Origin of the sequence: Sphingomonas lacusdianchii, assembly GCF_022664395.1 — a bacterium.
Lineage (GTDB): Bacteria > Pseudomonadota > Alphaproteobacteria > Sphingomonadales > Sphingomonadaceae > Sphingomonas > Sphingomonas lacusdianchii.
Genome location: NZ_JAKRET010000014.1, coordinates 57,672 through 111,448, shown reverse-complemented (window position 1 = coordinate 111,448; position 53,777 = coordinate 57,672). Strand labels below are relative to the sequence as shown.

At 67.0% G+C, this 53,777-nt stretch carries 41 protein-coding genes (1 of these 41 only partly in view); 15 read left to right on the top strand and 26 right to left on the bottom strand.

Annotated elements, in window-relative coordinates; genetic code table 11:
• The first annotated feature begins 241 nt into the window (after positions 1–241).
• Positions 242–3,289 (top strand): TonB-dependent receptor plug domain-containing protein, encoded by a 3,048-nt coding sequence (locus tag MF607_RS17470; RefSeq protein WP_242121165.1) that lies wholly within the window; start codon positions 242–244, stop codon positions 3,287–3,289.
• Between the two features lie 229 nt (positions 3,290–3,518).
• A complete protein-coding gene (locus tag MF607_RS17465) occupies positions 3,519–6,422 on the top strand; it encodes a TonB-dependent receptor (protein ID WP_347340895.1) in 2,904 nt (967 codons plus the stop codon).
• A gap of 60 nt (positions 6,423–6,482) precedes the next feature.
• On the opposite strand, the gene MF607_RS17460 is transcribed toward MF607_RS17465, so the two are convergent.
• From MF607_RS17460 to MF607_RS17420, 9 genes are all read right to left on the bottom strand, one after another.
• Positions 6,483–6,878, bottom strand: coding sequence for a type II toxin-antitoxin system VapC family toxin (locus MF607_RS17460; protein WP_242121162.1), 396 nt, complete (start codon positions 6,876–6,878; stop codon positions 6,483–6,485).
• A complete protein-coding gene (locus tag MF607_RS17455) occupies positions 6,871–7,119 on the bottom strand; it encodes an AbrB/MazE/SpoVT family DNA-binding domain-containing protein (RefSeq protein ID WP_242121160.1) in 249 nt (82 codons plus the stop codon). Before MF607_RS17455 ends, MF607_RS17460 begins: the two co-directional genes overlap by 8 nt.
• A gap of 75 nt (positions 7,120–7,194) precedes the next feature.
• A complete protein-coding gene (locus tag MF607_RS17450) occupies positions 7,195–8,088 on the bottom strand; it encodes an aldo/keto reductase (RefSeq protein WP_242121158.1) in 894 nt (297 codons plus the stop codon).
• On the bottom strand, positions 8,085–9,077 hold the full coding sequence (locus MF607_RS17445) for a DUF1861 family protein (RefSeq protein ID WP_242121156.1): 993 nt from the start codon (positions 9,075–9,077) through the stop codon (positions 8,085–8,087). Before MF607_RS17445 ends, MF607_RS17450 begins: the two co-directional genes overlap by 4 nt.
• A 121-nt stretch (positions 9,078–9,198) precedes the next feature.
• On the bottom strand, positions 9,199–10,257 hold the full coding sequence (locus tag MF607_RS17440; protein ID WP_242121155.1) for a glycoside hydrolase family 130 protein: 1,059 nt from the start codon (positions 10,255–10,257) through the stop codon (positions 9,199–9,201).
• Between the two features lie 12 nt (positions 10,258–10,269).
• Positions 10,270–11,118, bottom strand: coding sequence for a carbohydrate ABC transporter permease (locus MF607_RS17435; RefSeq protein ID WP_242121152.1), 849 nt, complete (start codon positions 11,116–11,118; stop codon positions 10,270–10,272).
• On the bottom strand, positions 11,115–12,005 hold the full coding sequence (locus MF607_RS17430; protein ID WP_242121150.1) for a carbohydrate ABC transporter permease: 891 nt from the start codon (positions 12,003–12,005) through the stop codon (positions 11,115–11,117). The genes MF607_RS17435 and MF607_RS17430 overlap by 4 nt, the downstream gene beginning before the upstream one ends.
• A 157-nt stretch (positions 12,006–12,162) precedes the next feature.
• Complete coding sequence (locus MF607_RS17425) at positions 12,163–13,446, bottom strand: ABC transporter substrate-binding protein (RefSeq protein ID WP_242121149.1); 1,284 nt, start codon at positions 13,444–13,446, stop codon at positions 12,163–12,165.
• Positions 13,443–14,693, bottom strand: a complete 1,251-nt coding sequence (locus tag MF607_RS17420; protein ID WP_242121146.1) for a hypothetical protein — start codon at positions 14,691–14,693, stop codon at positions 13,443–13,445. The genes MF607_RS17425 and MF607_RS17420 overlap by 4 nt, the downstream gene beginning before the upstream one ends.
• A 130-nt stretch (positions 14,694–14,823) precedes the next feature.
• Between MF607_RS17420 and MF607_RS17415 the strand changes: the two genes are divergently transcribed.
• The 3 genes from MF607_RS17415 (at position 14,824) to MF607_RS17405 (ending at position 17,326) form a co-directional block, all read left to right on the top strand.
• Complete coding sequence (locus MF607_RS17415; RefSeq protein ID WP_242121144.1) at positions 14,824–15,900, top strand: LacI family DNA-binding transcriptional regulator; 1,077 nt, start codon at positions 14,824–14,826, stop codon at positions 15,898–15,900.
• Positions 15,897–16,967: an ABC transporter ATP-binding protein gene (locus MF607_RS17410; protein WP_242121142.1), complete on the top strand. Its 1,071-nt coding sequence runs from the start codon at positions 15,897–15,899 to the stop codon at positions 16,965–16,967. The genes MF607_RS17415 and MF607_RS17410 overlap by 4 nt, the downstream gene beginning before the upstream one ends.
• Before the next feature lie 173 nt (positions 16,968–17,140).
• On the top strand, positions 17,141–17,326 hold the full coding sequence (locus MF607_RS17405) for a hypothetical protein (RefSeq protein WP_056453843.1): 186 nt from the start codon (positions 17,141–17,143) through the stop codon (positions 17,324–17,326).
• 426 nt (positions 17,327–17,752) lie between these two features.
• Here the strand turns inward: MF607_RS17405 and MF607_RS17400 are convergent, their stop codons facing one another.
• Positions 17,753–17,974, bottom strand: coding sequence for a hypothetical protein (locus MF607_RS17400; RefSeq protein WP_242121140.1), 222 nt, complete (start codon positions 17,972–17,974; stop codon positions 17,753–17,755).
• Positions 17,975–18,214: 240 nt separating this feature from the next.
• Here MF607_RS17400 and MF607_RS17395 point away from each other — a divergent pair, with 240 nt between their 5' ends.
• Positions 18,215–20,917: a TonB-dependent receptor gene (locus tag MF607_RS17395; RefSeq protein WP_242121138.1), complete on the top strand. Its 2,703-nt coding sequence runs from the start codon at positions 18,215–18,217 to the stop codon at positions 20,915–20,917.
• Positions 20,918–20,965: 48 nt separating this feature from the next.
• The gene (locus tag MF607_RS17390) at positions 20,966–21,178 is read left to right on the top strand and encodes a hypothetical protein (RefSeq protein WP_056458742.1); all 213 of its coding nucleotides are present in this window, start codon (positions 20,966–20,968) and stop codon (positions 21,176–21,178) included.
• Between the two features lie 163 nt (positions 21,179–21,341).
• Here the strand turns inward: MF607_RS17390 and pelF are convergent, their stop codons facing one another.
• The 8 genes from pelF to MF607_RS17350 are packed head-to-tail and all read right to left on the bottom strand — an operon-like array spanning position 21,342 to position 34,218.
• On the bottom strand, positions 21,342–22,823 hold the full coding sequence (pelF, locus tag MF607_RS17385; protein WP_242121136.1) for a GT4 family glycosyltransferase PelF: 1,482 nt from the start codon (positions 22,821–22,823) through the stop codon (positions 21,342–21,344).
• On the bottom strand, positions 22,820–23,668 hold the full coding sequence (locus tag MF607_RS17380) for a hypothetical protein (protein ID WP_242121134.1): 849 nt from the start codon (positions 23,666–23,668) through the stop codon (positions 22,820–22,822). The genes pelF and MF607_RS17380 overlap by 4 nt, the downstream gene beginning before the upstream one ends.
• On the bottom strand, positions 23,665–24,609 hold the full coding sequence (locus MF607_RS17375; RefSeq protein WP_242121132.1) for a hypothetical protein: 945 nt from the start codon (positions 24,607–24,609) through the stop codon (positions 23,665–23,667). The genes MF607_RS17380 and MF607_RS17375 overlap by 4 nt, the downstream gene beginning before the upstream one ends.
• The gene (locus MF607_RS17370) at positions 24,606–26,057 is read right to left on the bottom strand and encodes a hypothetical protein (RefSeq protein WP_242121130.1); all 1,452 of its coding nucleotides are present in this window, start codon (positions 26,055–26,057) and stop codon (positions 24,606–24,608) included. Before MF607_RS17370 ends, MF607_RS17375 begins: the two co-directional genes overlap by 4 nt.
• The gene (locus MF607_RS17365) at positions 26,054–27,760 is read right to left on the bottom strand and encodes a hypothetical protein (protein ID WP_242121128.1); all 1,707 of its coding nucleotides are present in this window, start codon (positions 27,758–27,760) and stop codon (positions 26,054–26,056) included. The genes MF607_RS17370 and MF607_RS17365 overlap by 4 nt, the downstream gene beginning before the upstream one ends.
• Entirely contained in the window at positions 27,757–28,638 is an 882-nt protein-coding gene (locus MF607_RS17360; protein ID WP_242121126.1) for a glycoside hydrolase family 191 protein, read from the bottom strand. The genes MF607_RS17365 and MF607_RS17360 overlap by 4 nt, the downstream gene beginning before the upstream one ends.
• Positions 28,638–30,035: an exopolysaccharide Pel transporter PelG gene (gene pelG, locus MF607_RS17355; RefSeq protein ID WP_242121124.1), complete on the bottom strand. Its 1,398-nt coding sequence runs from the start codon at positions 30,033–30,035 to the stop codon at positions 28,638–28,640. Before pelG ends, MF607_RS17360 begins: the two co-directional genes overlap by 1 nt.
• Before the next feature lie 37 nt (positions 30,036–30,072).
• On the bottom strand, positions 30,073–34,218 hold the full coding sequence (locus MF607_RS17350; RefSeq protein ID WP_242121122.1) for a cadherin domain-containing protein: 4,146 nt from the start codon (positions 34,216–34,218) through the stop codon (positions 30,073–30,075).
• A gap of 409 nt (positions 34,219–34,627) precedes the next feature.
• Between MF607_RS17350 and MF607_RS17345 the strand changes: the two genes are divergently transcribed.
• Both MF607_RS17345 and MF607_RS17340 read left to right on the top strand, forming a co-directional pair.
• On the top strand, positions 34,628–35,851 hold the full coding sequence (locus MF607_RS17345) for a threonine synthase (RefSeq protein ID WP_242121119.1): 1,224 nt from the start codon (positions 34,628–34,630) through the stop codon (positions 35,849–35,851).
• A 62-nt stretch (positions 35,852–35,913) separates the two neighbouring features.
• Positions 35,914–36,378, top strand: coding sequence for a hypothetical protein (locus tag MF607_RS17340; protein ID WP_242121117.1), 465 nt, complete (start codon positions 35,914–35,916; stop codon positions 36,376–36,378).
• A gap of 391 nt (positions 36,379–36,769) precedes the next feature.
• On the opposite strand, the gene MF607_RS17335 is transcribed toward MF607_RS17340, so the two are convergent.
• The 4 genes from MF607_RS17335 to MF607_RS17320 all read right to left on the bottom strand — a co-directional run bounded on the left by MF607_RS17335 (position 36,770) and on the right by MF607_RS17320 (position 40,429).
• On the bottom strand, positions 36,770–37,948 hold the full coding sequence (locus MF607_RS17335; RefSeq protein ID WP_242121115.1) for a replication initiator protein A: 1,179 nt from the start codon (positions 37,946–37,948) through the stop codon (positions 36,770–36,772).
• Between the two features lie 100 nt (positions 37,949–38,048).
• Entirely contained in the window at positions 38,049–39,092 is a 1,044-nt protein-coding gene (locus MF607_RS17330; protein WP_242121113.1) for a ParB/RepB/Spo0J family partition protein, read from the bottom strand.
• Positions 39,082–39,246 carry a hypothetical protein gene (locus MF607_RS17325; protein ID WP_242121111.1) on the bottom strand — a complete coding sequence of 55 codons (165 nt, stop codon included), beginning with the start codon at positions 39,244–39,246 and terminating at the stop codon, positions 39,082–39,084. Before MF607_RS17325 ends, MF607_RS17330 begins: the two co-directional genes overlap by 11 nt.
• Positions 39,233–40,429: an AAA family ATPase gene (locus MF607_RS17320; RefSeq protein WP_242121109.1), complete on the bottom strand. Its 1,197-nt coding sequence runs from the start codon at positions 40,427–40,429 to the stop codon at positions 39,233–39,235. Before MF607_RS17320 ends, MF607_RS17325 begins: the two co-directional genes overlap by 14 nt.
• A gap of 168 nt (positions 40,430–40,597) precedes the next feature.
• Here MF607_RS17320 and MF607_RS17315 point away from each other — a divergent pair, with 168 nt between their 5' ends.
• Complete coding sequence (locus MF607_RS17315) at positions 40,598–42,205, top strand: M28 family peptidase (protein ID WP_242121106.1); 1,608 nt, start codon at positions 40,598–40,600, stop codon at positions 42,203–42,205.
• 217 nt (positions 42,206–42,422) lie between these two features.
• Here MF607_RS17315 and katG read toward each other — a convergent pair whose 3' ends face one another.
• From katG to MF607_RS17300, 3 genes are all read right to left on the bottom strand, one after another.
• On the bottom strand, positions 42,423–44,642 hold the full coding sequence (gene katG / locus MF607_RS17310) for a catalase/peroxidase HPI (protein ID WP_242121104.1): 2,220 nt from the start codon (positions 44,640–44,642) through the stop codon (positions 42,423–42,425).
• Positions 44,643–44,749: 107 nt separating this feature from the next.
• Entirely contained in the window at positions 44,750–46,624 is a 1,875-nt protein-coding gene (locus tag MF607_RS17305) for a glycoside hydrolase family 2 protein (RefSeq protein ID WP_242121102.1), read from the bottom strand.
• 149 nt (positions 46,625–46,773) lie between these two features.
• The gene (locus MF607_RS17300) at positions 46,774–47,622 is read right to left on the bottom strand and encodes an exonuclease domain-containing protein (protein WP_242121100.1); all 849 of its coding nucleotides are present in this window, start codon (positions 47,620–47,622) and stop codon (positions 46,774–46,776) included.
• A 45-nt stretch (positions 47,623–47,667) separates the two neighbouring features.
• On the opposite strand from MF607_RS17300, the gene MF607_RS17295 reads away from it, so the two are divergent.
• Entirely contained in the window at positions 47,668–48,471 is an 804-nt protein-coding gene (locus MF607_RS17295) for a DUF2306 domain-containing protein (protein ID WP_242121098.1), read from the top strand.
• A 7-nt stretch (positions 48,472–48,478) separates the two neighbouring features.
• On the opposite strand, the gene MF607_RS17290 is transcribed toward MF607_RS17295, so the two are convergent.
• Positions 48,479–49,081 carry a hypothetical protein gene (locus MF607_RS17290; RefSeq protein ID WP_242121096.1) on the bottom strand — a complete coding sequence of 201 codons (603 nt, stop codon included), beginning with the start codon at positions 49,079–49,081 and terminating at the stop codon, positions 48,479–48,481.
• Between the two features lie 185 nt (positions 49,082–49,266).
• On the opposite strand from MF607_RS17290, the gene MF607_RS17285 reads away from it, so the two are divergent.
• The 4 genes from MF607_RS17285 to MF607_RS17270 form a co-directional block, all read left to right on the top strand.
• The gene (locus MF607_RS17285) at positions 49,267–49,767 is read left to right on the top strand and encodes a 2Fe-2S iron-sulfur cluster-binding protein (RefSeq protein ID WP_242121094.1); all 501 of its coding nucleotides are present in this window, start codon (positions 49,267–49,269) and stop codon (positions 49,765–49,767) included.
• Entirely contained in the window at positions 49,764–50,753 is a 990-nt protein-coding gene (locus MF607_RS17280; RefSeq protein WP_277925976.1) for an FAD binding domain-containing protein, read from the top strand. The genes MF607_RS17285 and MF607_RS17280 overlap by 4 nt, the downstream gene beginning before the upstream one ends.
• On the top strand, positions 50,750–53,089 hold the full coding sequence (locus tag MF607_RS17275) for a xanthine dehydrogenase family protein molybdopterin-binding subunit (RefSeq protein WP_242121093.1): 2,340 nt from the start codon (positions 50,750–50,752) through the stop codon (positions 53,087–53,089). The genes MF607_RS17280 and MF607_RS17275 overlap by 4 nt, the downstream gene beginning before the upstream one ends.
• A 119-nt stretch (positions 53,090–53,208) precedes the next feature.
• Positions 53,209–53,777: the 5' portion of a cation:proton antiporter gene (locus MF607_RS17270; RefSeq protein WP_242121091.1), read on the top strand. It continues 733 nt past the right edge of the window; 569 of the gene's 1,302 nt are visible here — the first part of the coding sequence; the start codon lies at positions 53,209–53,211; its stop codon lies off the right edge, out of view.

The window sequence follows — 53,777 nt, the reverse complement described above, 5'->3', positions numbered from 1 at the left end:
GTATCGTCATCAGGCTGGCACAGCGGCGCATCGAGCCTCGTCGCGTTATCGCTTGGTCATGCTGGCGGCGCGCCCATCAAGCCGCCGCTCGACGGTCACATGTCCGATCAAGAACGCAACTGTAATGCTAATGGCACATTCAACAATTTAGTAGGTCGCGCCTACATTTCCCCCTTGCCGCTGCCGCGTACGAATATTCTTATATCGATACGCCTGACGGGCTATAAAACGGGGAAACATCGTGAAACTGTCACATCTATATGTGGCCACGGCATTGACGCCGCTGGCCATCGCCATCGCTTTGCCTGCCGCCGCGCAGACCATCGCCACCGATACGCAGACCAGCCCGGTCCCCGACCCGACCCAGGTGCCGAGCGATGCCGAGAATCCGCAGTCGCCAAATGCCGACAGCGCCGCGGCAACGACCGGCGCCGACATCGTCGTCACCGGTTCGCGCATCCGTCGCGACGAATTCTCGGTCGCCGAGCCGATTACCGTCATCGGTCGCGGCGAAATCACCCAAGCCGGCTTCGCCAGCATCGGCGACGCACTGCAAAGCAACGCGGTGGCGCAGGGCGCGTCGCAGATCAACAGCGCCTATGGCGGCTTCGTCACCGATGGCGGCGGCGGCGCGAACACGCTGGGCCTGCGCGGCCTCGGCCCCAACCGCACGCTGATCCTGCTCAACGGCCGCCGCCTGGCGCCGGGCGGCACGCGCGGATCGCTGCTCGCCGCCGACCTGAACGTCCTGCCCAACGCGATCGTCGAACGGATCGAGGTGCTGAAGGCCGGCGCGTCGTCGGTCTATGGTTCGGACGCGGTCGCGGGCGTGGTCAACATCATCACCGACCAGAAGCTGAACGGCCTCCAGCTCAATTTCCAGATGAACGTGCCCGAGGTCGGCGCCGGCATCGATCGCCGCGCGAGCGCCAGCTTCGGTTTCAACAACGAACGCCTGAGCGTCATCGGCTCGGCCGAATATCGCAAGCGCGACCTGCTCTCGCGCAACGATGTGCCCTTCTTCGGCTGCCCGATCGGCGGCTTCCTGAACGGCGAAGGGTCGGCCTTCGGTTCGGGCGACAATTTCTCGCCCGACGATCCCCGCGCGTGCTTCACGCTCGACAATGGCGGCGTCACGATCAACACGCTCGGCCTGCCGACCCGCAACGCGATCGGGCGGACCAGCGGCACCGTCGGCCGCTTCAACCGCTTCGTACCCGCCCCTGGTCAGACCACCGGCCCCTTCCCCGGCTATCTCGGCGTCGGCAATTACGATCGCGACACCTTCGATCCGCGGCAGGAGGAAGAGCCGCTCATCAACGACACCGAAATCTATACCGGCTATCTCTCGGCCACCTACAAGCTCGACTTCCTCGGCAATGCCGAGGTGTATGGCGAATTGCTGGCGACGCGGCGCAAATCATCGACCGACCTCTATCGCCAGTTGTCGCTCGACTATCTGCAGGGCAGCCCGCTGCTTCCCGAAGATATCCGGGGCGGCCTGTTCGCCAACCCGACCAACACGTCGAGCGGCCGCAACATCGCGGCGCGCGCGTTCATCGGCTATGGCATGACCTCGTCGGCACAGACGGTGGACTATGTCCGCGCCTCGGGCGGCGTGCGCGGCGACTTCTTCTTCCCCGATTGGCGCTATGACGCCTATGTCGGCAAGTCGTTCAACGACGGCACCTACGAAGCCGAATCGTTCCTGATCGACCGGCTCGCCAATTCGCTGAACGTCACCGCCAACGCCAACGGCACGTTCAGCTGCGCCAGCATCGCCTCGAACGCCAATTGCGTCGCCGCGCCGTTCCTGACCGCGGCGGTGATCGGCGGCCAGCTGCCGACCGACTTCCGCAACTATATCGTCCAGAACACGATCGGGAAGACCCGCTTCCGCGAAACGACCTATGCGTTCAACATCGACGGTCCGCTGGTCCACCTGCCCGCGGGCGACGTGCAGGTCGCACTGGGCGTCGAGCATCGCCGCCAGAGCATTGACGACCAGCCCGACCTGAATTCGGTCAACGGCAACCTCTACGGTCTCACGGCGGCGACGCCGACGGTCGGCAAGGACAATGTGAAGGAAGGCTTCGGCGAAATCTTCGTGCCGATCTTCGAGGATAAGCCCTTCTTCTACCGCCTGAACCTGACCGGATCGGCGCGCTATACCGACTATGCCTCCTACGGCTCGGACGTGACCTACAAGATCGCGGGCGAATGGGAACCGGTCCGCGGGATCGGCATCCGCGGCAGCTATGGCACGTCGTACCGCGCACCGGCGCTCGCCGAACAGTTCCTCGGCGCGACCAGCGGCTTCCTCGGTGCCGACAGCGATCCGTGCAGCGCGCTGCCGGTCGCGGGCGAACAGTCACCGAACCAACAGATACTCGCGCGCAACTGCGCCTCGATCGGCCTGCCGGCGGACTTCGAACAGCGCAGCGGCATCACCTCGTTCCGCGTCGGCGGTGCCGAGGCGGGGTTGAGCGCCGAAACCTCGACCAACTGGACGATCGGCGGCGTCGTGCGTCCGCGCCTGCCCGAATCGATCGGCCAGATTTCGCTCTCGCTCGATTATTTCGACGTGAAGGTCGACAATGGCGTGTCGGACCTCAGCGGCGTGGTCATTCTCCAGCGCTGCTACGGCAATGCCAATTTCAACCCGACCGAAGGCTTTTGCCGCTTCGTCCAGCGCGATACCAACCAGGCGCTGACCGTCACCAGCAGCTTCGTCAACCTGTCGGAAAACATCGTCAAGGGCTTCGAATTCAACGGCCGCTACGCGCGTGAAGTGCTCGGCGGGCGTTTCATCCTCAATGCCAACGTCACCAAATATACCGAACAGTCGACGCGCCTGTTCCCCGAAGAGTTCCTGACCGATTCCAACGGGATCCTGACCGCGCCGGACTGGGTCGGCAATTTCGACGCGACGTTCAGCATCGATCCGGTCACGATCCGCTACGGTCTCGACTGGACCGGTGGCGACCGCAACCGGACCTACAGCTATTTCGCGTTCGACAATCTGACCGGCGAAGTCGACGCCGATCTGGAACAGCAATATCGCGACAACTATTATCTGGAGGCGGACAGCTACTTCCTGCATTCGCTGTCGCTACAGTTCAACGTCCAGAAACAATACCAGTTCACCATCGGCGTCCGCAATCTGCTCGACACCAAACCGCCGCGGATCAGCGCGGTCGGGTTCACGACCATCGCCAATGCCCCGCTCTATTCGGGCTATGACCTTGTCGGACGGCAATTCTTCGCCAACGCCAACGTCAAGTTCTGACGACCCGGAAAGGCCCCGAGCGATCGGGGCCTTTTTTCGGCCCGGGCATCCCTTTGGCTGGTTTCACAGAATACAAATGACATCCTTCCCGACTCCATCTAATATGTGACCCATTGTATCACATAATGGAACAGCCTGCGTAGATGGGCGGTCCGGTACAGGGAGAGGGCATTTGGTCATATTTCGTGCTGCGTCCTATCATGGTGCATCGATTGCCGCGCTGGCGTTCATGCTCGGCACGCTGTCGCCGGCAATGGCGCAGGACGTTCCCGCCGACACCGGCGGCGACACCGCGACGCCGCAACAAGTTGACGAAGGCGAGATCATCGTCACCGGCTTCCGCGCCTCGCTCAACAGCGCGCTGGGGCAGAAGCGGCGCGAGACGGCAGCGGTCGACAGCATCGTCGCCGAGGATATCGGCAAATTCCCCGACGCGAACCTCGCCGAATCGATGCAGCGCGTGCCCGGCGTGGCACTGGCCCGCGGCGACGGTGGCGAGGGGCGCAACATCTCGGTCCGCGGGCTCGGCGCCGGCTTCACCCGTGTGCGCATCAACGGCATGGAGGGCACCGCCCAGACCGGATCGTCCGACATCTACGGCGCGGGCAACAACGGGCGGAGCTTCGACTTCAACGTCTTCCCGACCGAAATCTTCTCCGCCTTGTCGGTGCGCAAGACGCCCTCGGCCGATGTCGAGGAAGGGTCGCTCGGCGCGACGGTCGACCTGACCGCACCCAAGCCACTCGACTCGCGCGAGGATTTCGTGCTGACCGCGACCGCGCGGGGCATCTGGAACGAATTGTCGAAACGCGTCGACCCGCGCGCATCGATGCTGGTGTCGAAGAAGTTCGCCGACGGCACCTTCGGCGTGCTCGCTTCGGTCGCCTATCAGAAGCGGCACCTGCGCGAGGTCGGCTATTCGGCGGTCGACATCCTGTCGGCCAACACCAACGGCCTGTTCTGTTCGCCGCTCGGCGTGACGCCCATCTATCCGGCGGTCGGGACCAAGGGCGCGACCGCGACCGACTGTTCGACGAACAACCCGCGCACCGGATCGGCCGCTGCCTACAACACCATTCTCGGCCTGCGCCGCGCCGACCTGCCCAACACGCCGGGCAGCGGTGCCTTCTTCCCGCGCCTGCCGCGCTACCTCAACTCCGAACAGGATCAGGAACGGATCGGCGGTACCTTCACCGTCCAGTTCAAGCCCGACGACGATACCGATATCTCGGTCGACCTGCTTTATTCGCGTTTCGACGTCACCCGCCGCGACAATTACATCGCCGGCATCTCGTTCGGCCGCTCGATCGCCAATAACGGGCAGCCGATGGTGTCGGTGCGCGACGTCCAGTTCAGCGACAAGGGCTCGCTGCTCTACGGCCTGTTCGACGGCGTCGACGTCCGTTCCGAAGGGCTGGTCGATCATTTCGTCTCGACCTTCAAACAGGCCAATTTCAACCTCAAACACCGCTTCAACGACGCGCTCGAACTGACCATGCTGGTCGGGCGCAACCAGTCGGTCTGGGACGGACGCAAGCGGTTGCAGACGTTCATGGACGTGATCGACAGCGACAATTTCTCGATCGATTTCCGGGGCAAGGGCAGCACGCCGACGATCGGCTTCGGCTTCGACGTCGCCGACCCCGCGAACTTCACCTACGCCCCCGGCCTGTCCGACGGCACCGTGCTCGGCGGCTTCAGTTTCCAGGGCAAGCCGTCCAAGAACACCACCGACAACATGACCGGCGAGGTCAATCTGGGCTGGACCATGGCCGAAGGCTTCACGGTCAAGGCCGGCGGCCAGTATCGCGAAAGCGATTTCGTCTCGTCCTTCCTCCGCCCCTACAACGCCGACACGGTAGTACGTGCGCTGCCCGCCGGCACCAGCCTCGCCAGCATTACCCGCCAGATCGAGGGCGTGGGCGACCTGTTCGGATCGGGCGCGCCCAATGCATGGGCGGCGATCGATGCCGACAAATGGGCGTCGACCTTCGGCTATGACGCCGTCCGCTATTGCGGTGTCGAATGCGGCGCCGGACGCAGCCGGGTGAAGGAAGAGGTCAAGGGCGCCTATCTGATGGGCAATTTCGACCTGACCGACATGGTCGGGCTGGGCCTGCGCGGCGATGTCGGGGTACGCTACGTCAAGACCGACCTGTTCACCTCGGGCTATATCGCCGTCGCCCCGCCCGCCGGACAGACCTCGCCGACCGGCCTGATCGGCCAATATGCGCAGGCGCGGCGCGGCTATCAGGACTGGCTGCCCTCGGCCAACATCGTCGTCGAGCCGGTCCGCGACCTGCTGGTCCGCCTGTCGGGGGCAAAGGTGATGACCCGCCCCGAACTCGGCATCCTGACGCCGACCAGCGGGGTGAACCCGGTGACCCGCGTCGGCAACGTCAACAACCCGTTCCTCGAACCGATCCGCGCCAATACCTTCGACGCCGCGGTCGAATGGTATTTCAAACCCGGATCGCTGCTGTCGGTCGCCTATTTCTACAAGGATATCAAAAGCTACATCCAGAACGTCAACAGCCAGATCCCGTTCAACGAACTGGGCCTGCCGAACGCACTGCTGGAAAACAGCCAGACGTCGCCGACCGAATTGTTCACCGTGTCGCAGCCGTTCAACACCCCTGGCGGCCCGCTTAAGGGCTTCGAGGTCAACGCACAGTTCCGCCTCGACTTCCTGCCCGGATTCCTCGGCAATTTCGGTGTGCTCGGCAATTACACGCGGGTGACGTCTGAGATCGAATATATCCTCGCCAGCGTCGGAGGGGTGCCGACCGTCACCACCACCAACGATCTGGTCGGCCTGTCGAAGAACACCGCCTCGGGCACGCTCTATTATGAGGATGACCGGTTCAGCATCCGCTCCACCGCCAACTATCGCGACCGGTTCATCCGCGGCATCCCGGCATCGCCCGGCAGCGACCTGCAGGGCAACAAGCCGACGCTCTATGTCGATGCCTCGGCATCCTATGGCATCACCAACAATATCAAGCTGATCGTCGAGGCGACCAACCTGACCGACGAACGCAACGTCCTCTACACCGACAGCGGCCGTCAGGACACCCTGTTCGAAACGCGCATCGGCCGCACGGTCACCGCCGGCGTCAACGTGCGCTTCTGACTTCCCCCCCCCCTGCCCCCGCCCATCCCGGGCGGGGGATTTCTTCGGCGTCCGGCGCCGTTAGCGGATCGCCACGACCTCGACCTTCAGCGGTTCGGCCAGCGCCAACCATGCCCGATCCCCGGTCAGCGCTACCGCCTTGCGCTCGATCGCCAGCGCCAGACAGGCGCGATCGCCCAGCGACAGTCCCGACGACCGCGTTTCCCGGCGCAGCAATCCGGCGGTCATCGCCTGCACGCCGTCATGCGGCACGATCTCGATATCGAGTTGCGCCAGGATCTCCATGATCTGCTCGCGTGCAGCCCCCCGGTCGGTCAGCTTGGCGACGACCTCGGACAGGTTCACCGCACTCATCAGCGCGCCGTTCATCCGTTCGGCGACGACCTCGGCACCCGGTTCGTCGAAGAACGCCGCCAGCAATGCCGATGCGTCGAGGACGGTGACCGGCTCAGCCACGCTCGGCTTCGGCGCGGCGTTCGGCGATCAGTTCGTCGACGACCGGCGCGTCGCCCAGCGCATAGGGTTTGAGCATCGCCTGTATCCGCTTCAGCACGTCGCGCCGCGGGCGGATGTGCAGTTCACCGTCGACGACGCGCATCACGACCTGATCGCCATCGGCCAGACCCAGCTCGCGACGGACGTCGGACGGCAGCTGCAACCGCCCCCCGCTCACCAATCGGCCATTATGCGCGTTCATTGTCCTGCCGCCTCGCAATGCTACAGACACGCGATCAATATACAGATGGTCGGGTCGTCCGACAACAAGCTGTCATCACGGCAGGCCAGCCCCCATCCCGGCCTGCAACACCGCATACCATTCCGTCGGTGTCCATTCGACGCGCAGCGCGCCCGCCGCCGCGCGGATGCGATCGGGGTTCTGCGACCCGATGATCGGAATGATCCGCGCCGGGTGCACCATCGCCCAGGATAGCGCGGCCGTCGCGGCATCGACCCCGAAGCGCGCGCCCTGTTCGGCCAGCAGCGCACCCGCCGGATGCGAACCATCGCTCAACCGCCCACCACCGAGCGGCGACCAAGCAAGCACCGCCATGTCGCGCGCCATCGCCTGATCGAGCGTCCCGTCGAACAGCGGCGCGCTGCGCAACGGCGAGAATTCGGGCTGGGTCGACAGGATTGGCAGGTTCAGGAACGCCTGCAACGCATCGACCTCGGCCGGGCTGTGGTTCGACACGCCGATCCCGCGCACCTTGCCCGCCTCCACCATCGCGGTCAGGCTGCGCGCCACCTCCTGCGGGTGGGTCAGGAAATCGCGGCGATGGATCTGGTACAGGTCAATCCGCTCGATCCCCATCCGCGACAGCGACGCATCGACGGCGTCGGTCAGGTACGCCCGGTCCGATCGATAGGGGATGCCCGGCCGGATGCCGCCCTTGGTCGCGATCACCATCCGCTCGCGCAGATAGGGTGCCTCTGCCAGCACCTGCCCGAACAGCGCCTCGGCCGATCCGAACCCGCCGGGCGTGTCGGCGCCATAGATATCGGCGGTATCGAACAGGGTGATGTCGGTTTCCAGTGCCGCCTCGACCAGCGCCCGCGCCGCCGCGACCTCGCCGGTAAAGCGCCACATGCCCCAAGCCATTGGGGAAACGACGATATCGCTCTTGCCGAGCGGGCGGGGGGTAGGATCGATGCGCAACATGGTCATGCCTGTAACCGCTGTGGCGCGGCGATCAATTGCGATACATCGGCAGGCGCACCTTCCCCCGCCAGCGGCACGTCGAACGGATAGGCGATCTCGACCCAATGCGCCTCGGCATCCGACGTGCCGGCATAGAGGCGCGTGACGTCACCGATCCGCTCGATCCCCGACGAAAACACGACATCGACCAGATCGGGCCGCTTGGCCTCGCCCGGCCCGAACTGATCGCGCCCGGCCAGAATTTTCAGGTCGCGCCATGCCCGGCTCGCCGGATCGAAGGTGAACGCGACCGCATAATAATGCCGCGCGCTGTACATGGTATCGTCCTCGAAATAGGCGATGTGCGCGATCAGCCCGATTTCGCCATCGGCCAGCAGATGCGCCTCGTTCACCCCGCCCCAGTCGAGCGGATGGAACATGCCCTCCAGCATCGGCGCGGCATCGATCGCCTCCACCGACAGCGCGTCGAGCGAGGGCACTTCGGTATAGCCGATCGTCCCGCGCCCACCCTTGGCTCCGCGCGGCCGGGTGAACGCCGCGACCCGTCCATCGGCCAGTTCGCACAGCCGGATATCCTTCATCCCCAGCGGCCCTGCGAAGAAGGGTTTGAGGTCGAACAGATCGCCACCCCGATAGAAGACCGTCCACCATTCGGGCTCGCCCGCGCCGAAGCGGACCTCGACACCGCCGAACACCAGCTCGCCGCCGATGAAGGTGACGAACGGGTCCTGCAACGCAAAGCGCGGCGCGCCGTCGACTGGATGCCAGACGCCGCCCGCTTCCTCGAAGAAGACCGCGGTCGCATGTTCGCTGTCGCGCGCCTCGACCCGCCCGGCGATGACGGTGCGTCCGCCGACGCGGAACGGTGCGGAGATGTTGTAGACGTCCAGCCCGTCGACCCCGGTGAAGGTCAGCCTGCCGGTCCGCGCCTGCGGCGGATCGGCGGCGAAGGCGGCATGGCGGGTTTTTACGCGGGGGATGTGGTCGTGGTGCATCGAACGAATCCTGTACCTGTATCCGTACCCCCGCGGAGGCGGGGGGCCAGGGTCCCAAACGGGACGCTGCGTTGCTTGGCCCTGGACTCCCGCCTGCGCGGGAGTACGGTCGGGCCCGAAATCAAACCCCCATCGCCTGCCACAATGCGGCAAGCGATACCGTCCCCAGCGCCATCACCCGGTCAGCCGCGCCATAATAGACGCGCAGTTCGTCCCCCTCGACCAGCGCCCCGCAACTGAACAGCACATTGTCGAAAAAGCCTCTGCGTTCATAGGCTTCGTCCGGTACCGCCAGCGCGCGCGACAACCGCGCCCGCACGATGCGCGGATCGTCAAGATCGAGCAGCAGCGCGCCCAGACTGTAGCGCTGATCGGCATCGACCCCGTGATAAAGTTGCAGCCATCCGCGTGTCGTCTCGATCATCTGTGCGCCGCCGCCGATCTTCATTGCGTCCCACGCCGCGCTGGTCCGCCCCGCCAGATGGCGATGATCGCCCCAGTGCAGCAGGTCCGGCGACTTGGCGATCCAGATTTCGGGCGTGCCGAGATGCAACGGCGCGGGCCGGTGCAGGCACCAGTAATGGCCGCCGACCTTGCGCGGAAACAGGCACACGTCGCGATTGTCGGGCGCATGGATGATGCCGAGCCGCTCGACGGTCACGAAATCGTCGGTCACCGCCAGCGCGGTCGCGATGCCGAGGTCGCTGACGGCGGTATAGTTGATGTACCACCGCCCCTCGATCGCCGTGATCCGCGCATCCTCGCACCCGAAGCGTTCGTTGCGGTTCGCCGGGAACAGGAACGGCGCATCATCGACCACGAAGGTCACCCCGTCACGACTGCGTGCGAGGCGAAGGTGCGACAGCGAGGTCAGGAACACATGGCGCGGATCGGCGCGCGATCGCACCATGCGCGGGTCGGAAAAATCCCATGCCGGATCGTCCCGCCGGAAACGCCGGGTGGTACATCGCCACTCGCCCGCGACCTCCTCCAGCAACGGCACGCGCACCTCGCCTTCGCCGACGTCCGCCACACTCTCGGCGATCCGCACCAGCAGGATCGTCTCCTCGCCGAACCGGGTGACGCCCGCATTGAAACTGCCGTCGACCTGCCATTCCGGACGGCTCGGCCGGACCATTTCGGGCGCGACGACGGGGTTGCGTGGGTCACGCTGCAACATCGGAAACCCTTCTCATTTGAGCGACAGCGACATGCCCTGCAGGAAATGGCGCCGGAACAGCAGGAACAGCAGCACCAGCGGCAGCGTCTGCAACACCGCGCCCGCCATCACCGGCCCGGCATAGCCGCCATATTGCTTGCTGAACGTCGCCAGCAGCACCGACAACGGCATCCGGTCGGTGTCCGAAATCACGATCAGCGGCCACAGGAAATTGTCCCACGTGCCGGTGAAGGTGAACAGCGCGACGATGGCGATGATCGACTTGTTCAGCGGCAGGACGATCTTCGTCACCGTCTGCCACAGGCTGGCCCGGTCGAGCCGCGCCGCGTCGAAATATTCCTCGGGCATCGTCCGGAACGACTGCGACATCATGTAGATGCCCCAGCCCGACATCATCGACGGCAGGATCAGCGCGCCGAGCGTGTTGAGCAGCCCCATTTGCTGGACCAGCACGAACAGCGGCAGGATGAACATGCTGGTCGGAATGACCATCTGCAGCAGCAGGAAATCGCCGAACAGCTTCCGCCCCGGAAACCGCATCCGCGCGAGCGCAAAGGCGATGAACGCCGAGGTCAGCAGCACCGATGCGGTGACGGTCAGCGTCACCACCGTCGATACGCCCAGCGCGCCAAGGAACGGCCGGTCCAGCTTGTCGGCGGTCGCGAACAGGAAGGCGAAATTGTCGAGCGTGAAATCGCCCTCGAACAGCCCGGTATTGTAGATCTGCGCGGCGGGCTTGAGCGACGCGGCCACCATCCAAGCGAACGGATAGAGCCATGTCAGCGCCAGCGCATAGATGGCGATCGTCGCCGCCCATCCGCCGATGCTGCGTTTGCCGAGGACCGCCCGGATGCGTGTCATGCCAGCACTACCTTCCGTTCGAACAGCCGCCGGGCGAGTTGCACCAGCGCATAGGTCACCAGCGCGACGAGGATGCTCATCATCGCCGCATGGCTGGGTTGCAGGCGGCGGAACGCGGTTTCGTAGATCATCATCTGCGGCGTCGCCGTGCTGTCGCTGGGGCCGCCCCCGGTGATGATGAACGGTTCGGTGAACAGCCCGAACGACACGAGGATCGCAAAGGTCAGCACCATCATCAGCTGCGGGTTCATCATCGGCAGCGTGATCCGCGTTAGCCGCGTCCAGGGGCCTGCATGGTCGAGCCGCGCCGCATCCTGGATCTCCTTCGGGATCGCCAGCAGCCCCGAATAGAGGATGAGGCCATAATAGCCGACGAACTTCCACGCCACGACCAACGCGATCGCCAGCATCGCCAGCGTCGGATCGTTGGTCCACGGCACCCGCACGCCCGTCCATGCGAACAGCATCGTGTTGAGCGGACCGGTCGAGCTGAATATCTTGGCGAACACCAGCGACAGCGCGACGCCCGACGACACGTTCGACAACAGGAAGCACAGCGCCACGAACGCCTTGCCCCGCCCGACATGCTGCAACCCGAACGCGACGATCAGCGCGCCCCCGAACGCGATCGGCAGATAAAGCCCAAGGAAGCGCACGACATTCCACAGCGCCTGCAGGAATTGCGGGTCCTGCACGCTCAGCAACAGGTTGCGTGTCCCCGTGAATACCGGTTCGTCGAAGAAGCGCCACTGCGTCACCGACAGCTTGGCCAGCCAGTAGAAGGGATAGGCCCAGAAGACGGCGGTGAAGAGCAGATAGGCGCCGGCCAGCGACAGCCCGATCACCGCTTCACGCGACCATTGCCGTCTCAACCAGAGGTTTCTCAACAAGAAGCGCCTCGTACCCCGGCGAAGGCCGGGGTCCAGTTGGGAAGGCTTAGCGGTACGTTACGAACGTCCCCCAGCTGGACCCCGGCCTTCGCCGGGGCACGGAAAGGGGAGTTTCGCCCAGGTCTCGCCTCGCGCGAAAGGGGGTCGCGTGTTCTCATCCCTGCACCTCCAGCATCCGGTCGGTCCGCGCGACCGCATCGCCGAGTGCGGCGGCGGGGCTGGTCGTACCGAGCATCAGCGGTTCGACCAGACGCGCGCTCATGATCTTCTGGATATCGATGGTATGTTCGGACAGTGCCGGGGGCCATGCGGTCGCGACATGATCGGCATAGGCGCGGGCGATCACGTTGCCGCGATAATAATCGGCAAAGGCGGGGTTGGTCAGCAGGTCGTCGCGCGCGGGCGACAGGCCGGTGCGTTGCAGCCAGAGGAGGTTCAGCGCCTCCTCGCCCAACACCCAGTTCAGGAACGCGAACGCCTCCCGCTGGACGCGGCTGTTCCGGAAAATGACCACGCCCTTGCTGTCCGAAAAGGTCGATCGGGTGGTCGTAGGCGGCGCTTCGGCGATCATCGGGCCAACGACGATGCGTGCCAGCGTGTCGGGATAGATGTTCGCGAACCGCTCGACATCCCACGGCCCCCGCACCGCGCCGGCGGCGAGGCCCGATACCAACGGCTCCTCGGCATCGAAATCGAGTGCGGTCCAGCCCTGCCGGTACATGCGGTCGATGAACCGCGCTGCCTGCAACCCGGCCAAATTGTCGTACAGCGCCTTATTGCCCGACAGATAGGGCTGTCCCCCCGAGGCCGCGTAATAATAGGAGATGAAGTCGAACCAGCGATCCTGCCACGCCCGCCCGGCCACGACCTGCATCCCGTAGCGCGTGCCCCGCACCGCATAGCGTTCGCAGAAGCGATAGACGTCGGCATAGGTCGCGGGCGGCGCCGACAGGCCATTGGCTTCGAGCAGGTCGGCGCGCCACCAGATCAGCGTCGGGCTGGAATAGATGGGCAGCGCCACGACCTGCCCGCCCTGTTCCCATCCCGCCATGATCGATCGCATATGCCGCGCCTCGAGCAGCGCGTCATAGCCGGGCATCGCCGCAAGGTTCACGACCTGTCCGAGTGCGGCGAGCTGAACCGCGAACCCCGAAAACACGTTGGTGCACAGATCGGGTTCGGTGCCGGCGACCAGCGCCGACAGCACCGTATCCTCCGAATTGCCGGCGGTCGGGATCGTCGTGAACGTGACCGGCAGGCCGAGGCGCGCGGCGTTCCATCTGGCCACCGCGATCTTCCAGAAACTCTCCTCCGCCGCATTGGGCGCGACCCAGAGCTGGATGCGGTCGGTGCGCTTCTCGGCCTGCTGCCGTCCGCAGCCGGCAAGCAATGCCGCGCCGCCCAGCGCCAGCAACAGCGCGTCGCGCCTGCTGGTCATGGCAGCGGGGTGCCGTTCAGCGCGGTCGCGGCGAACAGCCCCTCGATCGTCGATTCCGCGCCGGCATTGGGATTGATCCGGCCCGGCGCGACGATGCCGTCATAGCCGCGCCCGGTGGCGGGATCGAGCATCACCCGGCGCGCCGGATTGCTGCCGGTGAACCAGCGCCCGAGCCGCTGCGCCAACGCCCGATAGCGGGGCTGGCCGGTCTGGCGATGCGCTTCGGTCGCGGCGAGGACCATCGGCGTGATGCCATAGGCGATCTGGGGAAAGCGTTCGGCGTCATATGCCTTGTACCCCTGCCCCTCGCGGCGGATGGCGAAGGCGGAGCGCATACCCGTCTTGAGCAGATAGGGGTAGAATTGGTCGACTTCGCGCAGGGCGCTGGCGGTAAAATCGGCGCGCCCCAGCAGCTTGCCGGCGCGCAGCAGCGCATAGGCCTGTGCATTGCCCCAAGCGTGCCAGCGATTTTCCCAGCTGAGGAAGGCGCCGTGCGGGAAGCGTTTGGCATCGCCCGCCTGCATCGCGACCAGCCCGTCGCCGATCCGTTCGATCAGCCTGGCGGTCGCCGGATCCTGCGTGCGTTGCCAATGGGGTAGCAGGCCGAGCAGCGCCGTCGATCCGGCATCGGCGCCCGATTCCAGTGGCAGCCACGTCGGGACGGTCAGCCCCTCGACCGTCTTCGTGCCCTTGGCGGTGACAGGCAGGTCGCGCTTCAGGTTCGCGACGAGGCGGTCGGCGGCGGTGCGCGCGCGGGCGGCGGTGTCGGGGGAGAGGTGCGGCAGCGCTGCTTCCAGCCCCCACAAAGCGCGCAGCGACCACCAGTTCAGTTCGGCCAGCGAGGTGCGGTATTCGCGGTTGATGCGACCGTCGCCCCACAGGAAATTATGGAAATAGCCGTTATCCGCCTGCATTTGCAGGACGAAACGGGTCAGCATCTCGATCTGGCGGCGGCGCTTCGCATCGGGGTTGCCGGCGGCGAGCAGGACGATGCCGCGGGCAACGTCGTCCACGCAGGTATAGCCTTCGCGGGGTTCGATGGCGAAGCGATAGTCGGGGGCTTCGCTGTAGATATGGAGGATGCCGACGCGTTCGCCGTTCAGGTCGCGCTCGGCATAGAGGTGGTCGAAGTGGACGAAGTTGCCACGTACGGCGACATCGAACGCGACTGCAATCGATTGCGCCAATGCCATAACCGGCAGGGGGATGGCGAGCGCGAGCAGCGCGGCGATGCGCAGGGTCTTCACGGGCGGCCGCTCCTCTCCGATCGCTCCCTGTTGGGATGCAGGTTTATCGTTAAACTTTCGCGGTTGCGGCTGTCAAGGCGGCGCGGTAGGCAGGGACCGACCGGCGAAACGGCCGATATGAGAGGAAGCCATGGTCCGCGCCAAACGCGCCACGCTGAAATCGATCGCGGCCGATCTGGGCATCACCCATACTTCGGTGTCCAACGCCTATAACAACCCGGCCAAGGTGTCGAAGGAGCTGCGCGACCGCATCTTCGCGCACGCCCGAAGTTTACACTATGAGGGGCCGAACCCCGCCGCGCGGTCGCTGCGTACCGGGCGGTGCGGCGCGATCGGGGTGCTGTTCAACGACCAGTTGAGCTATGCCTTCACCGATCCGCACGACATCGCGTTCCTGCGCGGCATATCGTCGGTGTGCGAGGAGGAAGGCGCCAACATCGTCCTGATCCCGCTGAAGGACAAGCATCCCGAACGGCTCGACACGCTGACCGCCATCGTCGACGGCTATATCCTGAACGCGCCGTACAAGAGCAATCCGACGATCCGCAAGGCGCTGGCGCGCGGACTGCCGACCGTCGTGGTCGACTTCGACGCGCCGGGGCTGCCCAGCGTGCTCGCCAACGACCGGGCGATGATGCGGCAGGTGGTGGCGCACCTGCTGGCGCTCGGCCATCGCCGGATCGCGATCGTCACCTTCCCCTGGACCGAGAATCACGGCGAAATCTATGGGCTGGACCGCGATTTCTCCGACGAGAATTACGTCGTCCACGAACGTATCCTCGGTTGCCGCGACGCGTTCGACGCCGCCGGCATCGCCCAGGACGGCGTGCTGGTGTGTGAGACGCTCAATTCGGAGGAAGGCGGCGCGCATGCGGTCGACCGGCTGTTGCAGCGGCAACGCGACCTGACCGCGATCGTCTGCTTCTCCGACCGCTTGGCGCATGGCGTGATCGCGGCCTGCGAAGCGGTCGGGCGGCCGGTGCCGGGGCGGATGTCGGTGACCGGCTATGACGGGATCGACCCGCCCGGCCGCACCTCCAGCGGGCCGCGCCTGACGACGGTGCGCCAGAACGCGTTCGAAAAGGGGCGCAAGGCCGCCGAACGGCTGCTGTGCGACAGCGACGGCGGGGCAGCGCCGATCGGCATCGATGCCCAATTCATCGTCGGCGACAGCAGCGCGGCGGCTTGGGAAGGAACACGGGCATGACGGCGCTGGTGCTCGAAGGACTCGGCAAATCCTATGAGGGGACCGAGACGATCCGCGGCATCGACTTGCAGGTCGCATCGGGCGAGTTCGTCGTGCTGGTCGGATCGTCGGGCTGCGGCAAGTCGACGGTGCTGCGGATGATCGCCGGGCTCGAACGCGTCGACCATGGCACGATCCGCATCGGCGACCGCGACGTGACCCATGCCCCGGCGGCGGATCGCGGGGTGGCGATGGTGTTCCAGTCCTACGCGCTCTACCCGCACATGACGGTCCGCGAAAATCTGGCGTTCGGGCTGAAGAACATGCGCACACCCAAGGCAGCGATCGCGCAGGCGGTCGAGCATGCGGCGACGATCCTCGAACTGGACGCGCTGCTCGACCGGATGCCGGCGCAACTGTCGGGCGGACAGCGCCAGCGCGTCGCGATCGGCCGGGCGATCGTGCGGGATCCGGCGATCTTCCTGTTCGACGAACCGCTGTCCAACCTCGACGCCGACCTGCGCGTGCGGATGCGGCACGAACTGGCGGCGCTGCACCGCCGCCTGGGCGCGACGATGCTCTATGTGACGCATGACCAGGTCGAGGCGATGACGCTGGCCGACCGGCTCGTCATCCTCGACAAAGGGCGGATCGCGCAGGTCGGCACCCCGCTGGAGATTTACAACCGGCCGGCCAATGTGTTCACGGCGGGGTTCATCGGCAGTCCGCGCATCAATCTGCTCGACGCGGTGGTGGTGGCACGCGACGGCACGGCGACGCTGTTCGAACTGGCGGGCGGCATGCGGATCGCGCGCGCATGCGGGTCGCTGGCGGTGGGCGAGCGGGTGACGCTGGGGCTGCGGCCCGAACATCTGCGACTGGCGGCCGGTGCCGACGGCGTCGCGCTGCCGATGATCGTCGAGGCGGTCGAGGCGCTGGGGCATTCGACCTATCTCTATGGCGAGTTGGCGGCGGGCGGCGCGTTTCGCGCGAAGCTGGACGGGCATCACGCGACGACCGGCGCGGTGACATTGTACGCCGATCCGGCGCGGGTGTTGGTGTTCGGTGCGGATGGAGGCGCGATTTAGCAAGCTACGCCTGGGCACCCGCTTGCCCTGCATCAAACCAACGCGACAAAACGCCTCATCCAAGCGTTCGGTTCCATGCTAACCATTTGTCAGCCGGCGCGCGCTATGATTTAGGCAGAGACGCGGAGAGCCGGGGGGCCGATCCGCACGGATAGCGAGGAATCGAGCGGGCGATGGTCGAGACGGCGGTGTTCACCTATGGGTTGTTGGCGAGCTTCGTGCTGTCGGGCGCGGCGCGCAACAAGCGGATGGAGCGGCCCAACCCGGCGCTGCTGACCTATATCGGATATCTGCTGGTCGGCATGTCGGCGGCGGCGTCGGTGCTGCTGACGGGCTATGCGGTGTGGCAATCGATCTGACGACGGGCGCGGCGTTCGCCGGCCGTGGCGGTCGGGAAGCTGCTCGAGCGATTCCTGATCGCGAGGCATGTCGTGCTGCCGTGCAGGCGGGGGCCGGGCGCCAGGCAAAACTGTCCGTTGCCACTGCGACTCTGAACCGGCCCGCATAGGACGTCGGCGAACGTCGCGACCCCAATCGAAAATGCATCATATCCCGGCGAAGGCCGGGGTCCAGTTGGTGCGCCTGTTCAGCGATTACGAACGTCCCCCAACTGGGCCCCGGCCTTCGCCGGGGCACGACGCGTATTGTCGCGCGACGTTAGAGCGTGATGAAAATAGGTGGAACCGTTCGTGCTGAGTAGGGGCTGAGCGAAGTCGAAGACCCGTATCGAAGCACCTGTCGCAAACGGTCCTTCGATACGCCATTTCGACAAGCTCAATGGCTACTCAGGACGAACGGGTCTGACCCATGTCGTCGTGATTTAAAGCTTCCGTCGGATTGTCTCCAATGCAATCCGGCGACCCGGACGGCGCCTCTTGCAACGGCAGCAAGTCCGCATTGAGATCGTCCGGCAGCGCGTCCGCCGGGCCGAGCGGCGTTAGCGCGCGCAGCGTATCGATCAGGTCCGGACGCGGTCCGGCACTCGGTTGCTCCGCTTGGGTCGTCATCGGCCTGAACTCCGTCCAGACCAGTCGCAGCACATAGTGGCGGCCGGGGCGCACGGCACCGTCGATTCCCAGCCCCGGCCGACCGCTACGGCTCTGACATCCCCAACAATAGAGGTACGTACGCTGCCGCACGTACCCGCTTGCCGCCGGGCAGGTTGATCGTTAAACCTGCCCGCTACTTCCGCGAACGATGGCTGCACGAACGGCCACGGACCGGAAGCCATAGGGAGAGGATTCGGCATGAAATCCGATACGCGGTTCCGCTTGCTTGCGATGGCCGGGATGGCCACCGTGCTCATCGTCACCCCCGCCACGGCACAGACGCAGGGGGCCGACAATCCCGCGCCGCCCGCCGGCACGGTGCAGGATGCGACCAGCGCCGCCGAGGATGGCGAGATCATCGTCACGGGCCTGCGCGAAAGCCTGCGCCGCGCGACCGATATCAAGCGCAATGCCGACAACATCCTCGATTCGATCGTCGCCGACGATATCGGCAAGCTGCCCGACCAGAATATCGCCGAGGCGATCCAGCGCATTCCCGGCGTCACCATCTCGCGCGACAATGGCGAGGGGCAGTTCATCACCGTGCGCGGGCTGGGGCCGGCGTTCAGCAGCGCGCTGTACAATGGCCGCATCCTCGCAACCGAGAATCAGGGGCGCGAGTTCAGCTTCGACATATTGCCCGCCGAACTGATCAACCGCGTCGACGTGTCCAAGACGCCGACCGCGGCGCAGATCGAGGGCGGCATCGCCGCGACGGTCGACATGTACACCGCGCGCCCGTTCGACTTTTCGGGGACCAAGGTCTCGCTGTCGGGACAGGCCAATTACGACAAGATTCGCGGGCAATTCTCGCCGCAAGCCTCGGGGCTGTTCAGCACGACGTTCGGCGACGGCGATTTCGGCATCCTCGGCGCGTTCTCGTACATCGACCGCAAGATCGAGGGGAAGCGCATCTTCACCGACGGGTGGGAGGCGAACCAGTCGCTCGACCTGAACAAGGACGGGACGGCCGAGTTCACCGGCGTGTCGCTGCCGACCTATGTCGAATGGGGCACCAACCGCACCAGTCGCAAGCGGCTGTCGGGGCTGCTGACCGCGCAGTGGCGGGCGAGCGACACGTTGCTGTTCACGCTCGACGGCCTCTATTCGAAGCTCGACGTCAATGACGATAACAAGGTGTTCTTCGTCTATGGCGGCCCCGGCGACATCACCGCCGCGACGGTCGACGGCAACAATACCATCACCAGCTATACCGGCATCGCATCGGGCCCCAACATCACCAACCAGGTCCGCCCGCGCCTTGCCACCACCTATCAGGCGGGGGCCAATCTGGCGTGGAACCCCTCCGACCGGTTGAGCGGCACGGTCGACTTCTCGTGGTCGAAGGCGACCGACGATACCGGCGGCAATCAGGCATGGTTCGAAAGCAACCTCGCCACGCCCAGCTATTCACCCGCCGGGGTGCGCTTCGCGATCGGGCCGACGGGGATGCCGGTCTATACGGGCCTCGGCAACATCCTCGACGTATCGAACGCCAAGGCCGGGTTCCTGACCTATGAGGGCGTCAGCGTCGAGGACGAAATCTATCAGGGCAATGCGAACCTGAAATGGGATGCCGATATGGGCATCCTGACGCGCATTTCAGGCGGCTACAACTTCTCGGACCGCAAGAAATCGCGCTTCTCGTTCAAGACGCCCGATGCGCTGCAATGCCTATATTGCGGGGCGGGGGTCGGCGTGCCGCAAAGCGTGTTCGGCCGGCCGGCGGAGGCGACCAATTTCCTCGGCACCGGCATGTTCGACAGCGCCTATCCGACCTATGCGGCGGCCGATCTGGCGAGCTATCTGCTGAGCGATGCGGCGATCAACCAGCTTGCCAATCCGGCGGCGGCGCGCGCGGCGCTGGCGGCCAATGGCGGCGGCTTTGGCGTCATCCCGGTGCCGGGCAATAGCGGGTCGGCGCAGGAGCGGACGATCGGCGGCTATGTCCAGGCGACGTTCGGCGGCGATTTCGGATCGCGGGCGTGGTCGGGCAATATCGGGGTGCGCTATACCCGCACCGACGTGATCTCGCGCGGGTTCGGGCAGGAGATCGTCAGCATCACCCCCGCCCCGCCCGGCGGCGATCCGATCGTCAACCTCTCCGCCCCGCAACCGATCCGCGAGACCGGATCCTATGCGCAGTGGCTGCCGAGCGCGAACTTCAAGATCGACGTGTTCGAGGACGTGGTGCTGCAGGCGGCGGTCGCCAAGACGCTGACCCGCGCGACGCTGAGCGACCTGCTGCTCATCCGCAACATCAACCCGCGCCCGCGCGAACGGGCGATCACCGACGGCAATCCCGGCCTCGAACCGATGATCGGGTGGAATTACGATGCGGCGCTGACCTGGTATCTGGACCGGGCGAGCTTCGTGAGCGTCGCGCTGTTCGCCAAGGATCTGAACAATATCTCGGAATCGGTCACGTCGACGATCCAGCTGCTCGGCCTCGATTTCCGGCGGACGCGGCCGGAGAATATCGGCAGCCGCAGTTATCGCGGGATCGAGTTTTCGGGGCAATATACCTTTACCGGCCTGCCTGCGCCCCTCGACGGATTGGGGGTGCAGGCCAATATCAGCCTCGTCGAACCCGATGCGACGACGTATAATGCCGTCGCCTTTTACGAAAAGGGGCCGTTGCAGGCGCGTATCGCCTATAATTACCGCAATGCCTATGAACAGACGCAGCAGGGCAATCGCGGTCAGCCGGTCAATGTCGACGCCTATGGCATCTGGGACGCGAGCATCAACTATGCGCTGAACGATCAGGTGACGTTGTTCGCGCAGGGGCTGAATCTGTTCAACGAAAAGACGTTCCTCTATTCGGTGTACAAGGAACGGGTGATTACGTTCGAAACCTATGGTCCGCGCTATGCGCTGGGCGTGCGGCTGAACTTCTGATGGGGACGCGCGTTACGACCGCCGAACCCCAGCATCAGGAGTAGTTTCATGACCGATACGCTCGTCAACAACCGCGACGTCCCTGTTTCGAACGGCAAGACCAAGCTGACCGACGCGTTCAAGAAGCATTTCGGCGGCGACGCACCGATCGCCGACAAGGCGAAGGGTTTCGCCAAGGAGCGTCCGTGGACCAGCGCGGCGCTGGCCGGCGTGGCGGCGATCGCGGTGCTGAATACGCTGCGCGGCAAGAAGCTGTCGTAAGACCTTTCTTCCTCTCCCCCGTTCGCTTCGAGCGGAGGTTCGAGCCTGTCGAGAACCGAAGTAGAGAAGGGGTTGCCCCAAGCGGGGCGTTCTCGACTAGCGCTTCTCGACAAGCTCGAAGCTGCTCGAACCGAACGGCTTTGGTTGGTGGCGGCCTTGTCCCCTACCGCCCGATCAATTCCCCATATAGCGCGCGGTATGACCCAATGATCGTCGGGTGATCGTAATCGCGCAGCACCCGGCGGCGCATCGCCTCGCCCATTTCCCAGCGAATGGCAGGCTCACCGGCGATGGCGCAGATGCCGGCCGCCGTCGCCTGCGGATTGACCAACGGGGTGACGATGCCGCCATGGCCGGGATCATGCGGCCCCCGCCCCTCGATCATCTCGCGGCAGCTGCCGACATCGGGCGCGACGACCGGGATGCCGCAGGCGCCCCCTTCCAATATCACCAGCGGTTGCGCTTCGGACAGGCTGGTCAGCACCAGCAGGTCGATGCGGTTCATCCAGTCCTCGATCCGCACCCGCCCGGCGAAATGCAGCACGGCGTTCAGGCCAAGGTCGCTGACCAGCTGGTTGCATTCGGCGGCATATTCGGGATCCTCGTCCTCCGGCCCGAGCACGACGAAGCGCAGATGCGGCTTTTGGGCGTGGGCGATGGCGCAGGCGCGGACGAAGGTCTTGATATCCTTGATCGGCACCACCCGTCCGAGCAGCGCGACCAGCGGATGGTCGGGGTCGCGCGCGTCGGCGAGGTGCGAGAAACGACGCGCGTCGATGCCGTTGGGGATCACCCGCACCCGGTCCGGCGCGGCCCCCAGTCGCCGCTGCACCGCATTGTTGTCGCCATAGAGCGCGACGATCGGATCGCAGGCATCGTAACAAGCACCGGCATAGCTGGTGAAGGCACGCACCCACAGGTCGCGCAGGTCGTTGACGCTGCGATCCATGGCAAGGCCGGTATCGACCTGGTCGCCGATCCATTCGGCCATCATCACCTCGATCTGCCGCTCCAGCAGATAAATGCCATGTTCGGTGATGAAGGCGGGCCGCCCGCTGACCTGTGCCGCGCGCGCGGCGAGCAGCCCGGCGAACCCGGTCGAGATGGTGTGATAGGCGCGGGCCTTGGGCAGCGGCGCGGTCAGCACCGCCAGCAACCCGCCCAAGAGCACCCGCATCGCCCAGAAATAATGGTGGAACGACGCCTTGGGCAGCAGCGCCTGATAATGGCGGCGCAACCGGGCGAAGGTCGCGGGATGGGCGAGGATGTCGCCCGGCGTCAGCGGGTGCCCGACCCCGTCGATCAGTGTGATCAGCTTGCCCAGCGTCCCCGCCCCGCCCCCGCCGACGAAATCGATCAGCGCATCGGCGATCGCCTGCGCCTGTTCCGCCGGATAGCGCCGCGGCATGGTCGCTTCGGGGGCGAGCGCGATCTCGACCAGTTCGACGACATTGTCGGGCGGGGTCAGCTGCATCGCCAGCGGTGCCGAGGACGGCTTGATCGCGACGATCGCGAAGCGGATTTCGGGCAGATGGGCGATGAGGTCCTGCAACCATCCCGATACGCCGCCGACGACATAAGGGTATGCCCCCTCGACGATCAGGCAGATATCGGCGGGCGGCCCGGTGTTGATCCGCGCGTTCACGGGCGGTGCTCGATCGTCTGTCCCCGCCACCAGCGGGTCGCGCGGGCGAAGGGATCATGCGGGCTTTCCACCACCGGCAATTGTTCGACGATCGCATCGATCGCGGCATAATCGCCCGCCGCCCACAATGCCTCGATCCGGGTCGGGTCGAGCGGGTCGTCGCCGATCAGGCCCAGCGCCTCGGCCCGCAGATGCGCGCGCTGCGTATCGGACAGCAGCACGTTGCCGCGCGCATGGTCGGCGAGCATCGCCGCCAGCGCCGCATCGCGCTCCGGCCCGCCCGCCGACTCCAGCGCGGCGCGGCCGGTCGCCAGATTCTGCACGACGCGCGCCGAGGCGGCGGCGGCAAGCGCGCGGATCGTCTGGTCGCCATCGGTCAGTGCCAGCGCGATCAGCGGCGCCAGCGACGGTTCGAACGAGCGGACCACCGTTTCCAGCGCGCGGCGACGCTCGGCGACCTGGCCATGGCGCATGACGGTGACCAGCGAATGCAGCGCATCGGCATCGGCATGGAGCACGCGCCCGTCGAGCATCCGCGCGACGGTCAGCTTCGCGCCACGCTGGGGACGGTGCGATCGCACCACCGGTTCGGGGAGCGGTACCGGCGCGCGATCCTCCTCGGGCAGCGCGCGGCTGACCCATTCGCCGAGCAGCAGCATCGCCGGGGCGATCATCCCGCCGACGACCGCGCTGAAGCGGAGCGCGCGTCCGTCGCGCAGGCGCAGCACGATCGCCGCGATCGAACAGCCGCCATGGCCGAGCAGCAGCAGCGGTCCGGGCAGCAACGGCGCGGAAGCCAGCATCGCCCCGTCGGCCAGCGCCAGCGCGACGAGCGCGCGCGTCACGCCACCAGTCCCGGCGACCGTAGTGCCAGCGGCGCGGCGCGGCACGGCTCCTCGGCCAGCAACGGGCCGAGCCAGCGGCAGATTTCGGTCAGTTCGGCCAGAAGATGCGCGCCCATCGCGGCAAAGGGCAGGTCGTGCAGCACCAGCACGCCCAGCAACCGCGCCGGATCGCCCTCGGTCAGCGGCAGCGCCACCGCGCCGATCCCGTCCAGCGCGCCCCGATCGCCGGCATTCCCGACATGGATCGCCGCACCCCGCCGCTGTGCGTGCAGCAGCAGCGGCGCGGGCAGCGTATCGGGCCGCGCCTGTGCCCCCGCACCCCGCAGCCATGCGCGCGCCTCCCCGCCGGTCAAACGGTAACAGGTGAAGTCGCGGGTCTGCGCCGCCAGCGCGATCAGCGCGACCATCGCCGCGCGGCGTTCGGCCGGATCGGCATCGCCCAGACGCGCGGCGGTGGCGATTATGTGACCGATACTGCGTTCGTCGGTCGCGACCTGCACCTGCAATGCGCGGTTGGTGTGGACGAGCTGGTGAAACGCCTCGGTCAGCCGTTCGACATTGCGCCGGGCGCTGTTCTTGGTCCGGCCGAGACGCACGAGCCGCTGTATGCGGACCATGGTGACCTCGCCGATCGCCACCGCCGCCATGAACCACAGCAGCGGCGGCAGCGACAGATGCAGCAGATGGTCAAGATAGTCGCGCTCGTTCGCGGGTTCCTGCCCCAGCGCCAGCCACAGGATGCTGGCGATGGCCGCCGCCGCCAGCGCGGGGAAGGTGCCATAGGCGAGCGCCATCACCACCACCGGCAACCACAGCGGATTGGGGTTGATGCCGGTAAAGGCGGTGCCGTCGAGCAACAGCCGGTCGAAGGCGAGCAGCACCCCGAACGCCGCCGCCAGTTCCATCGCGATCCGCAGCGCCCGCCGCCATGCCGCGTTCATCGCCCGCTCCCCAGCCCGCGCGTCACGCCCGCGCGTGCGAACAATTGTTGCCCGGCAAAGCCCGGCCGGGTGACCGAGCTGATCCCGCCGCTGCCCTCGACGCGCCACGCATCGCCGACCGGCAGCACGAGGCCGAGGCTGGCATTGGGACCGTCGCCGCCGAAGCGGTCGACCGTCCATCCGGCGAGGCCGGTCAGCTGCGCCTCGCCGATCGCGCCGCTCAGCAACCCCTGCGCCGTGTGGTTCTCGCGCGTCGCGAAATTGATGCCGCCGCGTCGGCGTTGCACATATTCGGCGTCGAGCCGGTAAGTCAGGCCGAAGGCGACGCCGCCGCGCCGCCGGATATAGTCGATGCCGCCGGCCAGCGTGATCGTGTCGACCGCCCCGTCCCCGCCGGCCAGCCCGTAGCGGTTGCCGCCGATATCGACCTGCCCGACCAGCCCCGGCGCGATGCGATAGGTGGCACCGGCGGACAGGCGCGACAGCCAGCCATCGTACAGCGCCTGTTCGCGCGTCGAATAATCGGGCTGGTGCAGCGTCACGCCGGCACGCCACTGTCCCTCGACCGATCCCGATGCATAGCGCACGCCGCCGCCGGTCACGCCGCTGTCGAGCGCGCCGGCGAGCACCGCCTGCATCCGCGCCTCGTCGCCGATACGGACGGTGGCGCCGGCCTCGACCACCGGCGATCCGCGCCGTTCGTCGCCGATGCTGCTGGCGACATGGCGGACGCCGCCGCCGATGGTGGTGCGGTCGGTGACGGCGATGTCGACGCGCGCGCTGCTTTCGACCTGCGACAAGTCGCTGCCGTCGCGCAGCGTCACGACCGCCGATGCCGCACCGGGGGCGAAGGCCGCCGCACGGCGCGCGCTACGGTCGGTCGCGCCGAGTTGGCGGTAGAGGTGGTTCGCCCCGGCGGCGTCGCCATCGGCGCTGCGTGCGTCGGCGAGGATGCGGGTGACGCGTTCGTCCTCCGGATGCTGCGCGGCGAGCAGTTCGGCCCGGCGGCGGCCCTCGCCCGGATAGCCGGCGGCGACATCCGCCTCGATCGCGAGCAATTGCGGGTCGAGATCGCCGGTCGCCTCGCCGACCGGCGGCGCCGGTGCGTCGGCCGGCGGCGTGAAGCCGATCGTCACCCGGTTGGCGTCGAGCCGCCAGCGCAGGTCGCGGCCGGCGGCGGGGCGCAGTACGAGGCTGTCGTCGTTCCAGCGCAGGTCGCCGATCGCCGTGCCCGCCGCATCGCGGAACGCGTCGATCGCGCGGTCGTCGATCGCCCGGTCGGCGCGCACGACGATTTCGCCGCCATCGCCTTCGACCTTCAGCGTCGTGCCGACGGGCCAGACCAGTTGCGGATCGCCGCCCGCGACCTCGCCATCGGCGAGGATCGCCGGGGGCACGCGCAGCACCGGCCCTGCTTCGGCCGCGATGAGGAGCAGCGCCGCGATCATTGCTGCGACAACAGCATCCGCGCGCGCCCTGGCTGACCGTCGGCGATCAGCAGCCGGGCTTGCAGCGCGACCAGTTGCCGGTCGGCGGGCGTCGTCCGGCGCAGCCGTTCGACCAGCGCCACCGCCTCGCGCCGCCTGCCCAGACGATCGAGCAGCTCGGCATAGGCGCGGCTGTCGGCCGGCGTCTGCGCCAAAGCCTTTTCCAGCCATGGCCGCGCGGCGCGGTCGCCGCCGATCTTCGCCTGCGCATCGGCCATCAGCCGCAGCGCGGGCAGGTCGTCGCCATCGCTGGCCAGATAGTCGCGCAGGATCTGCACCGTGCGCGGCGCGTCGCCGGCATTCCACGCGCTCCACGCCAGATCCATGCGGTCGCGCGGCGCGGCGATGCCGGTGGCAACGCGCGCGCGCAGCAGCGCCGCGAGCTGCGCCGGATCGGGCTTGCGCGGCATCGCATCGCCCGCCGCGCGCACCGCATCGGCCGTTAGCGCCCGTCCGTCGAGCAGCCGCGCCAGCACCGCCCGGCCCGCGCCGTCATCGCCCGCCGCCTGCGCAAGCCGCAGCCGCGTCAGCAGCACCGGCGTGCGATCGGCGAGCGGATGGCGGGCGAGGAACGCCGCCGCCTCGCCCGGCCGGTCGCGATCGGCATAGGCGGCGATCCAGTCGAGCTGTTGCGCGGGCGTCCCGACCAGCGTCCGCTGCCGCAGCCACGCGACGTCGCGCGCGCCCGGGCGGGGGCCGAGCAGATAGAGCAGCCGCCGCGCCGCCGGCCCATCCGGCCCCCCCTGCCCCACCGCCGTCGCCAGCACGGCCACCGCATCGTCGCGCGCGCCCGTCGCCAGCAGCTGTTCGGCGATCGGCAATATGTCCGCGCCGGGTGTCTCGGCGCGGGCGAGCAGCATGCGTCGCAGCCCCGCCCGGTCGCCCGCCCGGGTCAGGATCGCCTCGCGCGCGGCATCGCGCTGATCGACCGGCAACAGCCCCGCCGCCGCCAGCGCCCCCTGCTGGTCGCCCGCCGCCTGCGCGACACGGATCGCCAGCCACGGGTCGCGCGCGCGCCAGTCGCTGCCGACCCGGTCGAGCCGCGCGATCAGCGCCCCCTGCCCCGCCCGTTCGAGCCGCCGGGCGAGGTCGAGCGACAGCGCGGCATCGGGCCGGGGGATCGTGCCGCGCTCGGCGGCGGCGACCAGCAGGTCGGGCCGGTCGAGCGCATAGGCGGCGGCGACGATCGCCGGTCCCGGCACGCCTTTCGCCCGGTCGAACAGCGCCACCGCCGCGTCGCGCCGTCCCCCCTCCGCCAGCAGGTCGATGCGCAGCGGCCATGTCTCCGGCGCCTGCCCGTCCGGCCGTGCCGCGAGATAGGCGAGCGCCACCGGCCCGCGCCCGGCAGCCTTTAGGTCATAGGCGACCTGCAGTGTCGTGACCTTTTGCCCCGCCGCCTGCAACCGCGCGGTCAGCGCGGCCAGTTCGCTCGCATCGTCACGGGCGATCGCGTCCGCCAGCACCGGCAGTCGCGGCCCGGTGGATGGCGCCGCGACCGGCAGTGACGGCGGCACCGCGATCGATGCCGCTACCGGCTGCGCGCGGCGTTCGACATGCAGCACCTCGGTCCGTCCGGGGAGGAGCAGGACCGCCGCCAGCAGCACGCCGCCCCCCGCCACCATCGGCACGCCGATCGCCAGCCAGCGTTGGTCGCCGCCGATCATCCCGACGGCTCCGGCCACAACCGGTCGAGCGCCAGCGTCGACACATAGGGCGCGAACCCCGCCGCGCGTTCGCGGGCATAAAGGGCGGCGACCTGCCGCGTATCGGCCATGTCCCAGTAATCGAGCGTGGTGACGACCATCGCCGGATTGATCGCCTTGGCCGCACGCAGCCGGTCGGCCTGCCATTTCCAGTCGCTGTCCGACAGCAGATCGTAGCGCTTGGTCGCGAAGTTCCAGCGCGACGCCATCGATTCGCCCAGCACATAGTCGATCGACGGCGCGACCCGGTCGAGCAGCGCGTAACCGCGGTTGAGCATGATGCGGATCGCCGGGAAGCGCGCACGGATCGCGGCGATCAGGCGTGCGCCCGCCGCCACCATGTCCTTCGCGCCCAAGGGGTCCTGCCGTTCCATCGCCTCGGCATTATCCATCGTATCGATGAAGATTCCGTCATAGCCAAGGTTCAGAATTTGCGGGACGATCCGGTCGAGCACCGCCGCGGTCCATGCCGGATGGCGCAGGTCCGCGCGCCGGGCGTCGGGCCAGTCGGGATTGGCGGCGCCGAGCGCCCCGGCGGCATCCAGTCCGGCGAAATAGGGGCGGCGCTTCTCGACCTCGCCGAGGCTGACATAGCCGAGCAGCGTCGCGCCTTCGCCGCGCAGCGGCGCGATCGGACGCGGGTGATGCGGTTCGAGCACCAGCATTTCATAGTGCCGCGCCAGCACCGGATCGGTCGCGGCACCGTAATCGACCGCCCAGCGCAGCTTCGCGTCGCCCTGCCCGCTGCGATCGGAAGACCCGGTCCGCAGCGCGAGGGTCATGCCCACCGCGCCCGCGCCCAACATGATGGCGTGCCGCCGCCCGATCGCCGACCCCATCACAGCCAGCGCCCGCCATGGCCGACCACCGCCGGGTTGTTGCCGACGAACAACAGATACGTCATGTCTATGCTTGCCTCCGCGACCAGCGCGAGGCCAACGAACGCCCCCACGACTGCGCCGGCCATATAGCCCCAGCCAAAGGCCGCGAAACCGGCATCGAACTGGACCCATGTCGCCAGCGCGCTGGCCAGCGCGAAGCTGGCCCAGGTCAGCAGGATGCGCCCGAACAGGTCGTAATAGGCAAGCACGACGGTGGCCGCGATCACCACCAGATGGAACACCACCCCGGCCGAAGTCTGGCGAAAGGCGAAGATCGCGCGGACATCGGCGCCGATCGCGTCGAACAGCGGCACCGCCAGCACCCAGGCAAAGGCCGCGATCAGCAACTGGGCCAGCACCAGCAGGCGCAGGCTGTTGCCCAGCACGGCAATGACCTCGCCGCGCGCTTCCTCGATCCGCTCGAGCGTCGACGTACCGGTACAGCGCGCCAGCATGCTGCCGAACGCGCGATCGAACCGGGTTTCGGTGACGATCAGCAGCAGCGTCAGCCCCGGCACGATCGTCAGCAGCCCCAGAAAACTGCCCTCGTCGTTGATCGGGTTCAGCCGCAGCGCGCCGACCGCCACCCTGCTCGCCGGACCGACCCACAATATCCATTTGTCGATCCAGATCGCGGCGACCCCGGCAATCCCCGCCAGCGCGATGATGCGGGCAAGGCGCGGATGGATCGCGTCGCGCGACGGCAGCACCACGTCGCCGCTGAAATGGCGGCGCAGCACCAGCAGGATCGCCGCCAGCGTCAGGCCGATGCCGCCGCCGATGATCAGCAGCACGCCGAGCAGGTTTCCATGCGGCCACAGCCACAGCGCGCCCGCCGCCGCCGCTATCCCCGCGAGATAGGCGAACGGCACCACCCGATAGCGGTCGAGCGCGGTCAGCATCGGCGCGGCGATCCAGATCTGCGCCAGCCAGGCGAGCGCGACGGTGGCGGTCAGCGCCTGCGCGAAGGGCAGCGCGCCCACCACGCCGAAGACGACCGTGCCGATCGCGAGGGCGATCACTCCCCCCGCGGCCAGCGCCAGCAAGATGATGCCAGGGATGCCGGCGGCGTCGCGGGCGAAGAGGCGGTCGGCGACCATGCGGATGGCGACGATGCCGATCGGCGCGGCGGCCAGCGCCGACAGGCTGAACGCATAGATCAGCACCGTCTGTACGACCATCGAATCCGCTGGCGTCAGATGGACCGCCGCCCAGCGTTCGAGCAGCCCCATCGAGATCGCGGTCAGCAGCCACGGCCCCGCGCTGATGACCGCGCCATGCGCCGCGGCGCCGACGATCCCGCCGACGCCGCCTTCGCGTGCCACCTGTGCCAGCTTGAATCCGATTCCCGCCATCCGCCCCCCTGCCGACGCAGTGATACGGTTGAATTCCTTACAAAAAGAAATCGCCCGAATTCAGGACATGGTGGCCGGTCAGCGCGATCGCGAAGCTGGCGGAGGAACCGAAGGTGGTCCCTTCGACGACGGTATATTCCCGGCCGCCCGACATTTCGTAGCGATAGCGCAGCTGGCCCGCCCCGGTGAAACGGGCATTCTCGCCGATCAGGGTGAAGGCCTGGTCGCCCCAGGCGAACAGCGACGCATTGGCGTCGATCGCCGACAGGTCGATCTTGTCCTCGCCGGGACGGAAATCGGTGATGACGTCGCGCAGGCTGCTGTGCGTCAGGGTGTCGCCGGTCCGTTCGAAGCGGAACACGTCGCGCCCTGCCCCGCCGGTCATCTCGTCGCGATCGTCGCCGCCGATCAGGATGTCGTCGCCGTCGCCACCGTTCAGCACGTCCTTGCCGTTGCCGCCGATCAGCATGTCGTTGCCGTTGCCGCCGATCAGCACGTCCTTGCCATCGCCGCCGTCCAGCGTGTCGTTGCCGTCGCCGCCGTTCAGCGTGTCGTCGCCGTCATTCCCGATCAGCCGGTCGTTGCCGCCGAACCCGTTCAGCACGTCGTCGCCCCGGCCGCCGTCAAGCGTATCGCCTTCGCCGGTGCCGTTCATCACATCGTCGCGCGAGGTGCCGGTCTGGTTCAGCCCGGCGACGTCCTTCACATAGACCGACAGCAGCTGGCTGTCGGTGACGCCATAGGCGTCGGTCGCGACGACGGTCACGTCGTAGATATTGTCGCGGTTCGAATCCTGCGCATTCTCGAAATCGGGCGCGGTCTTGAAGCTCAGCGCGCCGGTGACCGGATCGATGGTGAACAGCGCGCCTTCGCCGCCCTGCGCGATCGAATAGCGGACGAAATCGCCGTCGCGGGTGTCGGGATCGGTCGCGGTGACGGTGCCGACGCTCGTGCTGTTTTCGAGGATCGACATCGTGCCGCGATCGCCCCCGCCCGACGAGGTGATGGTCGGACCGCCGGTCTGTTCCTTCACATTGCCGACCGTCACGTACAGCATCTGCCGGTCGACCACCCCGAACGAATCGGTCGCGACGACCTGCACGTCATAGATGTTGTTGCGGTCGCTATCCTGCGGGTTCTCGAAATCGGGCGCCTTGATGAAGCTCAGCACCCCGGTCACCGGATCGATCTGGAAGAAGCGGCCTTCACGGACCGGGTCGATCGAGAAGCGGACGGTGTCGCCGTCGCGCAGGTCGGGATCGGTCGCGGTGATGTTGGCGACGAACGACGTGTTCTCCGCGACGGTGGGAGCCCATGCCGCATCCTGACCGCCGAACGAGGTGACGGTCGGGCCGCCGGTCTGTTCGGTCACGTTGTTGACATAGACCCACATCAACTGGCTGTCGCTCACGCCGCGCGCATCGGTGGCGACGACGGTCACGTCATAGATGTTGTCGTGGTTCGAATCGCGCGCCGTTTCGAAATCGGGCGCGGCGATGAAGCTGAGCACGCCGGTGTTCGCATCGATGGTGAACAGCGATCCCTCGCCGCCCGCGCCGATCGAATAGCGGATTTGATCGCCCTGGGCGATATTGGGATCGGTGGCGGTGACGGTGCCGACCAGCGTGGCATTCTCGCGCATCGACATCGATCCCCAGTCGCCGCCGCCCGCCGAGGTGATGGTCGGGCCGGCATTGACGACCTGCGTCACCTTCACCGCATGGGTACCGATCGCACCGACATCGAGCGTCGCGATCTCGCCGACCAGCGAGTCCAGCGTGGCCCCCTCGACCGTCAGCCAGTTGGTGCCCGGCGCCTTCAGGTCGATGACGACCTTGCCCTCGCCGGCCACGGTGAACGACAGGTCGCGGCCGTCGCCCGACAGCGATTCGAGCGACGCGCGCATCGGCAGCGCGGTGATGTGGGTGACGTCGTCGGCCTTGTCGCCCATGACGATCTCGAAGCTGCCGCCGGTGGTCGGCAGGAACACCTTGTCGTCGCCATAGGCGTACCAGCCCTTGACGCTCTGGATCACCTGCCCCGTCTTCTGCCCGTCGACGTCGAGCGCGAACAGCCCGGTGCCCATCGACGACGCGACGGTCGCGGTGATGGTGTTGCCGACGACGCTGCTGACGATCTGCGCCTTGTCGAACGCGCGCACCCGGGCCGCGAGATCGGCGAGGGTGACGAATTCCAGCCCCTTGTCCGCCGCGGCGGCGATGAAATCGTCGAACATCGACCGGACATAGGAGCTGGCGTTATTCGGAACCCCGTTGTCGTCGAGCGCCCATTCGGTGGGGCCGTAATCGTGCCACGGCCATACGACGATCGGCGCATCGGCATTGCCGGTCAGGTTCGCGAGCTCCTTCGCCCATACCGCCTCGGCTTCGGCGACGGTTTTCTTCTGAAATTCGATCAGCGAGAAGTCGAACGAGGTGTTCGGCGCGATATAGACCTGGTCCGTCCCGGCATTGGCCGGGTTCATATAGCCGATGGCGTTGGGATAGCCCGCGCCGACGCCCGAATAGCCGCCCGAGAGATATTGCACGTATTTCAGGATTTCTTGCGACGTGGCGATCTGTTCGGGCGCGCCGGGCACCGCTGCGCCGGCGATGGTGACGGTGCGGCCGAGATAGTTGCTCAGCTGCTGTTCCAGCTCGACGCGGCTCTGGCCGAATTCGAACTTGATCTGTTCGTCGGTCAGGATGTTGGTGTCGTGCGGATGGGTATAGCTGTGGGTGCCGATCTCGTTGCCCATGTCGATCAGCTGCTTGTAATAGGGCAGCGACACCGCCCAGTCCGTCGCCTGGCCATTGGCCGGATCGTTGCCGATGTTGACGTAATAGCTGCCGACGAAATTATACTTGGCTTTCCATTCGGCGAGGATCGGCAACATCTTGTCATAGATGCCGGGCGCGCCCTCCTCGATCTTGACCTCGTCGCGTTCCTGGCTCTGGTCCATGTCGGTGCGCGACGCGAACAGCCCGGTGTTGCGGGTCATCTGCAGCCCGACGGACAGCCCCCCGCCATGCACCGAATAGTCGATCGCCTTTTGCAGCAGGTTTTCGTCGGCCATCACCGCTTCGGACGAGAAGATGACGGTGCGCCCGCCGGTCTGGGTCGCGATCGCCGCGGCATAGGTCTCGCCGTTGACGGTCGAGGTCGCGATCGTCTGTCCGGTGCCGCTGACACTGGTGAAGGCGTTCCAGCCAACGCCCTTGTAATCGTGGACGACCTGTCCGTCGGCATAACCGTCGAACACCAGCCCCGCCGCATCGGTCGCCTTGACCGTCACGTCGGCCGGCCAGCCACCGGTCACGCGCGTCGCATCGAACAGCAGCTTCATGCGCGAATAGCTGTCGCCGGGCAGCGCATTGCCCGCCGCGTCGTTGGTCATGAACTCGCCGGCCGCGACCAGCCCGATGCCGAATTCCTTGGTCGCCTGCACCAGCGTCTTGGTGATCGCATCGACCTTGGCCGCATCGACGTTGCGGAACGAGGGGAAGACGATCGTGTCATATTTGGCGACGGTGGCGAGATTGGCCAGATCGTCCTCGGTCAGGATGTCGAACGGGACGCCGGCCTGCATCGCCTGCGCCTGCGCCGACATGAACAGCTGCGAATAGGCGGTCTTGCTGAAATAGGCGTTGGCGGTGCTTTCCGACCACACGATCGCGATGCGCGTCGCCGGGTCGGGGGTGATGCCGCTGTCGTTGTAGACGGTGAAGGGCGTGTCCGAATAGCTGCCGGGCAGGAACACCTGGTCGTTGACGTCGTACAGCGTGTCGATCGCCTGCGGGTTGCCGATCGCCGCCTTGTCGACGCGGAATTCGACGGTCGAGCGGTCGTCCGACCATGCCGCCACAAGCGTCGCGATCGCGGGGCTGGAACCCGGTGCGCCGCTGTACAGCGACACCGTGCCGTCGGCATCGAAATTGACGCTATATTCGGCGCCGCCGGCAAAGCCGAAAATCTGGTAGCCGGTCTGGGCATTGCGATCGGTGTTCAGCCACACGGTGGTGTTGGTGCCGACCGTGCCCGGGACCTTGAGCGCAAAGGCGAAGGCGTCCCCGTCGCTTTTGGCATAGATGGCATAGCCGTCGTCCAGCCCGCGATCGATCCGGTCCCGCACCGTCCAGTCGCCCAGATTGCCATCCACCATGATTGGGGTCGCGTTCGCCATCTTGTTCCATCCCTGTATCGCCACCGATGCCACGCCCTCGTCCCCGGTGGTTCGGTCGCTGCGCGCTTCGCACTTCGTTACAGCTCCTGCAAGTCGGCAGAACACGGTGACTGTTGGCAATCATCCTTAATTCGTATCAAGGCGAAACGGACTGTCCGATACCGGGACAAGGATACCGGATTCACCAATAAAGCCTGCAATATTAACTATATGAATATTGTCCCGGAAAGCGGAAGGTCGGGGTATCCACTGAACGATACCGCCGGACCTTCCCCGGATACTGTGACCCGGTCGGCAACTGCGACGAATCGCGACCGGTACTACAGGACTAGCCTTGGCCGTTGCTCGAACAAAAAGGTTAACGACCAACGCCATGGACCATGGCGAAAGCGCGCCTACATTGCTGACCATGCACGATAATCTCACCGCGACCCGCCCGACCTTCGTCACCCGCCTCGAATGTTCGATGACCGGCGAAGTCTATCCCGCCGATACGCTCCACAACCTCTCGCGCGCCGGAAGACCGTTACTGGTCCGTTACGATCTGGCGGCAGCGGGCGCGGCGCTGTCGCGCGATATGCTGGCGGCGCGCGACACCGACCTGTGGCGCTGGCGCGAATTGCTGCCGGTGCGCGATACCGCCAATATCGTCAGCCTTGGCGAGATCGAGACGCCGCTGATCCCCATTCCCCGGTCGGGCGGCGACAAGGTGCTGGTCAAGGACGAAGGCCGCCTGCCGACCGGCAGTTTCAAGGCACGCGGGCTGGTGATGGCGGTCGCGATGGCGAAGGAACTGGGTGTCCGTCGCATCGCCATGCCCACCAACGGCAATGCCGGCGCCGCCCTTGCCGCCTATGCCGCGCGCGCGGGGATCGAGACGATCGTGTTCTGCCCCGAAGACACGCCCGAGGTGAATGTGCGCGAGATCGCCGCGCAGGGCAGCCGGGTGTGGCGGGTCAACGGCCTGATCGACGATTGCGGCGCCGTCGTCGCGAAGGGCGCGGCGGAGGGACGCTGGTTCGATTTCTCGACGCTCAAGGAGCCGTACCGGATCGAGGGCAAGAAGACGATGGGCCTCGAACTCGCCGCGCAGCTGGGCTGGCGTCTGCCGCACGCGATTTTCTACCCCACCGGCGGCGGGACCGGGCTGATCGGCATGTGGAAGGCGTTCGACGAACTGGAAGCGCTGGGCTGGATCGGACCGGAACGCCCGCGCATGTATGCGGTACAGGCGGCGGGCTGCGCGCCGATCGTCCGCGCGTTCGAGGCGGGTGAGGAACATGCCGAACGCTGGGAGGATGCGCACACCGTCGCCGCCGGCATCCGCGTGCCGCGCGCGGTCGGCGACTTCCTGATCCTGCGCGCGGTGCGGGAGTCGGGCGGCAAGGCGCTGGCGGTGGGCGACCCGGCGATCCTGAAGGCCGTGGACGACTGCGCGCGGCGCGACGGGTTGCTGCTCTGCCCCGAAGGCGGGGCGACGCTGGCCGCCTATCGACAGGCGCTGCGCGACGGCGAAGTCGATGCGGAGGAAGAGGTCGTCTTGTTCAACTGCGCGACCGGGCTGAAATACCCCCTGCCCCCGGCCGACGCGACGCTCGACCGGTTCGGCGAGATCGATTTCGACCGGCTGTAGGATGCGGTCGCCCGCCATGCTTTTCGCTTCCCTTTCCGGTTCGGTCGACTCATAGAATCGTCATGCCGATCCGTGCCGAAAACCGCTGGCTCTATCCGATCGACTGGACGCAATTGTCCGCGGCGATCCGGTTCGACCGCGCGGGTGGTTGTTGCGAGCGCTGCGGTCGGCCGCATCTGCAACGCGTGCCGCATCTGGGCGACGGGCGTTGGTGGGATGGCAAGCGGCGATGCTGGCGATCGGCCGAGGGTCGCCGGATCGCGGCGCTGCGGGTTCCGCTGGCGAAGGTGCGGATGACGCGGGTCGTGCTGGCCTGCGCGCATCTCGATCACGATCCGGGTAATAACGCGCCCGCGAACCTCGCGGCGCTGTGCCAGCGGTGCCACATGCTGCACGACGCGGCCGAGCATCGCTGGCAACGCTGGTGGAATCGCTTCCGCTACCGGGCGTTGCGCGACCTGTACGAGCACCCTCCCCTCACCCGCAAACGTCTTGCCCGGTTGCGGCCTTCCTCTCTCAAAAACTGAAATTCAACCATCCGAACCGGTTAGACGGTTTATAGAGAGGTTAGCAGGTTAAGGGGTGCGCCAATCGCCGCAAACCGGCCCACAACCGCGATTCGCGGGCGACACGGCGTTCCCGAAGGATCGGGGCTTCGTTCCCGAAGGATCGATGCCGGCGTTCCCGAAGTGTCGGAGGAGCGTTCCGAAAGGGTCGAAGGGCGTTCCCGGAGTGTCGATGATCCCCTACCTCACCCCGATCATCGACGTCGATTGAATCAATAATGGAATGCCGGGGGTTGGAGAGGTTCAAATTCCCGGGCGATCTTCAACTTCATGCGCAACCGGTGCGTGCGGCGGCGGGGCGGACGACACTTCGGGAACGGAAACTTGTTTCCCCAGACGCGACCAAGTCGGTTCAGCGCCCCAGTTCATGGCGATGCTGCGCATCCCAGCGGCGGACATAGCCGATGAACGCGGCCTGGTAGTTGACCGGCGTCCGCGTGGCGTCGCCGTCGATCCACGCCCGGAATTCGGCGTGCAATGTCTGGTAATCCCAGCCTGGACATTCGGCGCGCAGCAGCGACAGCGTCTGCGGCGTGATCTCGCCGTCGGTCGCGCGACTGGCCAGCCCCCGGACCGAGCGGCGGATCAGCGCCGCGGCATCGACCAGTTCCTCGGTCCGTTCGGGAGAAGGGGCGGGCGTTGAAGCAGGGGCGGGGGCAGGGGGCGCGCGCACGACCGTCGTCCGGGCCGCCTCGCCGGCGCGCTTGCGCATCCGCAACAGCGGCTCGCGCTTGTCGGCGGGCTGTTCGAGCGTCAGCGTATAGCCGGGCAGTTCGTTGCGTTCGGCAATCTTGGCGATCTCGAACTTGAAGCGGCGATATTGTCCCTCCGCACCCGATTTCTCGAACAGCGTCGGCATCGATATCGCGAAACCGACCTCCCCGGCGCCCCCGGCATGTTTGCGCGCGACGCGGTACAGCCAGCGCTCGCGGCCCCCCGTCAGGTCGAAATAGGCGCGGTCGATCGACAGCACGCCGCCGGTCATCATCACCCCTTCCCAGAACCAGTTCGACAGTTCGATCGTCATGCCGCGCGACCGTTCGGTCTTCTCATCGACCAGCTGCGTCCAGCCATCGAGCCAGCTGAACGTCGCCTCGCGCCGGTTTTCGGCACGGATATTGGTCTTGATCGTCGTCGCCACCAACCGGTCGAGCGACTGTCCCAGCAATTCGTACGCGCGCCCCGTCGTCGGCCGCCCGATCGCGCGCAGCAAATCGTACGGCATCAGGTGCAGCTTGCGTGGCACGTCGTTGACGCCCCGCCGCGCCATGTCGGCCAGCACGCTGGCGCAATAGATCAGGATGTCGGCGTCCCAGATCGTCGCCATGCCATAATCGGCATTGGCCGAGACATGGACCCACAGCTTGCCGTCGGGGCTGCGATAATCGATCGGCTTGATCCGCTTGTTCTTTGCGAGGCTGAAGAACGGCCGCTCCATCATCTCGCGCTGGTCGCGCAGCGGCATGTCGGCGAGATAGGGGAGGAACAGGTCGAACTGTTCGGGGATTTTCTCGGGTGTCGGGCGGGTCATGTCGTCGGGTCCGCAGGCAGGTTTCCCCGGGGAAACTTCGGGGAGAAAGGGGTGGGGGACGGGCGATGTTTCCCCGGGGAAACTCGGGGCGCCCGCCCGGTCACCGCTGCAATCCGCGGCCGTCGCCGTCGAGCTCGATCAGCGCCTTGCGCACCATTTCGACCATGTCGTTGTTGCTGAGGCCCGATCCAGCATGGAGGCGCAGCGTCACGCCCTGCCGATTGATCGTCTGCGCGGTGACGGCGACGCGGCCGTGCGGCGTGGTCCAGACGAACCGGTCCTTCGCCTCCTGCCCGCGCTTGGGCGCATCGATCAGCCGGCGCAGCACGTCGGCGGCCGGAATGGGGGGCAGCCCCTTGTCGCGACGATGCTGCTGCTCGCGGACCAGCGCCTTGGCCTCGCCGCCGATCACCGCCGCATCGGCGCGGTCGTCAAGCGCCTGCGCCAGCGCATAGCCGCTCTTCAGCTGGACATCGCCGGGCGACGCGAAGGCGGCGACGATCGTGTCGGGCAGCGCCGCGACGCGCAACATCTTCGACAGCCAGCCCTTCGACAATTTCAGCCGTTCGGCCATGCGCGAGGCGTGGTTGCCATAATGGGTCTTGAGCGCGGCGGCATAGTTGCGTGCGCGCTCGAGGTCGGACACGTCGGCGCGCGCCCGGTTCTCCAGATCGGCGAGGCGGAAGGCGGCTTCGTCGTCGAGCGTCGCGACCTGCGCGACGAACATCATGTCGGGATAGCTGTGCGCGCGCAGCCATGAGATCGACCAGTGACGGCGGGTGCCGGCGATCACCTCATAGTCATGCGCGGCGTCGCCCTCGACGCGGCGAACCACGGCGGGGACCTTCTGCCCGCCCTCGGCGATGATCGAATCGATCAGTTCGCGGCAACTCGCCTCGGTCAGATGGGCATAGGAGCGCGCATTGCCCGGCCAGATGCGGACTCGCGCCGGATCGAGCAGCAGCTGCGTGACCTGGCGGACCTCGCCCGAGGCGACCCGGGCAAGCGCCGATTCACGGCCGAGCAGGGTGGTGCCGCGCAGCCGGTCGGAGCCGCGCTCGGGTGGGGCAGGGGGGGCTTCGGCCGCCTGCGGTGCCTCGTCGGAAAGCAGCGCGGCGAGGTAGTCGGATTGCTTACGCGCCATGGGGGGACTCGGTGTTTTGCGTTTGGAGACTCAGCGCCGCATTGGCCTTCGCCAACGCGTCGGACGGGCTGCTGGCCCGCCGGCCGGGCGGTTTGAGCGCGGTTGGCGCTTTCAGCGCCGCCGCGCCGCGCTGCGCGCCGTCAAACCGCCGCATACAACAGCTCCTCCCCCGCCGGTGCCACCCGACCCCAACCCTGTCGCACCAGCTGCTCGATCTGGCCCAACGCCTCGTCGAGATTGGCGCGGCAGCGTTTGTGTGTCTTGGGCGTGCCGATCGGCTTTTCGAGTTCGTAGACGGTCATCATCCGCATCGCCGCATGGCTGATTTCGGCGGATTCGAGGATCGGCACGGGCAGCAGCGCCGGACCGAAACTCTGCTCCATGATCGCCCGCACCATCGCGTGGCTGGGATCATTGCCGTCGAATTTCGAACAGATCAGCCGGACGAAGCTGTAATCGACCTCGATCCCCGCGCCGCTCAGTTGCTGCAGCACCTGATCCATCATCGACAGGAATTGCACCGTCGAACAGAAATCGGGCGTGGTCGCCGCCAGCGGTACCAGCAGCGCATTCGCCGCCTGCATCACCGCGAGGCTGATCGTGCCGAGCGCGGGCGGCGGGTCGAGCAGGACGATGTCATAATGCCGCGCTAGATCGATAAGCCCTTGTTTTAGTTTGCGAAACCGTGCCGCCAATACCGATTGCCCATCCGATCCCGACGCCGCCAGCTCATATTCGACGTCGAACAGTTCGAGGTTCGACGGGATCAGGTCGACATTCGGCCACGACGTCGACTTAACCGCATAGGACAGGTCGTTCTGCGTCGGGTCGATCGACAGATAAGGATATAGTGTCTCCTCGCGGGTGATGTTGAAGTGCGGGTTAAAGCCGAACAGCGTGGTCGTCGTCGCCTGGCTGTCGCAATCGACGACCAGCACCCGGTAGCCCTGCACCGCGAAATAATGGGCAAGGTGGGTGGTGACCGTCGACTTGCCGACGCCGCCCTTGAAATTCTGCACCGCGACGATTGCCGGCACGTCGAGCGGCGCGCGGGCGGGAGAGGCGCCGAGCACTTGCCGCATGTGCAGCAGCTCGTCGACGCTATAGCCCAGACGCCGGCCATTCTCGGCCGCCGGGGCGGGGGGCAGGCGGCCGTCATCCTCGGCCATGCGGATGCGGTTGGTCGAACAGCCGAGCAGTTGCGCCGCTTCGGCAATGCCGAAGCGGACGTTGAGCGCCTTGCGGCTTTCAGGCAGAAACGCCTTGCGCCGCAGCCGCTCGATCATCCGCTCGCCAGCTTCGGCAAGATCGCCGATCTGCGCGACGATTGCATTCATGATTGGGTCCGATCCGCTGATTGAAGCTTGTCGACGTTTATATGACACCGAAAGCTTCAAATCGACAAGCCGAATCTTGGAACGTTCCGGGAATTGTAAGTCCGTGGTGGACGGCGGCCCACGCTTGTATCGCCGGCGTCGCCGCGTCAGTCTGTGCGTATGAAACCGATGCTCCCGCTGCTCCTGCTGCTGACCGCCGCCGCAGCCGATCCCGCCCCGCCGATCCTGTCGCCCGAACGGATCAAGGCCGATGTGAAGACGCTGAGCGCCGATGATTTCCATGGGCGCGGGCCGACCCAGATCGGCGAGGAGAAGACGCTCGATTTCCTCGAACGGCGGTTCGCGACGCTCGGACTGCGGCCGGTGGGGGATCAGGGGTTTCGACAGCGGGTGCCGCTGCTCCGCTGGACGCGCAACCGGGCGGCGATCGCGCTGACCATCGGCGGGACCACGCAGACGCTGACGCCCGGCGTCGAGATCGCCGCGTCGTCGCGGATCATCGGGACGACGGCGTTCCGCGATGCGCCGGTGGTGTTCGTCGGCTATGGCATCGTCGCGCCGGCGCTCGGCTACGACCCGTATCGCGGCATCGATGTGCGCGGCAAGGTGGTGGTGGCGCTGGCCGGCGATCCCGATGTCGAGGCGGGGCGCGATCTGGGCTTTGGCGGGCGGGCGTCGAGCCCGGCGGCGCGGACCAAGCTGAGCGAGGCGCAGCAGCGCGGGGCGATCGCCTTCTTCCAGATCCACGACACCTTTCCGTCGAGCTATCCGTGGCTGCAACTGGCGAAGAGCGATGCCGTGCCGGGTTATGCGCTGGATACGGGCACGATGCCCGCGGCGTTCGGGCTGCGCGGCACGCTGCGCAACGATATCGGCGTGGCAATGCTGCGGCAGGGCGGGCTCGATTATGCCGCCGCCAAGCGCGCGGCCCAGGCGGCGACGTTTCGCGGCGTCGCGCTGAAGGGCGTGACGCTGACCGCCGAGACCGAGGTCGCGATGGACCGGGTGGTCAGCCACAATATCGTCGGCGTGCTGCCGGGGACCGATCCGGCGGCGGGCAGCATCCTCTATGGCGCGCATTGGGATGCCTATGGCGAGAACGCGTTCGACCCGCCCGCCGATCGCATCCGCAACGGTGCGGTCGACAACGGTACCGGCACCGCGACGCTGCTGGAGATCGGGCGGGCGTTCGCGGGTGCCAAGCGGCCGCGGCGAACGGTGGTCTTCGCGCTGTGGACGGCGGAGGAGAAGGGGTTGCTCGGCGCCAGCTGGTATGCCGAGCATCCGGCGCTGCCGCTGGCGACCACGGCGGCGCAGTTCAACCTCGACCCGCATGTCGTGCTCGGCCGGACCCGCGACCTCGAACTGATCGGGGTCGGGCGCACCCCGCTGGAGGCCGATCTGACGCGGGTCGCGGCGGCACAGGGGCTGAAGATCGTGCCCGAGGAGAATACCGAAGCGGGTTGGTATTACCGTTCCGACCATTATGCGCTCGCGCAAAAGGGCGTGCCGGGCGTGTATTTCCGTGCCGGCCGCGATCTGGTGCGGGGCGGGGTGGCCGCGGGCGAGCGCGAACGGGCGCGGTATAATGCGCAGTGCTATCACCAGACCTGCGACGAATATGATGCGCGCTGGGACCTCACCGGTGCGGCGCAGGAAGGGAGCGTCGCCTATGCGCTGGGCCGCGAGGTGGCCGAGGGGCGGGGCTGGCCGGGTTGGAACCCGTCGGAAGCGTTCGCCGCCGAGCGGGCGAAGACGGCCGACCAGCGGCGGTGAGGCTTGGGCTGACGTCTGAACCAGCCAACCAAAAACGTCGCCCCAGCGCAGGCTGGGGCCTCCCGCGGCTCCTGTCGCGTGCTTTCACGGGGAGATCCCAGCCTGCGCTGGGATGACGTTCGGTTCGAGATAGGTGGATCGGTCTTTCGATCGCCTCGCATGGAAAACGCCCGAGCCTTCCGGCCCGGGCGTTTCCTTCTTCAGACGATGGTGAGGCTTACGCGCGACCCAGATCGAAGCGGTCGGCCATCATCACCTTGGTCCATGCCGCGACGAAGTCCTGCACGAACTTCTCGCTGGCATCGCTGCACGCATAGACTTCGGCGATCGCGCGCAGCTGCGAGTTCGAGCCATAGACCAGATCGGTCCGCGACGCGGTCCACTTCTGCTCCTTGGTATGGCGATCGGTGCCGACGAACTCCTGGTCGCTTTCGTCGCTGACCTGCTTCCACGCCGTGCCCATGTCGAGCAAATTGACGAAGAAGTCGTTGGTCAGCTGGCCCGGACGCGTGGTGAACACGCCGTGCTCCTTCGCCTTGCTGTGGTTCGCCCCCAGCACGCGCAACCCCGCGACCAGCACCGCCATTTCCGGGGCCGACAGACCCAGCAACTGCGCCCGGTCGATCATCAGTTCCTCGGTCGGAACGTTGAACTGCACCTGCAGATAGTTGCGGAACGCATCGGCCTTGGGCTCTAGCACCGCGAAGCTTTCGACATCGGTCCATTCCTGCGTCGCGTCGGTCCTGCCCGGGGTGAACGGCACGGCGACGTCGTGGCCGGTCGGCGCGATCGCCTGTTCCAGCCCGACGACACCGCCCAGCACGATCAGGTCGGCGATCGACACGGTCTTGCCGCCCTTGCCGTCGAAATCGGCCTTGATGCCGTCATAGACGCTAAGCACCTTCGCCAACTGTTCCGGCTCGTTGACCTCCCAGTCCTTTTGCGGGGCGAGGCGGATGCGCGCGCCATTGGCGCCGCCGCGCTTGTCCGACCCGCGATAGGTCGAGGCAGATGCCCAGGCGGTCGTCACCAGTTCGGCGATCGACAGGCCCGATGCGGCAATCGCCTGCTTGAGCGTCGCAACATCGCCTTCGCCCAGCGGTTCGCCTTCGAGCTTCGGAACCGGATCCTGCCAGATCAGGTCTTCCTTCGGCACTTCCGGGCCGATCAGGCGGACATTCGGCCCCATGTCGCGGTGTGTCAGCTTGAACCATGCCCGCGCCCAGACATCGGCGAAATAATCGGGATCGGCACGGAATTTCTGACAGATCGCATTGTACGCCGGGTCGACCTTCAACGCCATGTCGGCGGTCGACATCATCGTCGGCACCTTCTTGTCCGGGGTATGCGCCGCCGGGGCCAGCGTATCCTCCGGATTGCCGACCGGCTGCCACTGATGCGCGCCCGCCGGGCTCTTCACCAGTTCATATTCATGGTCGAACAGCATGTCGAAATAGGTCATGTCCCACTTCGTCGGCGTCGGCGTCCATGCCCCTTCGAGGCCGGACGTGATGGTATGGTCGCCCATGCCGGTCTCGTGGGTCGATGCCCAGCCCAGACCCTGTGCGGCGATATCGGCGCCTTCGGGTTCCTTGCCCACATGCTTGGGATCGCCCGCGCCATGCGCCTTGCCGAAGGTATGGCCGCCGGCGGTCAGCGCGACGGTTTCCTCGTCGTTCATGCCCATGCGGGCAAAGGTTTCGCGCATGTCGCGCGCCGACCCCTTGGGCATCGGGCAGCCGCCCGGACCTTCGGGATTGACGTAGATCAGCCCGTGCTGGATCGCGGCGAGCGGGCTTTCGAGCGCGAGGCCGGCTTCCTCATCGATGCGGGTCTGGCCGAGCCATTCCTCCTCGGTGCCCCAATAGACGTCCTTCTCCGGCTCGAACACGTCCTCGCGTCCGCCGCCGAAGCCGAAGGTCGGGCCGCCCATCGATTCGATCGCGACATTGCCGGCCAGGATGAACAGGTCGGCCCAGCTCAGCTGCCGTCCGTACTTCTGCTTGATCGGCCACAGCAGGCGACGCGCCTTGTCGAGATTGCCGTTGTCCGGCCACGAATTGAGCGGGGCGAAGCGCTGCTGCCCCGCCGACGACCCGCCGCGACCGTCGCCGGTGCGATAGGTGCCGGCCGAGTGCCACGCCATGCGGATGAAGAACGGGCCGTAATGGCCATAGTCTGCCGGCCACCAGGGCTGGCTGTCGGTCATCAGCGCGGTCAGGTCGGCCTTCAGCGCGGCATAGTCGATCGCTTCGAACTGCTTGCGGTAATCGAAGTCGTTGCCCATCGGATTCCCGCTGACACCCTTTTGATGCAGGATGTCGATCGACAGCGCTTCGGGCCACCAGTCGCGGGCGGTCTGGCCCAGCAGGCGGCGCATCGCGGCGGGCTGCTTCTTGGGATCGTTGATCGGGCTGCCTTCGGTAATGGCGTCCATCGGTAAATTCCTCTCGACCGTCTAATGGCGGCAGGATGAACCAGCGGGTTGGGTAAGGCTAATGACTTGAACCAATGCCATTGATCGGTTTTTTCGATCGATCGCGCCTATTTCGCCTCGCGCTGCGCCCGCTCCGTATAAAATCCCGCCAGCACGTCGAACGCCAGCTTGCGCTGTCCGGTTTCCGATACCAGCCCCTTGCGATTATAGCCCTGCTGCCAACCGTTCTGGCGGCGCGGCGAGCGGAAATCCTTGAGCAGCCATGGCGACATGCCGCTGAGCGTCGGGATCTTCGCCGCCATGGCCAGTGTCGCGCGGTAATAGTCGCGCTGATATTCCTCGGAGAATTTTTGCGGGGCGGGGCGGTCGTCGTGGAAGCCGGCCTTCGCACCCGCACCGAATTCGGACAGGATCAGCGGCTTGTTCGCAGGCACCTGCCACGCTATTCCGGGCAGATCGGCCAGAAGGTCGGGCGAATACCAGCCATTATAGGTGTTGACCCCCATCACATCGAGCCGTTCGGCGAGCGGGTCGTTGATCGTCATCAGCGGATGGCCGTCCTGCGTCGACCGGTCGGTCAGCAGCGCGGCACCCAGCAGTCGCGTATCGTCGAGCCGCCGGACATCGTCGGCCAGCGTGCCAAGAAACGCGTTGCGCGCGGGCGAATTGGGGGTTTCGTTGGCGATGCTCCAGATCGCGATCGACGCGCGGTTGCGGTCGCGCACGATATTGTCGGCCAGCATCGCGCGGGCGGTCTTCAGCGTCGCGGGATTGTCCCACGCGATCAGCCAATAGACCGGCACCTCGCTCCACACGAGCAGCCCCAGTTCGTCGGCAAGCCGCGTCGTCACCTCGCCATGCGGATAATGGGCGAGGCGGACGAAATTGGCATGCAGTCCGTCCTTCGCCTCGGCCAGCAGCGCGCGCGCCGCGGCGGGCGTGATGCTGCGCGCGGGATTGTTGCCGAATTCCTCCTCATGCACGCTGATCCCGCGCAGGAAGACCGGGCGGCCGTTGAGCAGGATCTGCGCCCCGCGCCGCTCGATCGTGCGGAAGCCGATCCGGTCATGCCAGCGATCCTCGCCGGCTTCGAGCGTCACGTCATAGAGGGTCGGTGTCTCGGGCGACCAGCGGCGCATCCGCCTGGGGGCGGCGATCTCACCATGCCAGCGACCCTCGCCACCGGTGCGCCTCGACAGCGTGACCCCCAGCGCCGGAATGGTGAGCCGCATCAGCGCATTGGCGGCGGTGCTGCCGTTCAGCTTCGCATCGATCGCGAGTCGGCCGGTGCGGGTCAGCCGGACCCATGCATCGTCGACGAAGGTCGCGGGCGTTTCGATCAGGCGGATGTCGCGGGTGATGCCGCCATAATTCTCCCAATCGGTGACCGGCGGCGGCACGCTGCTGGCGTCGACGGCGGAATCGACCGCGACGGTGATCTGGTTGTCGCCGGCCCGGACGCGGTCGGTGACCTCGATCGCGAAGGGGGTGAAGCCGCCCTCATGCTCGCCGACGAACTGGCCGTTCAGGAACACGCGCGCCCGGTAGTTGACCGCGCCGAAGCGCAGGAAGCGGCGTTTGCCGGCGGTCGGCTGCGCGCTGAAATGGCGCTGATACCAGACCAGCCCCTGATAGTGGCGCATCTCCGCCGCATGGGTCATCCACCCGCCGGGCAAGGTCGCGACCGGCGCGGCGGCCATGTCATATTCGAACAACGCCTGCTGGTTGCGGCGCAGCTCTGCTTGAACATCGACGTCCGCCCAACGGCGCTCGGTGACATTCGCATCCTCGCCGTGAAAGCCGCGCATCCCGGCGCGGTACGGGTCGATCGAATAATGCCATTGCCCGGTCAGGTCGCTACCAGGTCGCAGGTCGCCCGCGACCATCGCGACGGGTGGCGGCGGCGTCTGGGCCAGAACCGGGCGGGCGGGAAGCAGGAGCGCGAACGCGCCGAGCAGGGCGAGGGGCAGGCGGGCGATCATCGCCGCATCATTGCCGTTGGCGGGATGGGGTACAAGGGGTTAGCGCGCGACCGGCCGACTTCCCGGTCGATCGCCCTTGCCGTCACCCGCCTGGGCGGGAATGACGAAGAGGGTAGCTCGACGAAGACCCAAGGGACGGGTGTCGCCGGTCAATTCGCCATTGCGGCCAACCGCGCCAGCAACCCATCCTCCGCGACGATCTCGATCGCAGCGCCGGCCCGGTTCAGTTCCTCGGCGCGGCGATAATCGGCATGGGCGTGGACGAAGCGGCCGAAGGTCTGGGCGTTGCCGATCACCAGCATCGTCGTGGTCGTCCCGACCCCGGCGACGATCCGCGCGCCGAGCGCGGCGAGCCGGTGCGCGAGCGGGCCGTCGCGGGTCGCGCCGATCAAGGCGATACGCTGCCCCTTCAGCGGGCCGTCGCCGGCGGCCTTGGGCGCCGACCCGCGTTTGGGGGCGGGGGAGAGCAGGGCGGCGAGGTCGTGGCCGGTATGCGCCATGGCGCGGACGACGACCATGCCCGCCGCGCGCGCGTCGCTCAGCGCGTCGTGATGCTTGTGCCGCAGTTTCAGGAACTTGGTCAGGATGTTCAGCCGGTGGCTCGGCAGTTCGGGCCATGCCCGCCGGGCGACGCCGACGCTGTCGAGCCAGCGCGTCTCGATTGGCGGCAGGCCATGCTGGGCACAGGCGGCGGCCAGCGCGCTCTTGTCGAACGACGAATGCGCCACCGTCACCCGGCCGGTCAGATAGGATCCGACCGTCGCATGGATATCGGCGAAATTGGGCTTGCCGAAGACATGGTCGCTGGTGATGCCATGGATGCGGATGTTCGACGCGAAGAATTCGTCGCAGGGGTCGAGCAGCGTTTCATACGCAAAGACCTCCGCCCCGGCATGGAAGCCGACGATGCCGATCTGGCAGATGCTGCTGACGCGGGAACAGGCGGTTTCGACATCGATGACGACGAAATCGACGGGCGGAACGGATGGCACGGACACCCCGTCGCCATAGCATGAGCGCGCGCGCCCGCGTAAGGTGGCGCGATGGAACGGACGGTGCGCGGGGCGGCGGGGCTGCTGGTCGTGGTGACCTGGATCAGCGCGGCGCTGTTCGGGGCCTATATCGTCGCATTCTTCGGCGGGGCGGCGCTGCGCGGTACGCCCGAACAGTGGAACGCGTCGCTGCCCGCCCTGTTCGACCGCGCCGGCCCGGTCGGGACGATGGCGATCGGTGCGCATTTCGTCGCGGGTGGCGTGCTGCTGCTGCTGGGGCCGATCCAGTTGATCGCACGGCTGCGGACAGGCTGGCCGGGGCTGCACCGCTGGCTGGGACGCGTCTATGTCATGGCGGCGGCGGTGACCGGGGCGGGGGGCCTGGGGTTCATCATCACGCGCGGGACGATCGGCGGGCCGGTGATGGATATCGGCTTCGGCCTGTACGGGCTGCTCACCTGCGCCGCCGCGGTGCTGGCGTGGCAGCGCGCATGGACCGGCCGGATCGCGGCGCACCGGGCATGGGCGATCCGCCTGTTCGCGCTGGTCATTGGGTCATGGCTGTACCGGATGGAATATGGGCTGTGGTTCCTGACCATGGGCAAGGTCGGGCATAGCAGCGACTTTCGCGGCGGTTTCGACGCGGTGATGGCCTTCGCCTTCTACCTGCCCAATCTGGCGGTCGCCGAACTGTTCATCCGCGCCCGCCGCCGCCCGGCCGGTGTCGCGCTGACCGGCGGCGCGGTTGTGGCGTTGATCGCCGCCAGCCTGTTCGTCATGCTGGCGACCTGGGTGTTCGTCACCCGCTTCTGGGGGCCGGGGTTCGTCAGCGGGGTGACCGGCGCGCCGCTGTGACGCGCGATCAGTCGACCGGGGTGATCCGCGCTTCGAAGAACGCCCAGTTGCCGTCGCGATCCCAGAATTTCTCGCCCGTGGCCCAGGCCGACTGGATCGAGGCGAAGTCGTGCATCAGGAACATGATGGTTTCGCGATGCCCTTCGGAAATGGTCATCACCTGCTTGTTCGCCGCCTGAATTTCGAATTCGGGATCGCCGGGTGGAAAGTCGTAGCAATGGATATCGACCTCGATCAGCATCGTCGCCGCCGGCGGATCGACCAACCGGATCATCACCTGCGGCCGCTCGACCGAAAAGGAGGAGGGCATGTCCTTCTGAAAGATCAGGTCGAACGCGGCATACATATAGCTGCCGTCCGCGAACTGCCCCATGCCGACCGAGCTGGGGCTGACATATTCGACCCAGCCCCTGCCGGCCACCATCGGCTGATCGGGGCGCAGCGTCAGCCACGGCGTATCGAGCTTATAGGGTTTCTGCGTGCCCAGCAGCGCAGCGATCCGCGCCGCCCGCGTATCGCGCAGCACCGCGAGGCGGGCGGGATCGATCCGCATCCGCGACGGATCGAAACGCTTGCGGGTGAAGGTACGCAACAGCCTGGCGTCGGGCATGGCGGCTCTCCTGTGGTTGCCGGCACGAGGCGGCAGTCATGGCGATGATGCCGGGGAGGCGACAGGCCGGAAATACGCCATATCGGGTAGCGTGCCTTGGTGCCATGGGGACCGAAAATGCCGGCTTTTCAATTATTCGCGCTGTGATAGCCTGATGCGATCCAGCCATCGGACGGAGATCAGGCGTGTCGCTCATCATCAACGGGGTGGCGGTCGCGCCGCCCGCCGATCCGCGCGTGTCGCTGCTCGACCATCTGCGCGAGACGCTGCATCTGACCGGTACCAAGAAGGGCTGCAACCAGGGGGCGTGCGGCGCGTGCACCGTGCTGGCCGATGGCGAGCGCATCCTGTCGTGCCTGGCGCTCGCCGTGCAATATGACGGGCGGTCGATCACTACGATCGAGGGGGTGGGGCAGGCAGGCGCGCTTCATCCGCTGCAACAGGCGTTCATCGACCATGACGGATTCCAGTGCGGATATTGCACGCCGGGCCAGATCTGTTCGGCGCTGGGGATGATGATGGAGGCGAAACGTGGGCTGCCGAGCAACGTCACGTCCGACCTGACCGCCGCCGTCACCCTCGACCGCGCCGAGGTGCAGGAACGGATGAGCGGCAATCTGTGCCGTTGCGGTGCGCATAACGGGATCATCGATGCGATCCGCCTAAGCGTGGAAGCTGCGGCATGACCCCGTTCGACTATGCCCGCGCGGGCGACGTCGCGGATGCACTGCGCATGGGCGCGATCGAGGGGACCGCGTTTCTGGGCGGCGGCACCAATCTGGTCGACCTGATGCGCGAGACGGTGGCGCGGCCGGCGCGGCTGATCGATGTGAGCGGCCTGTCCGACCGGATCGAGGAAACACCGGACGGCGGCCTGCGCATCGGCGCGGGCGTGCGCAACACCGCGCTCGCCGAACATGCGGCGGTGCGCAGCCGCTATCCGGTGCTCGCCCGTGCGATCCTCGCGGGCGCGTCGGCGCAGATCCGCAATATGGCGACGGTCGGCGGCAATTTGCTGCAACGGACGCGCTGCACCTATTTCTACGACACCGACGGATCGCGCTGCAACAAGCGGGTGGTCGGATCGGGCTGCGACGCGCGCGGCGGGTTCAACCGCATCCATGCAGTGCTCGGCGCATCGGACGCATGCGTCGCGACGCATCCTTCCGACATGTGCGTTGCGCTCGCCGCGCTCGATGCGGTGGTGCAGGTCGAAGGGCCGGCCGGTGCGCGCGCGATCGCGTTCGATGCGTTTCACCGCCTGCCCGGCGACCGCCCCGATCTCGACACGATATTGGCGCCGGGCGAGCTGATCGTCGCGGTCGAGCTGCCGGCCAACCCGCTTGCGGCGCATTCGACTTATCGCAAGGTGCGTGACCGGGCGAGCTATGCCTTTGCCCTGATCTCGGTCGCCGCGGCGCTGTCGATCGAGGAGGGGCGCATCGCCGATGTCCGCATCGCGTTCGGCGGGGTGGCGCACAAGCCATGGCGCGCGGTGAAGGCGGAGGCGGCGCTCAAGGGACAGGTGCCGGACGACGCGCTGTTCCGCGCGGCGGCGGCGGCCGAGTTCGCCGATGCGCAGCCGCTGCGCGACAACGGATTCAAGCCGCTGCTGGCGCAGCGCACGCTGGCGGCGGTGCTGGGCGAACTGACGACGGGAGCAGCGGCATGAGCATCATCGACAGCGCCAAACAGACCGCACAGGGGCTGGTGATGGGCGCGCTCCAGAAACTGGTGCCGCTGGCCCCCGATAGCTGGATCCCGGGCGGGGTCCCCGACCCGCTGATCGCGCGCAAGCACGGGCTGATCGGGACGCCGGTGTCGCGGCTCGACGGACCGCTGAAGGTCAGCGGCGGAGCGGCCTTTTCCGCCGAATATCGGTTCGAGAACATGGCCTATGCCGCGCTCGCCTATGCCACGATCGCGCGCGGGCGGGTCACCGCGATCGACAGCGCGGCGGCGGAGGCGGCGCCGGGCGTGGTGCTGGTGATGACCCATCGCAACGCGCCGCGGATGAAGACGCCGGCGATGTTCGGCACGTCGGGCAGCGCGGTCGGGCCGGACACGGTGCCGATCCTGCAGGACGATAAGGTCCATTGGAACGGACAGCCGATCGCCTGCGTGCTCGCCGAGACGCAGGAACAGGCCGACCATGCCGCGTCGCTGCTGCGCTTCACCTATGCCGAACTGCCGGCGGTGACGGCGCTGGCGGCGGCAAAGGCCAAGGGGGTCGAACAGGGCCTGTTCATGGGACAGCCGCTGCGCAACGAAATCGGCGATGCCGAGGCGGCGCTGGCTGCCGCCCCGCACAAGGTCGACCGCCGCTATACGACGCCGCGCCACAACCATAACCCGATCGAGCCGCACGCCGCGACGCTGGCATGGATCGACGGCGTGCTGGTGATCCACGACGCCAGCCAGATGGTCGCGCAACAGGCGCAGACCATGGCCGAGGTGTTCGGGCTGAAGGCCGACAAGGTCCGGCTGACCTCCCCCTATGTCGGTGGCGGCTTCGGGTCGAAGGGGCTGTGGGAACATCAGGTGATCGCTGCCGCCGCCGCGAAGCTGGCCGGGCGACCGGTGCGCATCGCCCTGTCGCGCGAGGGCGTGTACCGGGTGGTCGGCGGACGCACGCTGACCGAACAGCGCGTGGCGATCGGCGCGGCGGCCGACGGGCGCTTCACCGCGCTGATCCATACCGGCCTGTCGGTGATGACCCCGCACAATGCCATGCCCGAACCGTTCATCCTCGGCACGAGGTCGGCCTATGCCGTGCCCAACATCGCGCTGAATGTCGACGTGGCGCGGATGCAGACGCTCGCCAACACCTTCATGCGCGCGCCGGGCGAAGCAGTCGGCACCTTCGCGCTCGAATCGGCGATCGACGAACTGGCGGGCGAGCTGAACATCGATCCGGTCGAGCTGCGCATCCGGAACGAGCCGGACAAGGACCCGACCTCGGGCCTGCCCTTTTCCTCGCGCCATATCGTCACCGCGTGGCGGCAGGGGGCGGAACGCTTCGGATGGCGCGACCGGCCGGAGACCGCGACCCGCCGCGAGGGCGAATGGCGGATCGGCATGGGCTGTGCGACCGGCACCTATCCCTATTACCGGATGCCGGGGGCCAAGGCGCGGCTGACGCTGACGCGCGACGGCGACGCGGTGCGCGCTTCTGTCGAGGTCGCGGCGGCGGAGATGGGCATGGGCACCGGCACGACGACCGCGATCGTCGCCGCCGAACGCCTCGGCCTGCCGCTCGACCGGGTCGAGGTCGGCTATGGCGACAGCGCCATTCCCGGCGCGATCATGGCCGGGGGATCGCAACAGACCGCCGCGATCGGCGCGGCGGTGATCGCCGCGCACAATGCGCTGACCGCGAAGCTGCTGAAACTGGCGGGCAACGACTCGCCGCTTGCCGGGCTGTCGGCGAAGGAGGTCGGCAGCGATAGCGGCGGCCTCGCCAGTCTCGACGATCCGGCCCAGCGCGAAAGCTATGCCTCGATCCTCAAGCGCGCCGGGCGCGACAGCATCGAAGTGACCGAGGCGGGGTCGCCGCCGCTCGAATTCATGCACTGGTCGATGCATTCGCACAGCGCGCTGTTCTGCGAAGTCGGGGTCAATGACGTGACCGGCGAAGTGCGGGTGCGCCGCTTCCTCGGGTCGTTCGACTGCGGGCGCATCCTCAACCCGCGCACCGCCGCCAGCCAGTTTCGCGGCGGCATCGTCATGGGTCTCGGCATGGCGTTGATGGAGGAGACGCAGTTCGACGAACGCAGCGGCCGGATCATGAACCCCAGCCTCGCCGAATATCATGTGCCGGTGCATCTGGACGTGCCCGAGATCGACGTGATCTGGACCGACATTCCCGACCCGCACACGCCGATGGGCGCGCACGGCATCGGCGAGATCGGCATTACCGGCGTCGCCGCGGCGGTGGCCAATGCGGTCCACAACGCGACCGGCCGCCGCATCCGCGACCTGCCGATCACGCTCGACAAGCTGTTGTAGCGAGCGAGAAACTGGAGCGATTTTAAGGACGTATGCCGGCCGGTCGCCGAAACCCGCTTGCTACCGCGCGCGAGTCCGGCAATGCATGCCCGACAGAACGAAATGGGCGGGAGGGGCCGATGGCGTTACCGGAATTGAGCGTGGCGTTCTTCCTGCAGATCTTCGTCATCGTCGGCGCGTGCCGCGTGACGGGATGGTTCGGGAAACGCTTTCTCGATCAGCCGCAGGTGGTGGGCGAGATGATCGCCGGGGTCCTGCTCGGCCCGTCGCTGCTCGGGCTGTTCGCGCCCGAGCTGCAGGCGGCGATCTTTCCCAAGGATGCCAAGCCGATCCTCTATGTCTGCGCGCAGCTGGGCGTCGGGCTGTACATGTTCCTCGTCGGGCTGGGGTTTCGCACCGACCATTTCCGGCTGAACGCGAAGAGCGCGGTCGCGGTGTCGCTGTCGGGTATGGCGGCGCCGTTCCTCGTCGCGCTGGCGCTCACCCCGTGGCTGCTGGGGATGGACCTGTTCGGTAAGGGGATTACCAGCCTGCAGGTAACGCTGTTCATGGGCGCGTGCATTTCGATCACCGCCTTTCCGATGCTGGCGCGCATCATCCATGAGCGCGGGCTGACCGGCACGCCGCTCGGCTCGCTGTCGTTGTCGGCGGGCGCGATCGACGATGCCGGGGCATGGGTCGTGCTGGC

Coding starts and splice junctions, on each gene's coding strand:
- MF607_RS17465 (WP_347340895.1), top strand. CDS start 3,519: ATGCTCGGCACGCTGTCGCCGGCAATGGCGCAGGACGTTCCCGCCGAC.
- MF607_RS17455 (WP_242121160.1), bottom strand. CDS start 7,119: ATGAACGCGCATAATGGCCGATTGGTGAGCGGGGGGCGGTTGCAGCTG.
- MF607_RS17450 (WP_242121158.1), bottom strand. CDS start 8,088: ATGACCATGTTGCGCATCGATCCTACCCCCCGCCCGCTCGGCAAGAGC.
- MF607_RS17445 (WP_242121156.1), bottom strand. CDS start 9,077: ATGCACCACGACCACATCCCCCGCGTAAAAACCCGCCATGCCGCCTTC.
- MF607_RS17440 (WP_242121155.1), bottom strand. CDS start 10,257: ATGTTGCAGCGTGACCCACGCAACCCCGTCGTCGCGCCCGAAATGGTC.
- MF607_RS17435 (WP_242121152.1), bottom strand. CDS start 11,118: ATGACACGCATCCGGGCGGTCCTCGGCAAACGCAGCATCGGCGGATGG.
- MF607_RS17425 (WP_242121149.1), bottom strand. CDS start 13,446: ATGACCAGCAGGCGCGACGCGCTGTTGCTGGCGCTGGGCGGCGCGGCA.
- MF607_RS17415 (WP_242121144.1), top strand. CDS start 14,824: ATGGTCCGCGCCAAACGCGCCACGCTGAAATCGATCGCGGCCGATCTG.
- MF607_RS17410 (WP_242121142.1), top strand. CDS start 15,897: ATGACGGCGCTGGTGCTCGAAGGACTCGGCAAATCCTATGAGGGGACC.
- MF607_RS17405 (WP_056453843.1), top strand. CDS start 17,141: ATGGTCGAGACGGCGGTGTTCACCTATGGGTTGTTGGCGAGCTTCGTG.
- MF607_RS17400 (WP_242121140.1), bottom strand. CDS start 17,974: ATGACGACCCAAGCGGAGCAACCGAGTGCCGGACCGCGTCCGGACCTG.
- MF607_RS17395 (WP_242121138.1), top strand. CDS start 18,215: ATGAAATCCGATACGCGGTTCCGCTTGCTTGCGATGGCCGGGATGGCC.
- MF607_RS17390 (WP_056458742.1), top strand. CDS start 20,966: ATGACCGATACGCTCGTCAACAACCGCGACGTCCCTGTTTCGAACGGC.
- MF607_RS17375 (WP_242121132.1), bottom strand. CDS start 24,609: ATGAACGCGGCATGGCGGCGGGCGCTGCGGATCGCGATGGAACTGGCG.
- MF607_RS17370 (WP_242121130.1), bottom strand. CDS start 26,057: ATGATCGCGGCGCTGCTCCTCATCGCGGCCGAAGCAGGGCCGGTGCTG.
- MF607_RS17365 (WP_242121128.1), bottom strand. CDS start 27,760: ATGATCGGCGGCGACCAACGCTGGCTGGCGATCGGCGTGCCGATGGTG.
- MF607_RS17360 (WP_242121126.1), bottom strand. CDS start 28,638: ATGGGGTCGGCGATCGGGCGGCGGCACGCCATCATGTTGGGCGCGGGC.
- pelG (WP_242121124.1), bottom strand. CDS start 30,035: ATGGCGGGAATCGGATTCAAGCTGGCACAGGTGGCACGCGAAGGCGGC.
- MF607_RS17350 (WP_242121122.1), bottom strand. CDS start 34,218: ATGGCGAACGCGACCCCAATCATGGTGGATGGCAATCTGGGCGACTGG.
- MF607_RS17345 (WP_242121119.1), top strand. CDS start 34,628: ATGCACGATAATCTCACCGCGACCCGCCCGACCTTCGTCACCCGCCTC.
- MF607_RS17340 (WP_242121117.1), top strand. CDS start 35,914: ATGCCGATCCGTGCCGAAAACCGCTGGCTCTATCCGATCGACTGGACG.
- MF607_RS17335 (WP_242121115.1), bottom strand. CDS start 37,948: ATGACCCGCCCGACACCCGAGAAAATCCCCGAACAGTTCGACCTGTTC.
- MF607_RS17330 (WP_242121113.1), bottom strand. CDS start 39,092: ATGGCGCGTAAGCAATCCGACTACCTCGCCGCGCTGCTTTCCGACGAG.
- MF607_RS17325 (WP_242121111.1), bottom strand. CDS start 39,246: ATGCGGCGGTTTGACGGCGCGCAGCGCGGCGCGGCGGCGCTGAAAGCG.
- MF607_RS17320 (WP_242121109.1), bottom strand. CDS start 40,429: ATGAATGCAATCGTCGCGCAGATCGGCGATCTTGCCGAAGCTGGCGAG.
- MF607_RS17315 (WP_242121106.1), top strand. CDS start 40,598: ATGCTCCCGCTGCTCCTGCTGCTGACCGCCGCCGCAGCCGATCCCGCC.
- katG (WP_242121104.1), bottom strand. CDS start 44,642: ATGGACGCCATTACCGAAGGCAGCCCGATCAACGATCCCAAGAAGCAG.
- MF607_RS17305 (WP_242121102.1), bottom strand. CDS start 46,624: ATGATCGCCCGCCTGCCCCTCGCCCTGCTCGGCGCGTTCGCGCTCCTG.
- MF607_RS17295 (WP_242121098.1), top strand. CDS start 47,668: ATGGAACGGACGGTGCGCGGGGCGGCGGGGCTGCTGGTCGTGGTGACC.
- MF607_RS17290 (WP_242121096.1), bottom strand. CDS start 49,081: ATGCCCGACGCCAGGCTGTTGCGTACCTTCACCCGCAAGCGTTTCGAT.
- MF607_RS17280 (WP_277925976.1), top strand. CDS start 49,764: ATGACCCCGTTCGACTATGCCCGCGCGGGCGACGTCGCGGATGCACTG.
- MF607_RS17275 (WP_242121093.1), top strand. CDS start 50,750: ATGAGCATCATCGACAGCGCCAAACAGACCGCACAGGGGCTGGTGATG.